This is a genomic window from Streptomyces sp. NPDC101166 (assembly GCF_044768125.1).
Taxonomy (GTDB): Bacteria; Actinomycetota; Actinomycetes; order Streptomycetales; family Streptomycetaceae; genus Streptomyces.
This window is the reverse complement of the sequence record NZ_JBIWPF010000035.1, coordinates 1-43,618: the sequence shown is the minus strand read 5'-3', so window position 1 is coordinate 43,618 and position 43,618 is coordinate 1. Positions and strand designations below refer to the sequence as shown.

Genomic DNA, 43,618 nt, shown 5'->3' with positions numbered 1-43,618 from the left:
GACGGAGGAACTCCCACTCCTCATCGGACAGTTCATGTCGACGTATCACCCAACCATGATCCACCACTCAAGATCAATTGAAGACACGACCTAGGAGCCTGCCGTGGGCCGGCGCGGTGGTGTCCGCCGGCGGCTCAGGCGCGCCGGCCCCCGTCGAGGCGGTCGGCCAGTCCTGCGGCGGCGAAGGCGGCCTCCAGTTCGTTGTGGCCTTCGGTGAAGTGGGCCCAGCTGTCGTGGTGGAGGGGCACCACGCGGCGGGCGCCGAGGAGTTGGGCGGCCCCCACAGGCCCCGTTGCCGTCGAGGACGATCAGCGCGCCGTCGAGGAACACGGGGAAGCGCGGGGCTCCGGCGAAGAGGACGGCGGTGTCGACGGGCGCAAAGCGTCCGGCGATCTCCTTGAACACGTCGAGGGAGGCGTTGTCGCCGCTGACGTCGCTGCCTGCTCCGCCACGGTCGCCGCCACTGGTGCTCCACCCGTTGCGGCGACCGCGCCCACGCCCGCCGCACCAAGCCCGAGACGACATGACAAGTCCGCCCGAGAGCGGGCGGCGCACTCACCGGGTGCTGAGCCAGGCCGGCCGAAAAGGCTCAGTCAACATCTCACGCCGCGTCACTCTTTTGGGTGGCAAAAGGACGCGTGACATAGCTCGCACATAGTCGTATGACATGCTGCGGGTCAATTGATCACGGAAAGACATCCTAGAAAGACGTTTGAATGAGCGTCGGTGGGCGAGAGACCGGAACTGTCTATCGGGTCCTGCTATTTGTGCTGTCGGCGATTTTCGTGAGTTTGTGCACTGTCGTCGGTGGGGCTCTTGCGCCAAGCGTCTGGCCGCCCGAGAGCTGGGTCGCATCGGCTGGTGCAGTGTTCTTGATCGCTCTCGCGTTCGCGGCAGGCGTTGTCATACCCGTGCTTTTCAAGGAGATCCCGCCGTCGATCGAGCGGCGATCCCTGCGGGAACTCGTGAAAAATGCCTGGAAGGAGCAGACGTTCAGTGCGACGACTGTTGCGGTGCTGCTCGCGGTAGTTGCCCTGGTCGTATGGTTCTCCGCTCCCGCGACTGGTCTGAGTCGGCTCGTCAAAGACGATCGCGTGGGGGGAATGGACCTTACCGGGTACTGCCAGTCTTACGGCTTCAAGGACAATACCGAAGAGGCTTGCTATTCACCCATGGTCATGGATGAAGTCTGCAACTGGCGATATGAGGAAACGGGTCTGCATTTCGCCACATCCGGCAACAGGGTCGACGGTAAATGCTTCACTTCCGCCAAATTGCTCAAGGGTGGGATATGGGACATGTCCGACTACTGCTTGAAGCGCTTCGGTCGGAGACTCGGAGTCGACGCGGTGGCCGCAAGGAACAATTGGGAATGTCAGATGAAGATTGACAAGCGCCTTGCGTGTGACTGGTTCTGGGCAAAGCGTGACCTTGAGGCTCGCAAGGACGGTGCCGATTGGGGCTGCTACCAATAGCGGGAGGGCCCCCTCCAAGACGGCCACCCGGCAACTCGGCATCCGCTCGCTGCGAGCGCACCGGTCGGGGTCACGCTCCTGGGAGTGGGCCCGGGCCGTCGCCCTTGAGCCGTTCCAGGTCGGACGGGCGTACCTGGATGACGAGAACGGCGATCACCGCGGCGAGGAGGGTGAAGACGGCCGCCATCACGAAGGCCGCCGAGACTCCGGCGGTGAGGACCTCGTCGGCCCACGGGGGCGGGAGTTCGCCGGTGCGCCGGAAGCGCAGTTGTTCGACCGGGGTGGCCTGGGCGAGGAAGCCGGGGATCTGCCGCTGCGCCTCGTTGCCGCTGGCGGTGCCGAACACCGTGACCAGGATGGACAGTCCGAGTGAACCGCCCACCTGCTGCATGGCGTTGAGCAGCCCGGAGGCCGCGCCGGTCTCCCGCGCGGGCACGTCGGACAGCGCCATCAGGGTCAGTGAGACGAACTCCATGCCCATGCCGAGGCTGAAGACGAGCATCGGGCCGAGGACGCTGCCCGCGTAGGTGGAGTGGACGTCGGTCAGCGTCAGCCAGGCCAGGCCCCCGGCGGCCAGGACGGCGCCCAGCACCATGAAGGGCTTGGGCCCGTACACCGGCAGGAAGCGGGAGGCGAGCCCGGCGCCGACCGCGATCACCGCGCTGACCGGCAGGAAGGCCACGCCCGCCAGCAGCGGGCTGAAGTCCAGCACGTTCTGCACGAACAGGGTGAGGAAGAAGAACATGCCGAAGATCGCGGCGGCGAGGCACAGCATGATCCCGTAGGTGCCGGCGCGGTTGCGGTCGGCGAACATGTGCAGCGGGGTGATCGGCTGCCTGGAGCGCCGCTCGACCAGGACGAACAGGACGAGCAGGACGACCGCGCCGGCGAACGAGGCCAGGGTGAGGGGGTCGCGCCAGCCGTCCTGGGCGGCGCGGATGAAGCCGTACACCAGCAGGACCATGCCCCCGGTGGAGGTCAGCGCGCCGGCGACGTCGAAGTGTCCGGGGTGGCGTTCGGACTCCTTGATCCAGCGGGGCGCGGCCAGCGCGATGAGCAGGCCGATGGGGACGTTGACGAAGAGCACCCAGCGCCAGTTCAGCCATTCGACGAGCATGCCGCCGGCGAGCAGCCCGATCGCTCCGCCGCCCGCCGAGACGGCCGCGAACACCCCGAACGCCCGGTTGCGTTCCGGCCCTTCGGGAAACGTGGTGCTGATCAGCGCGAGCGAGGTCGGCGAGGCGATGGCGCCGCCGACGCCCTGCAGGGCGCGCGCGCCGAGGAGTTGGGCCTCGCTCTGGGCGAACCCGCCGAGCAGGGACGCCAGTACGAAGAGCAGCACGCCGAAGACGAACACCCGCCGTCTGCCGAGGATGTCGCCGGCGCGGCCGCCGAGCAGGAGCAGTCCGCCGAAGGTGAGGGTGTAGGCGTTGACGACCCACGACAGGCTGGTGGTGGAGAAGTCCAGGGACCGCTGGATGTCGGGCAGGGCGATGTTCACGATGGTGATGTCGAGGACCACCATCAGCTGGCACGAGGCGATGACCAGCAGCGCCATCACGCTTGCGCCGCCGCCCTGTTGACGGGCGGCGGTGTCGGTCGCGGAGGCGTGCTGCGGAGCGCTGCTCATGACGTGTCGCCCGCTCGGCGGCGGGCCCCTGGGGAGAATGCGGCGGAGGTTCGTGTCCACCGTCAGGTCCACCGTTCGACCGTACGCCCACGTCCGGGCGGTCACCACTCGATCAGCGGCAGGTTTGTCCGCCGTGTCGATCTACGCGGAGTCATGAACACGACGCTCGCAGCGATATTACTGAACCGTAACCTACCGGCTGGTACCCCCGGTAACCCCGCTGCCGCTACGGTCCTGACAGTTCGTCCAATAGCAGTGAGCCGAATGCCCGGCATTCGGCAACGAACGCGTGCCGGGCGGCCCTTCCCCCACCGGGCCGCCGCCCCACCCGAGCCGCAGAGGAAGGCTCGGCCTCCCTTCTCCCCCTCCGGAGGTCCGCCATGCCCGCTTCCCCCCGCCTGCTGGCGGCGGCCGTCACGGTCGCCGCGTGTCTCGGCGCCACGGCCGTCCCGGCCGCCGCCGCGTCACCGTCCGACGACGCCGTCGTCTCGCGCGGCGTCACCATCCCCGTCTTCTACAACCCGCCCGCCTCGCTGCCCGCCGCCGACGGCGCCCTGGTCCGCAGCGAACGGCTGCCCCTCGCCCTGAGCCTGCCGGGCGTCGACGGCCCGCTGCCCGGCAAGGCGACCCGGCTGATGTACAAGTCCACCGACTCCGGCGGAGCGCCCGTCGCCGTCACCGGCGCCTACATCGAACCGAGCGCGACCTGGAGGGGCGCCGGTCCCCGGCCGCTCGTCGCCGTCGCCCCCGGCACCATGGGCCAGGGCGACCAGTGCTCCGCCTCCCTCGGGCTGCAACACCCGGTGCTCCTCAACGGGCAGACGCTGTCCGTGGGTTACGAGCTCCTCGCGGTCTACCGCCTGCTCGCCCAGGGCGTCGCCGTCGTGGTCACCGACTACGCCGGACTGGGCGCCACGGACCGGCTGCACACCTACGTGAACCGGGTCGACGGGGCGCACGCCGTGCTGGACGCCGTCCGCGCGGCGCGGTCCCTGCCCGGGACGTCGCTCACGGACGCCTCACGGGTGGCGCTGTACGGCTACAGCCAGGGAGGCGGCGCCACCGCGGCCGCCGCCGAACTGCAGCCCTCCTACGCACCCGACGTCCCGCTCGCCGGCACCTACGCCGGCGCTCCGCCCGCGGACCTGGCCGCCGTCACCGACGCCATCGACGGCAGCGGTCTGGCCGGTGCGCTGGGCTGGTCGGTCAACGGGTTCGTGCAGTCGGACCCGGAGCTGAAGCCGATCGCCGACGCGCACCTCAACGCGGCAGGCAAGGCGGCCATGAAGGACCTGTCGACCATGTGCGTGGGCGACGCGCTGTTCTCCTACAACGGGGTGCGCAGCAGTACCTGGACCACGGACGGACAGCCCATCGGCGCCATCATCCGCTCCGAGCCGCTGCTCAAGGCGTTCCTGGCCGACCAGCGCATCGGCGCCCGCCGGCCCACGTCCCCGGTGCGGGTCGCGACCGGCCTCGCCGACGACCTCGTGCCGCACGCCCAGGCACGCCGGCTCGCCGTCGACTGGTGCGCCGAGGGCGTCGACGTCACCTACAAATCCGTCGCCCTGCTGCCGTTGGGCAACAGCCTCCTCAACCACGTCACTCCGCTCCTCGCCGACCAGGGCGAGGCGCTGTCCTGGCTGACCGACCGGCTGGACGGCAAGCCGGCCAGGTCCAACTGCGCCACCCTGCCCTGGCGCCCCTGAACCTGAGCCACCGCATCCTGCCGGCGACGGGCCGCACCACGGTCTCGCCGATGGCAGGGCACCCGGGTGTGCTGAGCAGAACTGCGCAGTGGCCGGGGGCCGCGACTCCGAGCGACGCCCCTCGCCACGGCGGGTGGCACGATCCGCGCTGTCAGCCGTGCCGGACCCACGGGGCCGGCACGGCTGCGTCTCGGGGCAGTCTCGCGACCGACGCATCCCCGTTGCGTCGGACGTCGCATCCGTAGCCGTCCTGGGCGATGAAACCGAAGCCCTTTTCAAAGTTGCACCACTTCATGATCATCCGTCCCCGAGTCGGGTGCGGTCCGGGTGGCGGTGCGGCCCCGCGGAGGACTCCGAACGGGTGTGCGGCCGTTGCGATCGGTCCGGAGAACGAAGCCTGCCTGGCCGACTCATGAGGATCACGGTGACAACATCTCCCGCACAGGAAATACTCATGCGGCCAGAAGCTTACGGGGTGTCACTCGACGCGGGAACAGATGATGACGCGCAGGTCCTACGGGTCGTACAGAAGTGCTCGTTTTCTCAGGAGAGCGGCGGGAGCATTCCTCGGGGTGTTCGCGCTGGTGGCCGGATTGCTGGTGGTCGTTGCTGCGCCCGCGCAGGCGGACCCCCCTTCTCCCGGGTTGCCCGGTGGCAAGAAGAACTGGGTGGTGTCGGTCGGCGGTATCGACACAAAGGCGGGCAACGACTACCACAACTGGGTACGCCTCGGGTACTACGAATTCCACACGGACGGCACGGTCGCCACCCATTACTGGAAGTGGAACCAGCGGGACGAGCCGGTGCGGAAGAACGCCATGACCGCCGACTGCGGCGGGGACGTACCGACGTGCCCGATCCGGACGGTCGCAGGTTACGAGGACGGCTCCGCCGGGCCCCCGGGCGGGTTCCAGGGCCGCTTCCAGGTGGTGGGCAGCGGTCTGACCGTGACGTGGGAGAAGAAGGCCGACGGGACGCCGATGCAGGACCTCGTCGAGCACTGGTCGATCGATACCGGACTGGCGGGCGGCAATGCGGCCCGGATCAAGAGCCCCACCTTCTACGGGGAGTACGTGACCGAGGGAGTCGACGTCCCCACTCCCTCCTCGGCCGTCCCCTTCTCCGACTACGGCGCCACGTTCGGCGTCGGCTACGGCAGCAACGCCGGGCTCGACTCCGGCACCCGCGCATCCATGAGCGACCTGCTCACCGACCCCGGCTACAGTGCCCAGCGTTACCGCGGGGCCTTCGTCGTGGGCAACAAGGGCGTCGTGTCCCGTCAGGGTGCGGGCGGTGACTGGACGTTCGGCGGCGTGGCCGGTGACAACCCGATGGATCCCTGGAAGCGGTGCCGGGGCGCCGCGTGCATCGGCTACCTCCAGCCCGGTGCGAGTGTCTGCCCCAAGAACGGTCCCCCCGACTGGGATCGGGTCAGGTACATCGGTGAGGTCGGCGGAGGCCGCCGCAACATCGAGGAGTACTGGTGCCAGAACCTTGCGCGCAACGGCGACTGCTACGCCTACAACTCTCATCCCCGGCCGATGCTCCAGGTCATCGACGACGCCGGGAGGTTCCAGGGGTGGGTCGGCGTGGAGGCCTTCACGCATGTGCGGACCGCCGGGGTCCAGGATCCTGACGAGTCCTGGGCCGAGGGCTACTGGGGCGTTTTCGACATGGTGTCGATCGACCGGATGCAGCCGGACATCACGCCGTCCGCCGTGAATCCCTTTTCGAAGTTCCGTGTGTCGTACGGAAACAGCTACGCCGAGGGTGCGTTGCGGTGGTACCCCGGGCAGGTCAGCTTCATGGGTGCCAACGTCGTCGAGAGCGGTTGCCGTTATGCGGAAGCGGTGATGTTCATGCCCGACGGGTCGAGGCAGCGGCAGACGTCGAGCCGCTACTGCACCGTCACCGACCCGGACAGCGACAGACGCGTCTTCGACCAGAAAGTCACCTTCCCCGAAGGTTCTCCGCCCGCCCGTGTCCAGATCACCTACTGGCAGGCGGACACCGTGAACGGCCCCTACGCCACGGCGGGCACCGTCGAGTGCACCCGCGTCGGCGGGACCTGCACCGCCACGACGCGTGATCCGGGCCCGGTGAAGACGTTCCGGCTGACCTACGGCAGCAGCGTCGCGACCGGCGCGATCTCCTGGTTCGAGCGGTCCGCGAGCTTCGAGGGCGTCAACCACGTGGTCAGTGGCTGTCGGTTCGTGGAGCTCGTCTCCACCGCGGCGGACAATACGTCGAAGAGGAACACCACGAGCCCGTTCTGCGGGACCGACGCGGACCATCCCTTCGGACCGACCAAGATCGAGTTTCCCGGCGTTCAGGGCGGGATCGTCGAGATCGCCGTGACCTACTGGATCTCGGAGGACGGCGGGGACACCTACGCCACGAAGGGGACGCAGTCGTGCACGCGCAGCGGCTGCGTCAACGACCGGACGGCGCGGGACGCGGTGACCGAGTTCCGCCTGGCGTACGGGCAGAGCGTCGCCACCGGCCGGCTGACGTGGGTCAATCGCTCCGTCGTCTTCGAAGGGAACAACCATGCGGTCAGCGGCTGCCGTTACGTGCGGCTGATCGCCACCGGCGCCGACGGAAGCCGGCAGACGGCTTCGTCCACCGACTTCTGCTCCTTTGGGGACCGCTCCTTCGGCCCGCAGACGATCAGTTTCTCCCAGGTGGACGGAGGCGCGAGCCGGGTGGTCGTCGAATACCACGTGAACGACGGCACGGGCGAGGCCGTCAAGGACACGGTGACCTGCACACGTACCGAAGGCTGCGCGTAACGGTGCGAGAGCTGCCTCGCCGGTTCGCCGAGCCGTGCCTACGCGGCTCGCGGCGCATCCTGCCGGTCGGTTCGTTCGGCCGGTGAGGTCGGTGTGCCGGGTGTCTCCCACACGTCGGGGAGCAGGAGTACGGCGAGATTCGCAGCGCTCACCAATGCCGCCGCCAGGAGCAGTGGAGTTGTGGTCCCGATGGTCGCCGAGACAGGGGCGGCGACGGCGAGGCCGATCGGTCGAGCGGCGAAGGAGATCAAAGCGTCGAACGATCCCACGCGCCCGAGGGTGTCCTGGGGGATGCGACGTTGCATGGTGGTCTCCCACAGCGGGCTGAGGAAACCGACCCCGAACATCCCGCCGAAGTAGGCAGCCGTGACGATCGGGATCGGCAGAAGCAGGGCGAACGCCGTCAGCGGGAGCGCGAAGACAGCGGCTCCCACCGCGACCCCGACCAGCGGGCGGCGGACGGGCAGCCGGGAAGCGGCGTAGAAACCGGCGACCATCCCCACCGCGCCGATTTCTGTGATGACGACCCAGGCAACGTCCCCGCCCAGATGCCGTACGGCGATCACCGGGCCCAGAGTGAGGAGGAAGCCCGCCGTCAGGTGCCACACGCCGTGCCCGAGGACATTGGCCAAGAACCAGGGATGGCGGCGGGTTTCGGCCCACCCCTCGCGCAGTTCTCCCGCGAAGGCGCTGCGCCGGGCCCGCTGGACGGGACGGTCTTGCCGCAGGCCGCCGAGCGTGGTGGCGGAGGCGATGAACAACGCACCGGTGAGGATGGAGGACCACCCGGCCCCCACGAGCAGCAGGCCGCCGACGGTTGCGGGAGCCGCTATCTGAGCGAGCCCCTGTACAGCTCCGAGTTGCGCGTTCACCCGAAGGCGTTCCGGTCCGGCCACCACCGCGGCGACCAGCGTGCGGAGGGCTGGTGTCCCGAAGGCCACGGCCCCGCCCGTGATCGCCGACAGTACGGCCAGATCGAAGATCCGCACGCGGCCGCTGAGCAGTTCCGCGCCGATCGCAAGTTGTGCCGCGGCGCGTACCAGATCCGCGGTGAGCACGACCCGCTGTGGTGGGAAGCGGTCGGCGACCACACCCGCAACGGGCAGCAGGACGAGCATGGGGAGCAGTTCGCAGGACAGCACAAGGCCGAGATCCATGGCCGAGCCGGTGCGGAGGACCGCGAGGGTGAGGGTGGTGGGGATGAGCCCGGTCGCTAAAGCCGCAACGGTGCGCCCTGCCAGCAACCGACGAATCGGAGAGGTCATGGTCCGCACGGTATTTCGCCAGCAAGTATTTCGTCAACGAAATACTTGCTGGCGTAGCATACTGAAGGGATGGAGGACTCCGTCGACCGACACATCGCCCGCTGGCGTCACAAGGCGCCCTTCGACAAGCGAATCGAAGCGATCATCACCAGGATCCAGTTCCTGACCAAGCACGTCAGCCACGCCAAGGACGAAGCCCTCGCCGAAGTCGGCCTCCAGGAGTTCGAGTTCGAGACACTGCACCGCCTCGCCTCACGGGGTGAACCTTGGCGCGCCACCCCGTCACAGCTGGCGACCGAACTGATGCTCTCTCCAGCCGGAATGACGGGCCGTCTCGACAACTTGGAGAAGACGGGCCTCGTCCGCAGGGTCCGCAGCACCGAGGACCGCCGACGTGTCGACGTCGAACTGACCGAACTCGGACACACTCGCTGGTACGCCGCCATGAAGTTGCGCCGGACGGCCGAGAAAGCCATGGTCGAACCGCTCGACCGTGCCGACCAGGACACCCTGATCGCTCTGCTCAAGCGCATGTTGGTGCATGCGGAGTCCGGACGGTCCACGACTCGCGGCTGAACCGTCGGTGGCGAGCCGACGCCGATCACCACGCCCGGGCGTCGCGGCGACGACGTCGGGGACACCGTCCAGTCCCAGCACGGACTTCCCCCTCCCGTGGATCGTCACCGCAGTCCGCCGTAGGCGGCCATGGCAGAACATGCCGTACCAGCGACCTCGGTTGACGCCGGGGCCTCTGCCCGACCGTTCCTGCACGGATCTTGTCGGGCGGGGCGCGAATGAATCGTCTCCCATCCCGCAGACCCGGGATCACTCGTCGAGCATGTGCGCCACGAGTCTTCGAGCTGCGACTTCTCGTCGGCGGAGGCTCACTGCCCGTCGAGCAGGTCCAGGCGTGCCACGATCCGCTTGCCGACCGGTTCCCTTACGACGTGGAAGCGCTGCGACACGGCCATCACGATCTCCAGTCCGTGCTGGCCCACCCGGGTCGGGTCCGCGCCGCGCGGCGCCGGCATCCTGGGGTCGCTGTCCCAGACGGCGATCTCCACCGCCGCGCCGACGACGCGCAGGTGCAGCAGGACCGGGCCGGGCGCGTGCCGCAGCGCGTTGGTCACCAGTTCGCTCACCACCAGCTGTGACAGGTCCATGGTCCGCGCCGACACCGGCACTCCGTGCTCGCGTTGGACGCGCGCGAGGAAATCCCCCGTCAGATGCCGCGCCCCCGCGATGCAGCCGTCCTCGCCGTCCAGCGCCGCCGTCGTCTCCACCGGGCCCTCGTCAGGCCCGAAGAACCCTTCGCCGGGCGGGACAGGTTCCATCCGCACCGCCTTCATCACCCCGTTCATGTCCGCGCGCTTACCCCGGAATCCTGCTCCTACGCCCCAGACGCATCATCGGCGTGCGGGCGGGGCGCATCGCAGGTCAGGGGGCGCCCGGAGCGTCGCCGCGCCAGTCGAATCGGCGACTGTCCGCCGAGCGGCGTGCGTACAGGGCGCGGCCGCCCGGTCCGTACCGGCCTATCTCCGTCGTCAGCGCCACCTCGTGCGGCGCGCCGTCGGCGCGGTCGGTCACGTCCAGCAGCAGCCCGTCGAGCGGGCCGCCGACCAGCTCGGCGTACGCGCGGTCGGGGCGGGGTCCCCAGTCGTCGTGGTCGGCGCCGTAGACCCTGCCCCGCATGAAGTCTGCCTCGTCCATGACCAGCAGCTTGACATCCGCCACTGACAACCGGGGCCGATGTTCGGCCAAGGCCGTGGCGCGAAAGCGGCGGACGCGGGGCCCGTCGTCACTGTGCGGGTAGCACTCCTCGACGGATGGTGCTCGGGATGGGGGGTGCCGGCCCTGGGGGGAGACGAGGCGGAGCGTGCGCCGGCGGGCGAGTCCTCGCGCGCCCGGCGCCGGCGGACCGTGCGCGAGCTGCGTGCGGCGGGCCGTTACGGGCCGCGGCTGCGCGAGGCGCTGCCCGGCCTGTCCGCGCTGGTCGCGCTCGTGTGCGGGGCGGTCGGGGCGCTGGCGCTGGCCGGCCGGGCGGTGGGGGTGTGGGCTCCCGTGCTGGCCGTCGTGGCGCTGGGCGCGACGGCCGGGGTGGCGGGCCGCCGGTCGCGGCGGCCGGCCCGGTGGCGCGGCGGCCGGTACACGGCCGAGGAGCTGGCGGAGCTGGACATGCGGGCGCTGGCGCTCGCGGTGGCGCGGATGCTGCGCCGGGACGGCTGGCGGGTGCTGCCGCCGTCGGCGCACGACGTCCCGCACCTCGCCGCGCGGGACGGCCGGGGGCGGCTGCTCGACGTGGTGTTCCGGCCGGTGGCCGAGCCGCTGCCGGACGAGGAGGAGGCCTGCTCGTGCCGGTCACGGGCGCGGCCCGGGCCCCGGGTGCGGCTGGTCGTGCACCGCGGCACGTTCACGCACCGCGACGAGGTGTGGGCCGCGCGCCAGGGACACACGTATCTGATGGACGGCGCCCGTCTGCGGCTGTGGGCCCGGGGGACGCCGTTGGCGGAGCTGGCGGGGCCGGGCGGCCGCCCGGGTGACGAACCCGGGCGGCCGTGGTCCGGCTGACGTCACGTCAGGGGGTCAGCTGCCAGCGCTGGATGTAGCCGACGTCGATCGACGCGCGGTCCTGGACGCGCAGCTTCCAGGTGCCGTCGACCGGCTGCGCGGAGGCGTCGACGACGAAGGTCTGGTCGACGTTGTCGGCGGAGCCGCCGCTGCGGTTGAGCAGGGGGTAGACGGTGCCGTCGGGGCCGACGAGGTCGACGGTCAGGTCACCGCGGAAGGTGTGGACGATGTCGACGTACACCTCGGTGGCCGACGAGGCGTTGCCCGGACGGCCGTTGATGGTGATCGGGGACTCCACCGCCGCTCCGGCGTCGGGTATGTCGACGCGGGCCGAGGAGGCGTAGACGTAGGCGACGCGCCAGTCGAAGGCGAGGGTGACCGACGCGCCGGTGGCGTCGGTGACGGTCACCGTGACCGCGCCGGCGCCGATGGTGGTCGGCACGCCGGAGATCAGACCCGTCTCACTGATGGAGAGCCCGTCGGGCAGGCCGCTCGCCTCGTAGGTGAGGGCGGCGCCGACGTTGGTGGTGTAGGCGTCCACCTGGAGGGAGACGGCCTGGCCCACGCCGCTGGTCTGGTCGGCGACGGGGGCGACGTTCACACCGAGGGCGATGCGGCTGCCCACGTTCACGGCCGCCCAGGAGTCGGCGACGGCGAGGTAGGTGGGGCTGTAGGCGCCGAACAGGTCGGCGGCGGCCTGGAGGGTGGCGGTGCGGGCGCCGGCGTAGTCGGTGGAGGACGTCATGTAGGTGCTCAGCGCCCGGTACCAGATCGCGGCGGCGTTCTCGACGCCGATGCCGGTGACGGCCTTGCCGTCGTAGGTGGGGCTGTCATAGGCGACGCCGTTGACGGTCTTGGCGCCGCTGCCCTCGGACAGGAGGTAGAAGAAGTGGTTCGCGGGGCCGGAGGAGTAGTGGACGTCGACGCTGCCGAGGGTGGAGCTCCAGTAGTCGCGGGAGGAGCCGTCCTTGGAGGGCTTGTCCATGTACCGCAGGGGGGTGCCGTTGCCGTTGATGTCGATCTTCTCGCCGACGAGGTAGTCGGGTACGTCGGCGGTGAGGCCGGAGTGGAACTCGGCGGCGGCGGCGAAGATGTCGGAGGTGGCCTCGTTGAGGCCGCCGGACTCGCCCGCGTAGGTGAGGTTGGCGGTGGCGCTGGTGACGCCGTGGCTCATCTCGTGGGCGGCCACGTCGAGCGAGGTGAGCGGCTTGACGTTGCCGGCGCCGTCGCCGTAGGTCATGCAGAAGCAGGTGTCCTGCCAGAAGGCGTTGACGTAGTTGTTGCCGTAGTGGGCGCGGCTGTAGGCGGCGACGCCGTCGTTGCGGATGCCGTTGCGGCCGTGTACGTCCTTGAAGTAGTCCCAGGTGGCCGCGGCGCCGAAGGCCACGTCGACGCCCGCCGTCTGACGGTCGGCCGGTGTGCCGTCGCCCCAGACATCGTTGTCGTCCGTGAACAGTGTCCCGGTGCCGGAGGTGCCCCGGTTCAGGTCGTAGGTGCGCTGGCCTGCGCGGCCCGGGTCGACGAGCTGGTACGTCGAACCTGACTGGGTGGTGCCGAGGTCGACGGCGCCGTTGTACTGGCCGGTGCCGGTGCCGGTGTGGACGTGTTCGGCGGCGAGGATCTCCTTGCCGGAGGCGGCGTCGGTGACGACGTGGAGCTCGCTCGGGGTGCCGTCCCGCTGGACGCCCTCGACGACCGTCTCCCAGGCGAGGACCGGTTTGCCCCGGCCCGCCCAGACGACCAGGCGGGGCGCCGCGCCGGCCTCGGCGCGGGCGACGTCGGCCTTCCCGGCACTGGCGAGGGCCTGGCCGGTGGCGGCCGCGGCCGTCTGCTTGGGGGTCAGGGAAGGCAGCGTCAGCGCCGCCTCGCTCGCCTTGTTCACGGTGGTGCGGCCGTCGCGGACGTGGACGACGAGGTCGCCGCCGAGGACGGGCAGTCCGGCGTAGGTGCGTTCGTACCGGGTGTGCGTGGCGCCGTCGGCGTCCTGGATGACGTCCTTGGCGACGAGTTTCTCGCGGTCGCCGAGGCCGAGCCGGTGTGCCGTGGCGCCGGCCGCGGCCTGTGCGCCGCGCACCAGCGCGGACCGGCGGGCGGGGGTGAGGGCGACGGGGGCGGCGCCGTCGCGCGGCACGGCGTCGATCTTGGCCGGACCGGGGTCGGCGGGGGCGGCGGCGGCCGATCCCGCGGGTACGCCGAACGTGAGCAGGGCGCCCACGGTCGTGGCGGCGAGGACTGCGGCGCGTCTGCGCCGGTGGAGGGTGCGGTGTCGCCGGGGCACAGGGATTCTCCTTCTGCGACGGTCGGCCCGGGGGCGGGCCGATACGGGGACGGGCCGGCGGGACGGATCCGGCCCGGACGCGCGGCACGGCAGGGCGGGCGGGGTTGTGGGCGCCCGGAGAAGGGAGACGGCGGGTGAGGTGGGGGGGTGAGTGACAGGTGGGGGGCGGCGTGGACGTGTTCCTCGTGAAGGAACGGTGAACGTCCGGCAGCAGCGTGACACCGGGTGCCTCTTTTTGTCATGAGACTGCCAAAATAACGGCTGGAAATGACCATGCCCCACTGGGAGTTCACTCTGACCGGCACATCTTTTCGGCCGCTGTGCGCCGCCTGTGCCCGTCCGGGCGCGCCCGGACGGCGAGGTGCGGGCGCCGCGTCCTTGGGCCGTTCGAGTGGCCCGCGTGCGCGTGCCGTCGTAGCGTCGGAACGGAACCTCCACGGGACGCGGACGGCCGCCTCCCGGACGGCGTGCGGGAGCGGACATGGGCGGACACAGGACGAGAACTGCGGTGATGCTCGGCGTCGCACTGGGAGTCACCGCGACGCTCGGCACGGCCTCGACCGCGCCGGCCGCCGTCGCGCCGCCCGCCGCGCGACAGACCTCGACGCCCGTCCTGGTCGACTGTCTGTGGGATCCGCAGGTGCGGCCCCATGACTTCATCCTGGCCTGCGGCGACGGCAACAGCCGCCTCCTCTCGCTGAAATGGGACCGCTGGGACGCCGATTCGGCCCGGGCCACGGGCGTCAACGCCGTCAACGACTGCAAGCCGTACTGCGCAGCGGGCACTTTCCGCTCCTACCGTGTGGTCGTCCGGCTGGACCAGCCGAAGCCCTGGGAGAAGCGGGCCGGGGTGGAGCGCTACGGCCGGATCACATTGGAGTACCCCGGGGACCGTCCCGCCCAGTTCGAGCGGGTGGTGACGTATCCGCTCTGGGACTGACGGGCACGTGCGCCGCGGCGGCTTCGCGCGGGGGGCCGCCGCATATCACGTCCGCCGCGGGGCTGACGGTCATCACGTCAGCCCCGCGGCCGTCACCGCGCCCAGTTCCCAGCACGCCTCCAGGTCGGCCTTGCCGGGCTCCCCGGTGACCAGGACGGGTTCGGCCGCGCGACGCCAGCCCAGGCCCGTCGTGATCGCCTCGATGCCGCGCACCGCGCCGGTGACGTCGTTGCCGCCGTGGACGTAGTAGGCGAAGGGGCGGCCCCGGGTGCTGTCGAGGCAGGGGTAGTAGACCTGGTCGAAGAAGTGCTTGAGGGCGCCCGCCATGTAGCCGAGGTTGGCCGGCGCGCCCAGCACACAGCCGTCGGCCTCCAGGACGTCGGAGGCGGTGGCGGCGAGGGCGGCGCGGCGCACCACGCGGACGCCCTCGATCTCCGGAGCCGTCGCGCCCGAGACGACCGCTTCGAACATCGCCTGACAGTTCGGCGACGGTGTGTGATGGACGATCAGCAAGGTGGCCACGGGACGGAACCCTGCCCGCTCCCCTGCCCCGCCGCAAGCAGCGGCACAGGCGGTTCGGTCGCTTTTCGCGTGTTCGCGATCAGAAAGCGACTCACGATCCCGCTGTTCCGAACCTTCTTGCACCAGTCCCGGAGCCCTTCGCCGCCGGGCGCCGCCCGCTTCGTACGTTCGGGGCACGAGCGGGACCGGAGGAGCCCGGTCCCGTGCAACGGGCAGGAGGAGTCGCCTTGGCGAATGTGGAGATCTCCCTGAAGGAGACGATGACCATGATCGAGGGGGCGCTGGGCGCGGCCGTCGTGGACTACACCAGCGGCATGGCGCTGGGCACGCTCGGCGGCGGCAAGGAGCTCGACCTCAACGTGGCGGCGGCGGGCAACACCGACGTGATCCGCGCCAAGGTCCGCACCATGGAGCACCTCGGGGTGACCGGCGACATCGAGGACATCCTGATCACCCTCGGCAGCCAGTACCACCTCATCCGGCTGCTCAAGGGCCGTCAGGGCGCGGGGCTGTTCATCTACCTCGTCCTGGACCGCGAGCGCTCCAACCTGGCCATGGCACGCCACCAGTTGAAGCGGATCGAGACGGAGCTGGAGGTCTAGGCGGCGTACCGCGACGGCTTCGCATGCCCGTGGGTTGAAAATGTCTTCAACTCGGCACATCCACATCAGTGCATCAGCGGGGCGTGCGGAGCCCTCAGTCGCCAGGATCGACACCACGCAGGACCACGAAGCGGCAGGGAGCGTGCGATCACCCATGCAGGTGCCCCTCTATCAGGCCAAGGCCGAGTTCTTCCGCATGCTCGGTCATCCCGTGCGCATCAGGGTCCTCGAACTGCTCCAGGGCGGGCCCGTCGCGGTGCGGGACCTGCTCTCGGAGATCGAGATCGAACCGTCCAGCCTCTCCCAGCAGTTGGCCGTGCTGCGGCGTTCCGGGATCGTCGTGTCCATCCGCGAGGGCTCGACCGTCAGCTACGCCCTCGCCGGCGGCGACGTCGCCGAGCTGCTGCGCGCGGCCCGCCGCATCCTGACCGAACTCCTTGCCGGTCAGAACGAGTTGCTGGCGGAGCTACGTCAGACGGAGACGCCACTGACGGCGTCGAGGGGCGGGTCGGGCAGCGCCTGAGGCTCGGCCGGTCGGCCGGTCGGCCGGTGGGCCGGTGGGCCGGTGGGCCGGTCGGCCGGTCGGCCGGGCCGAACCGGTTTCCGGACGGAATGTGGCCAGGTCAAGTCGTCTGTGCCGCACGGCAATTCAGACAGTCGGCGCAGAACCGAACAAGTACCGGTCACTTTCGGAGCGAAGTCTCATGGGAGCGGGCAAGATCGATCGGTGACGGTGTGTACTGTGCTGCGGGAACCGGTCGTCACCCCGGCCCCTCAGCCCTCGCCCCCCGGTACGCCCGACCCTCCCTGGAACCGAATCGATGATCGAACTACCGGACCTGGTGGCCGGCGGCCTCGCCGTCGGGACACTGTCCGCGCTCGCCCTCGGCGGCGGGCTGCTGCGGTCACGACGGCAACGGGACCGGCAACGGGCCGAGATCGCCGCGTTGCGCACGCAACTCGACGGCACGCACAGGTCGTTCATGGCGGAGATCGAGCATCTCGCGGCGCGGCGCGTGTCCGCCGCGGCCCGCCAGGTGGCCCATCCGCACGTGGACGTGCCCGGGCCTCTCCAGCCGTTGACCGTCGGAACGCCCGTGGGCGTCGCGCTGGAGAACGTGCTGCTGGCGCTCCAGGCGGAGGTCGTGGAACAGCGCACCCGCGTCGACGCGGCGGCGCAGGCCGGGATGCGCGGCGCCACCCGGGAGATCCAGGCCGCCCTGTACCGCCTCCAGGACGCCCTGCGCGGTCTGCAACAGCGCTACGACGATCCGGAGTTGGCCCAGACGCTGTTCCAACTCGACCACGAGAACGAGCAGTCGCTGCGCCGGGCTCAGGTCACCGCGGTGGTGTGCGGGGCCTGGGTCGGACTGGCGCGCGAGGAGTCGCACCTGGTGGACGCGGTCACCGGCGGCCAGGCCCGGCTCGCCGGTTACCACCGGGTGCAGGTCCACAACCATCTCGAGCCGGGAACGGCCCTGGTCTCGCACGCGGTGGAGCCCGTCGCCATCATCGTCGCCGAGCTCCTCGACAACGCCCTGCGCCACTCCGCGCCGGAGACCGACGTCGTGGTCAGTCTCCAGCACGTCCACCACGGGGTGTGCGTCACCGTCGACGACGCGGGCCTCGGCATGACCCGCGACGAACACGAGCGCGCGCAGCGGCTGGTGGCCGGCGACGCCCCCATCCTGCTGACCGACCTGGGCGACCCGCCCCGGATGGGCCTCGCCGCGGTCGGCCGCCTCACCCGGCAGTTCGACCTGAGCGTCGACGTCTCCTCCGCCTCCCCGTACGGCGGGGTGCGCGCGGTGCTGCGCGTCGACAGCCACCTGCTGAGCCGGCTCGACCCGGCCGCCCGACCGCCGGCGGCGAGCACGCCGCGCACCACCCGCACCGCGAGCAGGACGGACGCGGCCCGCGCCACCGCGCCCCCGGCGCCCACCCACTCCTACGGCCCCGAGGCCGACGCCCCCGAGACGCCGCCGGACCACGCCCCGTACGACGCCGACGGGCTGCCACAGCGCCGCCGCCGCAGCCGGGTCGCCGTCCCCGCGGAGCCGGCCGAGCGGACGAGCCGGCCCGAGCCGCAGCGGGCGGCGCGCCGCCCGGAGGACGCCGCGGCCGCGCTGGGCGCACTGCAGTCCGGCACAGCGGCGGCCCGCGCCGAGGCGGACGCGACGTACGGGTCCCGGACCCCGACGGCCCCGGCTTCCGCCGAGTGCGAGCAGCCGGGCGGGACCCAGGCCGGTACGGCTGCCGCCGGCGCCGAGCGCACCGGTCGGGCCCCGATCCCACCGGCCCCTGCCCGCGCCGAGGACACGGGCGAGGCCCCCGACACGCCGGACCCCGCCACCGGGGACGACCCAGCCGTCGGTGGGGCCGGTCGCGCCGGCGTCACCCACGACCACAACACCACCGACGACGAAGGAGGCGCGGCCCGATGACCAGCCGCAACACGGGCGACACCGCATGGGTGCTGGAGCCGATCCTGCAGGTGCCGCACGTCGTCGCCGCCGTCATGCTGACCCGGGACGGGCTCGTGACGGGGTACACCGACGCGCTCTCGCAGCCGTCGGCCGAGCGGGTGGCCGCCATCACCAGCACCGTGCAGGGAGCGTGCCGCACGGCGGCGGCCGCGTTCGCCGACCGGGAGCGCGCCGAGGTGCGCCAGATCGTCATCGAGTCGAACCACGGCTACGTCCTGATCGTGCCGACGGACCACGGCACCTGCGTCGCCGCCTACGGGGACGGCGAGGTGCGGCTGGACCTGCTGGCGCACCGGGTGCACTCCCAGGTGGCGCGGCTCGGCGAGAAGGCCATGACGGCCGCGCCCCGAGGAGCCGACGACACCGCTCCGGCATGACCGGCCGCCCGGCCGGCCGTCCCCTGGTACCCGCGTACCTGTCGACCGGCGGCGTGGCCCGGCCCAGCCGTCCCCAGCTGGAGCGGCTTTCGGTGCTCTCCCGCAGCCCCGGGGCCGCGTCCGGCGGCCGCCGCGCCGGGCCGCCGGACGGGCTGCCCGCCGCCGGGCTCGCCCTGCTGGACGCCCTGGAGGGCGGCTCCCTGACGGTGGTGGAGGCCGCGGCGCTGCTCAGACTGCCGGTGTCCGCGGTGCGCGTTCTGGCGGCTGATCTCGCCGACCGGGACCTCGTCCACGCCCGCGAGCCGATACCGCCCGCCGAACGCTTCGACCCCGACCTGCTGAAGAGAGTGGCCGATGGCCTCCGCGCCCTCAAACACCCCTAGCACCCCGCCCCGGGGCGACGACACGCCAACCGCGGCCACCTCCGTCCACCTCCCCGACACCGCTCACGCCCTGGTGAAGATCCTCGTCGCGGGGCCCTTCGGGGTGGGGAAGACGACATTGATCGACTCGGTGTCGGAGATCCGGCCGCTGCACACTGAGGAGCCGCTCAGTGAGGCGTCCGCCGGGGTGGACGATCTGGCCGGGGTGCGGGACAAGGAGACGACGACGGTCGCCATCGACTTCGGCCGGATCAGCCTGCCCGGCGGGGTGGTGCTGTACCTGTTCGGCACTCCCGGCCAGGAGCGGTTCCGCTCGCTGTGGGACGACATCGCCTACGGGGCGCTCGGCGCGCTCGTCCTGGTCGACAGCCGTCGGCTGGACGCGTCGTTCGACGTGCTGGGGCTGGTGGAGGAGAGCGGGCTGCCGTACGCGGTCGCCTTCAACGCGTTCCCCGACGCGCCCCGCCACCACGGCGAGGAACGGCTGCGGCGGGCCCTGGACCTGGAGGCGGACACGCCGATGGTGACGTGCGACGCGCGGGACGCCAACTCCTCGATCGACGCGCTGCTGGCCCTCGTGGACCACCTGATCGCCCGTGACCCGGCGGAGGCCCGGTGAGCGCCTACCCCGCGGACCGCCACGACTTCTCCCGGGCCGTGCCCGTGCGGCTGTGGGAGGACGGCTTCGCGTCGGACCCGCACCGCTACTACGCGGCGCTGCGCGCCCAGGGCCCCGTCGGCTGGGCGGAACTCGCGCCGGGCGTGCCGGCGTACGTCGTCACCGACCGGCGGGCCGCGCTGGAGGTGCTGCGCGACACGGAGGCGTTCTCGCACGACCCGCGCGCGTGGGAGACCACCGTCCCCGCCGACTCGCCGGTGCTGGGCATGATGCGCTGGCGGCCCAACGCCCTGTTCGCCGACGGCGCCGCCCATCTGCGCTACCGCACCACCCTGATCGATGTGTTCGACCTGGTGGAGCCGCACGACCTGCGGGCGCGGGTGCACCGCGCGGTGCGGCTGCTGGCCGGCCGGATCGGGCCGCGCGGGGAGGCCGATCTGGTCGCGGACTTCTCCCGGCCGCTGATGGCGCTGGTGTTCAACGACCTGTTCGGCCTCCCGGACAGCCAGGGCGACCGGCTCGATCTGGGCCTGGGCAAGATGATGGAGGGCGGCGCCGACGCGGCCGAGGGCGAGGCGGAGTACGCCGGGTACGTGCTGGAGCTGATCGCCGCCAAGGCGGAGCAGCGCGGCGACGACCTGCCGAGCCGGCTCCTCGACCATCCCGCCGGGCTGACGCTCGAGGAGGTCACCTGGCAGGTGTTCCTCACCCTGGGCGCCGGCTACGAGCCGACCGCGAACCTGCTGTCCAACACGCTGTCCCGGATTCTGGGCAACCCCGCCTACTACTCCACCCTCACCAGCGGCGCCCGCCCGGTGACGGACGCGGTGGTGGAGGTGCTGCACCACGAGACGCCGCTCGCCAACTACGGCGTCTACTACGCGCGCCGGCCGCTGTCGTTCCACGGGGTGTGGCTGCGCGACGCGGTGCCGGTGGTGGTGTCGTACGGGGCGCTCGGACACTTCTCCGAACGCCAGGACGCCGGCGGGCGGCGGCCGAACGACGCCTCGCATCTGTCGTGGGGCGCGGGCCCGCACGCCTGCCCGGTCAGGCAGCACGCGCTGCTCCTGGTGACCGAGGCGATCGAACGGCTCACCCAGTGGCTGCCCGACCTCGACCCGGTGCTGCCCCGCGAGCGCCTGAGCTGGCGTCCGGGGCCCTTCCACCGCTCGCTGACCGCACTGCCCGTCCGTTTCAGCCCGCGCTCCCCCGACCAGTCAGGAGTTCCGTCGTGACCGTGACCGACAGCACCGATCCCGCCGCCCGCACCGGGCGTGTGGTCATCGACCCGTTCGGCGCCGACATCCCCGCCGAGAGCGCCCGGCTGCGCGCCCTCGGCGCGGTCGTCCCGGTGGAGCTGCCGGGCGGCATCCCGGCCTGGGCGCCCACCGGGTACGACACGCTCAAGGAGCTCATCCTCGATCCCCGGGTCAGCAAGGATCCGCGCCGGCACTGGCGGCTGTGGCCGGAGATCGGCGAGCACCCGTCCTGGGGGTGGATCCTGGGCTGGGTGGGCGTGGTCAACATGCTCTCCACGTACGGCGCGGATCACGCGCGGCTGCGCAAGCTGGTCGCGCCGAGCTTCACGCACCGTCGCACCGAGGCGCTGCGGGAGCGGGTGGAGGCGATCACGGCGGAGCTGCTGGACGCGCTCGAGGACAGTTCGGCGGGCGGCGCGCCGGTCGATCTGAAGGCCGCGTTCGCTCACCCGCTGCCGATGCGGATCATCTGCGAACTGTTCGGTGTGCCCGAGGAGTCGAGGGAGCCCGTGGCCCGGCTGATCGCGGCCATCATGGACACCTCCGACCCGAGCCCGGAGCACGCAGCCTTCGTGCAGGAGCAGATCGGCACGGTGCTCGGCGGGCTCATCGCGCACAAGGCCGAGCACCCCGGCGACGACATGACGACGGAGCTGATCCGGGTGCGCGACGAGGACGGGGACCGGCTCAGCGACGAGGAGCTGCTGTACACGCTGCTGCTGGTGATCGGGGCCGGGTTCGAGACGACGGTGAACCTGATCGGCAACGCGGTGGTGGCGCTGCTGGAGCGGCCCGGACAGCTGGCGGCGGTGCGGGCCGGGGAGATCGGCTGGGACGCGGTCGTGGAAGAGACGTTGCGGGTGCACCCGTCGATCGCCTCGCTGCCGCTGCGGTTCGCCGTGAGCGACCTGGAGGTGGGCGGGGTGACGATCCCGGCCGGGGACGCCATCATCACGACGTACGCGGCGGCGGGTCTGGACCCGGCTCACTACGGGGCGGACGCGGACGTCTTCGACGCGGCGCGCGGCGCGGACGACCATCTGGCGTTCGGGATCGGCGTGCACCGGTGCATCGGCGCGCCGCTGGCCCGGATGGAGGCGCTGACCGCGCTGCCCGCGCTGTTCGAACGGTTCCCGGAGCTGAGTCTCGCGGCGGGGGCGCAGGGGCTGCGGCAGGTGCCGTCGTTCATCGCGTTCGGCTGGCAGGAGATCCAGGTCCGCACGCGCGCGTGAGCACGCGCGGGGGTCGACCGGTCCCCCGTTCCGGTCGCACCCCCGCGGCTCGTCGAAGTCACGCGCGGGACGCCACGCTTGTGGGCCGTGCCGGTGCCCGCTCGGGCGCCGGGAGGACTCACCGGGCGAACGGGCCGGGCCGGGGCGCCGAGGGCCCGTGGCGTACGATGTGGACGTCCACCGGGAGCGCTACCTCGCAGGTCAGCGGCCCCTTCGCAGTCGACCTGGAGCGCCTGCCGTGGCCAACCTGCGCGCCGCACAGAAGGAGATGACCCGCCGGCTGCTGCTGTCGACGGCGCTGGAGCTGTTCGAGCAGCGGGGTTACGCGGCGACCAAGGTCGACGACATCGCCAAGGCCGCGGGCACCACCCGGGTGACGTTCTACGCGTACTTCCCGTCGCGGGCGGCGCTGATGAGGGCGCTGGTCGACGAGCTCGACGAACTGCTGGGGCGCGGGCCGGGGGCGGCGGGCGGGGAGCTGGCGACGGTGGTCCGCAGGGGCGACCGGGAGGGCATCGAGGACTGGCTGCGCGGGACGGCCCGGCAGTGGCCCCGGATCCGCCCGTACGTCCTCGCCGCGCACGAGGCGGCGGTGGTCGAGCCGGAGCTGCGCCCACTGGTGGACCGGTGGTTCGACGAGGTCGTCGCCGACATCGAGGCGGGGCTGCGGCAGGCCGACCGCTTCGATCCGGGCTCCCGGCGCCTTCGGGGCTTCCTGGCGCTGAGCCAGCTGGACCAGCTGGCCCGGCACTGGATGCGCCACGGCTGGCACACGGACTCCGCGGCGGCGCTCGCGCTGCTGGCGGACAGCTGGACGCATCTGCTGGGCGACGCCGGGGACGCCGGTCCGTGAGAGGGCTGGTCCCGGTAGCGGTGCGCGGGGCCCGCACGGTGTCCTTCAGCCGTCACGGCATAAGCTCGGACAATGGCCAAGTACTACGACGTGCACCCCGACAACCCGCAGCCGCGCACCATCGGTCAGGTCGCGGCCGCCATCCGGGCGGACGCGCTCATCGCGTATCCGACGGACTCCTGCTACGCGCTCGGCTGCCGGATCGGCAGCCGGGACGGGGTCGACCGGATCCGGACCATCCGTGAGCTGGACGACCGGCACCACTTCACCCTCGTGTGTCAGGACTTCGCGCAGCTCGGCCAGTTCGTCCGGGTGGACAAGGACGTGTTCCGCGCGATCAAGGCCTCCACGCCGGGCAGTTACACCTTCATCCTCCCGGCGACGAAGGAGGTGCCGCGCATGCTCCAGCATCCGAAGAAGAAGACGGTGGGCGTGCGCATCCCGGATCACGGGGTCACCCAGGCGCTGCTCGCGGAGCTCGGTGAGCCGCTGCTGTCGAGCACCCTGCTGCTGCCGGGCGAGGAGGAGCCGATGACGCAGGGCTGGGAGATCAAGGACCGGCTCGACCATGTGGTGGACGGGGTGCTGGACTCCGGGGACTGCGGCACCGAGCCGACGACGGTCATCGACTTCTCCGGCGGCGAGGCGGAGATCATCCGGCACGGAGCGGGGGACGCCTCGCGCTTCGAGTGAGTGCCGGGGCGCGCTTCGTATGACCGGGGTAAGAGGTCGGTGTGCGCGGCGGGGCCGCCCTCCGACCAGATGGATGGTGCGTGCAACGATAGGCGCGGCCCACCCCGGGAACCCGTCCGGAGGCGGCCACCGCTCGGCCTGCACCACACAGAGAGGCGCGCCTGCACATGACCTCCGTACTGGGATCCTCCGTGGGCGTCCCGACCGGGGACGGCGTCGCGGACGCCTATCTCGCCCACCCCGCTGACGGGGCGCCCCGCCCCGGCGTGCTGCTCTACCAGGACGCCTTCGGGCTGCGCCCGCACCTGAGGGCGATGGCCGACCGTATCGCCGCGGCCGGTCACACGGTGCTGGTCCCCAACGTGTTCTACCGTCAGGGCCGCGCCCCCGTGGTCGAGTTGCCCGAGTTCATCGACCCGTCCGCGCGTCCGGAGATCTTCGAGCGGCTCGGTCCGGCCATGCGGGCCCTGTCCGACGAACAGGCGATGCGTGACGCCGACGCCTGTCTGGACTGGCTGGCCGAGAGCCGGCTCGTCACGGACGGGCCGGTCGCGTTGACGGGGTACTGCATGGGGGCCCGGCTCGCGCTGCTCACCGCGGGGCACCGCCCCGACCGGGTCGCCGCGGCGGCAGGCTTCCATGGCGGGCGGCTCGCCACCGACCAGGCGGACAGCCCGCATCTGGTGGCCGGCAAGGTCACCGCCGAGCTGTACTTCGGCCACGCCGACGACGACCCCTCGCTGCCGCCGGAGCAGATCGAGCGCCTGGAGAAGGCGCTGACCGAGGCCGGCGTCCGGCATCGCTGCGAGGTGTACGAGGGCGCCCGGCACGGCTTCACCCAGGCCGACACCGCCGCCTACAGCGAGGAGGGCGCGGAACGGCACTGGGCGGCGCTGCTGGATCTGCTCGAGCGCACGTTCTGAGCGCTCCCCGGGCGCTGCCCGGGCTGACGGCGACGTCCCGCACTCGGAGGTGTTTCCGGGTGCGGGACGCCGGCCCGTGGGGGGCGTCGGGTGGGCGAGGCTGCCGTTGGGGAGGATGACAGACTTGTCGAGTCCATGTCACCACGACCTCGCCGCTTCAAGGGATATCCCTCGGTACCGGCCACGCCCGCGATCAGTACGTCTACGCTGTCGCCCATGCCAAGGACCGGCGATCACGTCGTGGTCGACCCCGGCGTGGTGCTGCCCACGCCCGCGAACGATGAGATATGGACCGTCGGCGCGGTGATCCTGGACGAGCGGGGCCGCGCCTTCGCCCAGCGACGCGGCCCCGACCGGGCCCTGTTCCCCGGCGCCTGGGACATCGTCGGCGGCCATGTGGAGCCCGGCGAAACGCTGTTGGAGGCGCTCGCCCGCGAGGTGCGGGAGGAGACCGGGTGGCGGCTGCGCCGGCTGCGGCGCTTCCTCGGCGTCACCACCTGGACCGGCGACGACGGCGGCGGTCTGCGGCATGAGGCGGACTGTCTCGTGGAGGTCGAGGGCGACTTGACCGCGCCGGACCTGGAGTGGGACAAGCACTCCGCCTACGACTGGTTCGGTCCCGCCGATCTGCATCGGCTCAAAGAGCACCTGTCCCCCGGGCAGTTCCTCGTCCACGACCTGATCGCCCGGGTGCTGGACGACGCCGCAGGGCGGTGAGACGGGGCTTTCGAACGGGCCCCGTAGGGGTGGTCGTAGATCGTTGCTACGGTGCACCGGTGGTCAACTCCTCACGTGACACCGCCGAAGGCGCCGGCTGGGGCGGCTCCGAGCGCGGTGCGTACCAGCAACTCATGCCGGGCGAGGTCGAGAAGATCTCGTGGCTGGACCCCAGGATGCTCTGGGCGGCGCGCAACGGCGTGCTCGCGTCCTGGTTCGGCGACCCCACCGGCCGCACCCGCGGGCGGTGGACGGCACAGCGGGCGGCGGCCGGAGCGCCGGCCGACAAGGTGATCCGGCGCTCCGACCCGGACCGCTTCTCCTTCATGGTCATCGGTGACACCGGTGAGGGCGACGACCCCCAGTACGCCGTCGTGCCGGGCTTCCTGAAGGTCGCTCAGGACACCAGCTTCGCGGTGCTGGCCAGTGACGTCATCTACCCCGTCGGCAGCGCGGACGACTACGACGCCAAGTTCTTCCGGCCGTACCGGGACTACCCCGCGCCGATCTACGCGATACCCGGCAACCACGACTGGTACGAGGACCTCGGCGCGTTCATGCGCGTCTTCTGCGGCGACGCCCCGCCCCTGCCCGCCGAGCCGAAACCCCGGCCCCTCACCCGGGCCTGGCTGCGCTCACTGCTGTGGCACCGGCCCCGCCCCGGCGACGGTCAACACCTCACAGAAGCAAGGGCGTTGCGGTCCGCGCCCGGCCAACAGGCCGTACAGCCCGGCCCGTACTGGGCGATCGACGCCGGCCCGGTGCGGATCGTCGGCATCGACACGGGACTGCTGGGCACCGTGGACGCCGAACAGGGCGCGTGGCTGCGGGAGGTGTCGCGCGGGCCCCGTCCGAAGATCCTGATCACCGGCTCCCCGCTCTACGTCGACGGTGAGCACCACCCCTGCCCCGTCGAGGGCGGCGGCACGGTCGACGAGATCGTGCGCGACCCCGCCCACCACTACGTCGCGGCGATCGGCGGCGACATCCACAACTACCAGCGTTATCCGGTGCGTCTGGCGGACGGCCGCACCCTTCAGTACGTCGTCGCGGGCGGCGGCGGCGCGTTCATGCACGCCACCCACACCATCCAGCGCGTCGACGTCGGCGGGGTCACCGAGTCGGACTTCCGCTGCTACCCGCTGCGCGGCGACTCCCTCGCCTTCTACAGCCGTCTGTACGGCCGCAGACTGCGGCTGCGCCGCTTCTTCACGCTCACCGAGGCCGAGGCCACGGCGGTGGTCGCCGAGCGGCTCGGCATCCCGCCCACCCGCGCGCCGGGCGGCCCGGTCCGGCTCACCCGGCGGATCCGGCTGGTGGCGAGCCTGCTGGGCGCGGGGCGCCGCCCCGACCGCGCGGCGCGCTTCCGGCTGCCCGTGCGCAAGATCTACACCTCGCTGTTCTCGCCGAGCTCGGCGACGTACAGCCCGCCGTTCTTCAAGTGCTTCCTGCGTCTGGACGTCACACCCGAGAGCGTCCGGCTGCGCTGCCACGCGGCCACCGGCAACCGCGTGCAGGAGCTGCACCCGCCGGTGGAGGACGAGGTCGTCATCCCGCTGAACTGATCACACTCCCGCCATGCCCCCGGCCGGGCGGCGGCAGTCTCACCAGCGGCCGGGCTCGGTCCCGGTGACCGGTCGCGACGGCTTCCCGTCCACGCCGACGGGCACGTCCCCGGCGAGCATCACCCGGTGCATCGTGCGGGGGAACCCGAGGTGGGCGTTGTCGGAGGGGGCGAGGTGGATGGTGGCGCGGTTGTCCCAGAAGGCGACGCTGCCAGGCTCCCAGCGGAAGCGGACCGTGTACTCGGGCCTGGTCGCCTGTTCGAGGAGCAGTTCCAGGATCGTCGCGCTCTCCGGGCGGGAGAGCCCGGTGATCTGCTCGACGTAGTAGCCGTTGACGAAGAGGACGCGCTCGCCGGTCTCGGGATGGACGCGCACCAGGGGATGGACGGAGGCCACCTGGCGCTCCAGCAGGTGGCGGGCGTAGGCGTCGTCGCCGGGGCGGGGCTGGTAGCCGACGCCGAGTCGGTGCTCGGCGCGCAGGCCGTCGGCGAACTCCCGTAGCGGCGCGGAGAGTCCGGCGTAGGCGGCGGCCAGGTTGGACCAGGTGGTGTCGCCGCCGTACGAGGGCACGGTCTCGGCGCGCAGGATCGTCGCGGCCGGCGGGTCGACGCGGGCGCCGTGGTCGCAGTGCCAGCCGCGCAACAGGCTGTGACGGCGGCGCCGGAGCCACTCCTCGTGGTCCATTCCGAACCTGCCGCCCAGTTCCAGCCGGTCGGCGGTGGTCTCGATCTCGGGCACGCCGGGCGGTGAGGCACTGCCGCGCCTGGGCAGCACCACCGGCTCGCCGAAACGGCGGGCGAAGGCCACGTGCCCGGCGTGGTCGAGGCGCTGCCCGCGGAAGAACACGACCTTCCAGCGCAGCACCGCGGCCCGGATCGCCTTCGTCTGCGCGTCGTCGAGGTCGGCGGCGAGGTCGACGCCCGAGATCTCCGCGCCGATGTGCCCGGCGACCGGGTTCACCTCCACCCCGGCCGCCCGGGCGGCCTCCTCCCACGCCCCGCTCTGCGTCACGGGGGACTTCGTCGTCATAGGTGCTCCATGGTCGTCGTGGGGTGCGGCCGTGCGTGCCGCCCGCCGGCTTCCTGCCCGGCATCGGCGGCCGGTCAACCCCGGCCGGGCGCTCAGAACGGCGGCGGGAGGGTCTGCTCGCACCAGATCGTCTTGCCGCGGGTCGTCTGGCGGCTGCCCCAGCGCTGGGTGAGCTGGGCGACGAGGAGGAGACCGCGGCCCCCTTCGTCGAAGGCGTGGGCGCGGCGCAGGTGCGGGGAGGTGGAACTGCCGTCGGAGACCTCGCAGATGAGGCTGCGGTCGCGGATCAGCCGCAGCTGGATCGGAGGTTCCCCGTAGCGGATGGCGTTGGTGACGAGTTCGCTGACGACGAGTTCGGTGACGAACGCGGTCTCCTCCAGCCCCCACGCGGTGAGCCGTTCCGTCGCGGCCTGCCGGGTGGCGGCCACCTCCGCGGGGTCGGGCGACACGTCCCAGGTGGCGATCTGGTCGGCGCCGAGCGCACGCGTGCGGGCCAGCAGCAGGGCGACGTCGTCGCCGGGTTCCTCGGGGAGGACCGCCTTGAGGACGGTGTCGCACAGGGCGTCGAGGGTGGCGGCGGGCGCGGTGAGCGCGCTGCACAGTTCGGCGGTGGCGCGGTCGACGTCGCGGTCGCGGTCCTCGATCAGGCCGTCGGTGTAGAGGGCGACGACGGAACCCTCGGGGAGTTCCAGTTCGGTCGCCTCGAAGGGCAGGCCGCCCACGCCGAGCGGGGGCCCCGGGGTCATCCCGATGAGGCGGGCCCCGCCGTCGGGCAGGACCACGGCGGGGGCGGGGTGGCCGGCGGAGGCGACGGTGAGACGTCGGGTGACGGGGTCGTAGACGGCGTAGAGGCAGGTCGCGCCGAGTTCGGCCACGTCGTCGTCGCCTTCCTCGTCGTAGGCGGCCAGATGGGTGACGAGGTCGTCCAGATGGGTGAGGAGCTCGTCGGGCGGCAGGTCCACGTCGGCGAGGGTGCGCACGGCGGTGCACAGGCGGCCCATGGTCGCCGTGGACGGGATGCCGTGGCCGACGACGTCGCCGACGACGAGGGCGACGCGGCTGCCGGAGAGGGGGATGACGTCGAACCAGTCGCCGCCGATGCCGGCCGTGGAGCCGCTGGGCAGGTAGCGGTGGGCGACCTCGACGGCGGCCTGGCCGGGCAGGCCCCTGGGCAGCAGGCTGTGCTGGAGGGCGAGCGCGGTGGTGCGTTCGCGGGCGAAGCGGCGCGCGTTGTCGATGCAGACGGCGGCGCGGCTGGCGACCTCCTCGGCGAGCACGACGTCGTCGTCGCCGTAGTCGTCGGGGTGGGCGATGCGGACGGCCACGGCGACGCCGAGCGTGGTGCCGCGGGCCCGCAGCGGCACCGCGAGCACCGAGTGGGCGCCGAGGCGGTGGCGCAGTCCCTGGGGGGCGCGCCTGTTCCGTTCGGCGACGTACCGCATGAACGCGGGCTCGCCGGCCTGGCTGAGGACGGCCCGTCCGAGCCGCAGGGCCTGCGCGGGCGGCGTGGCGGCCGGATAGATGTCCGTCTCGCCCAGGTGCACGGCCGCTTCCGGGGTGCCCTCGGTGACGGAGCCGTGGGCGACGCGGCGCAGGACGATGTCGCCGTCCGGGACGCGGGGCGGCTCGTCGGCGCCGAGGACCCATTCGAGCAGGTCGACGCTGGCGAAGTCGGCGTACCGGGGCACCAGGAGTTCGATCAGCTCCTCGGCGGTGCGGGCCACGTCCAGGGTGGTGCCGATGGCGGCCGCCGCCTGGTTGACCAGGGCGAGGCGCTGCCGGGCCCAGTACTGGTCGCTGCTGTCGAACGCCGCGAGGGCGACGCCCCGCACGTCGCCCTCGACGCCGCGCACCGGCCACATCTCGACGGTCCAGGCGTGCTCCCGGTTGAGGGCGGGGGCGCCGGTGTAGCTCTCGTAGCGGACGGGGTGGCCGGTCTCGGCGACCTGGCGCAGGTGGTAGTTGAAACCGCGGCTGTGCTGGGCGTCCTCGACGGTCTCGGGGAAGTGCCGGCCGAGCAGCACCTCCTCCGGCACGCCCATGACCCGGCAGGCCTCGCCGTTGACGCGCAGGTAGCGCTGGAGGGGGTCGAAGACGGACATGGACATGGAGGCCTGCTCGAAGGCGAGGCCGGCGAGGGTCGGCTCCGTCCGGGGGGCCGGGGCGGCGGTGACGGTGAGGCCGGCGGGCCGGCCGCCGGGGCCGAGGACGGGGCAGGCGGTCACGGTGACGGTGACCGGGTCGCCGTCGCGGTGCCGTACGACGACGGGGCCGGTCCAGGCCCCGTCGGTGCGCGTGGGCAGGGCGTCGGCGAGGAGCTCGGCCGCCGGCCGGCCCACCGCCTCGTCGGCCGGATAGCCGGTGAGCAGCCGGGCGCCCTCGCTCCAGCCCGTCACGACGCCCCGGGCATCGATGACGGCCACGGCGGCGACTTGCTCCATGTCGTCCAGAATGGTCCCTTAGGTCCGCCGCATCAACCGCGCCCCTGCAGGGACCGGGGCCTCAGGTCCGGTGGGCGCGCAGGGCCTCCAGGGCGCGGTCGGCGTGGGTGTTCATGCGCAGTTCGCTGTGGACGGCCTCCAGGACGGTGCGGTCCTGGCCGATGACGAAGGTGGCCCTCTTGGTGGGCGCCAGGGAGAAGCCGCGCTTGACTCCGAACCGGTCGCGCACCGCGCCGTCGGCGTCGGAGAGCAGGGTCATGCCGAGCGTGTGGCGGCCGGCGAACTCCTGCTGGCGGTCGACGGAGTCGCCGCTGATGCCGACCGGCCGGGCCCCCACGGCGGCGAACTCGGCGGCGAGATCGCGGAAGTGGCAGGCTTCGGCGGTGCAGCCGGGGCTGAGGGCGGCGGGGTAGAAGAAGAGGACCACGGGCCCGTCGGCGAGCAGGTCGGTGAGGGTGCGCACCGTCCCCGTCTCGTCCGGGAGGGCGAAGTCCTCGACGCGGTCACCTGTCTGCGGAGCCTTGCTCACGACTGTCCCTTCGTCGTCGACACGGTACGGATCGCGCTGTCGGCCGCGGCGCGCGCGGCGGCCCGGTCCGCCTGGCGGGCGACGTTGCGGGCCCACAGCACGAGGGGCGCCTGGAGGGGCAGCCGGGCGATCGCCGCCGCCTTGACGGGGGTGGGGCGGTGCAGTCGGTCGACGGCCATCTTCACGTTGGCGGGAAACACGCCGACGAAGAACGCAGCCGTGGCGAGCGCTGCCGCCTTGCGGGTCCTCGGCGCCGCGAGGCCGGCCGCCAGCGCCAGCTCGGCGACGCCGCTGCCGTAGGTCCAGGCGCGGGGCGAACCGGGCAGCGCGCGCGGGATCGTCGCGTCGTAGGGGCGCGGCACCGCGAGGTGCGCGATGCCCGCGGTGGCGAGCAGCCCCGCGAGCAGCAGGGGTGAGCGTTCGGACCGGGGCACGGTTCCTCCTCCGACGGCCGGCCCGCGCTCCGGCGGCCGGCGCGCCCTCTGACGGCCTGGCGCGCGATATTACGCGAGAGTAGGGATCGTCCCGGCGGCGGGGCCTCCCCCCACTCGCTCGACGAGCTGGGGGGGGCGGCCAGGGCGTCCTGAAGGATCACGCGGGGCGCGGCGGCCCCCGTTCAGGGGAACCCCGCACGTCGTGGGCGTGCCGGTGCGCGGGCCCGGTGACATCTGAACCCGTGACGCTGCCGTTCATCGCCCCCATGCTCGCCACCCCCGGCGCCCTGCCGCCCGTCGCGCAGGACGCCCGCTGGGCCTACGAGACCAAGCAGGACGGGCAGCGGGCGGTGGTCTACCTCCCCGGGGACGGAAGCGTGGTGCTGCGGGCCCGGTCCGGGGAGGACATCACCGCCGCCTACCCGGAACTGCGCCCGCTGGGCGACGCGCTGGGCCGCACGGCCGCCGTCCTCGACGGGGAGGTGCTGGCGCTCGACGACGAGGGCCGCGCCGACTTCCAGCTGCTGCAGCCCAGGATGGGACTGGTCCAGGCCCCGGCCAGGGCGGCGCGACTGGCGGCGACGGCCCCCGTGCACCTGGTGCTGTTCGACGTGATGCACCTGGCGGGCCGCTCGCTGACCGCCCTGCCCTACACACGGCGGCGGGTCAGGCTGGAACGCCTCGCTCTCCAGGGGCCGTTCTGGTCCACGCCGGGCGCGCTGGTCGGCCACGGCCGCGAGGCGCTGGAGGCGACCCGCGCGCACGGCCTGGAGGGGCTGGTGTGCAAGCGGCTGGACTCGGCGTACGAGCCAGGCGTCCGCTCCCGCGCCTGGATCAAGATCCGCAACATGCGCACCGCCGACGTCCTGGTCGGCGGCTGGCAGCCGGGCAGGGGCCGGCTCACCGGGCTGCCCGGCGCCGTCCTCGTCGGACAGCGGGCGGCCGGGCGGCGACTGCGGTACGTCGGCAGCGTGGGCACCGGCTGGAGCGAGGCCGAACGGACCGAGCTCGCCGCGCTGTTGAGGGCCGCCGCGACCGACGTGTGCCCCTTCGACCCGGCCCCCTCGGCGCCCGGCGCGCACTGGGTGCTGCCCCGCCTGGTGGGTGAGGTCCGCTTCAGCACCCGGACGCGGGCGGGACTGCTGCGCCAGCCGTCCTGGCTGCGGCTGCGGACCGATCTGACGCCCGAGGAGTCGGCGGCCGACCTTCCGGACACACCGGCATGACACGGCATCAGGCGACCGGGTGTCAGCCCTGTCTTCACCACCGATACGCCTCCCCCTCTTGGCGCGGACATGAAAAGCGTGGAAGCTGAACCTCCTTTTGGCCCACAGCCGTTCGGCTGCGCCCGGATCTGGAGGAGGACGCAGTGGCGTCACCCACGTTCAAAGCCCACCGCAGGAGATGGCTCACCGGTCTGACCGGCGCCGCCGCGCTCGTCCTCGCGGTGCCCTCGCTCGCCTGGGCCGCGCCTCCCCGGGCGCTGCCCCGCAACGCCGAGGCGGCGGAGCTGACGTACCAGCCCGCCTTCGACTACGACACGGACGGCTGTTACCCCACTCCCGCGATCGGCCCCGACGGCACGGTCAACGGCGGCCTGAAGCCGAGCGGTTCGCTCAGCGGCGACTGCCGGGACGCCTCGGACCTCGACAACACCAACAGCTACTCGCGCTACAAGTGCGACAACGGCTGGTGCGCGTACATGTACACCCTCTACTTCGAGAAGGACCAGGCCGTCGCGGGCAGCGGCATCGGCGGGCACCGGAACGACTGGGAACACGTCGTGGTGTGGGTGCAGAACGGCCAGGTCCAGTACGTCTCGACCTCCAACCACGGCGGGTTCACCGTGCACCCCGCGTCCTCGGTGCGCTTCGAGGGCACCCACCCGAAGGCCGTCTACCACAAGGACGGCATCAGGACGCACTGCTTCCGGCTCGGCAACTCGAAAGACGAGCCGCCGGAGAACCACAAGGGCGCCTGGCAGTACCCGGCCCTGGTCGGCTGGAACGGCTATCCGGCGGGCGTGCGCGAGAAGTTGACCTCGTACGACTTCGGCAGCGCCACCTTCGGCATCAAGGACGGCAGTTTCGCCTCCAACCTGACGAAGGCGAAGCCGGCCGGGATCACCTTCAACCCCAACGCCTGACCCCCGCCCGGGAGTCGGCGCGGTCCGGGGGCGCGGCCCGTTCGAGGCGCCCCCGGACCGGTGCGGCGCCGGCCCTCCGTCAAGGCGGCGGCCCGCTTCGCCCCGTCCGGCGAACGACGCCCTCCCGGAGGGTCTATGGTGTCCCGCATGTCCGTTCCGGAAGTGATCCGTATCGTCTCGCGCGACTCACCCATGGCCCTGGCCCAGGTGGAGCGGGTCCGCGCCGAGCTGTCCGCCCTGCGGCCCGGTGTGCGCACCGAGGTCGTCCCCGTGAAGACCACCGGCGACAAGTGGATGGGGGACCTGTCGCAGGTCGAGGGCAAGGGCGCGTTCACCAAGGAGGTGGACGCCGCGCTGCTGGCCGGCGAGGCGGATCTCGCGGTGCACTGCGTCAAGGACGTCCCGGCGGACCGACCGCTGCCCGCGGGCACGGTGTTCGCCGCGTTCCTGAAGCGGGACGACATCCGCGACGCCCTCGTCCACCCGGACGGGCTGACGCTGGACGAGCTCCCGCCGGGGACCCGGATCGGCACCTCGTCGGTGCGCCGGATCGCCCAGCTGGCCGCCACCCATCCGCAGCTGCGGTGCGTGCCGTTCCGCGGCAACGCCAACCGGCGGCTGGAGAAGCTGGCGGCGGGCGAGGCCGACGCGCTGCTGCTCGCGGTGTCCGGACTGGAGCGCATCGAGCGGCGGGACGTGATCAGCGAGGTGCTGTCGCCGGAGACGATGATGCCGCCGATCGGCGCGGGCATCCTCGCCCTGCAGTGCCGCCAGGACGACGCCGACCTCATCGACGTCGTCAGCGGGCTCGGCGACCCGGCCACCCACCGGGAGGCCACGGCCGAGCGGATGTTCCTGCATGTGCTCCAGGGCCACTGCAACAGCCCCATCGCCGGGTTCGCGCGGGTGGACCGCAGCGGTGAACTGTCCCTGCGGGCCTGCGTGTTCACCCCGGACGGCAAGATCCGGCTGAACGCCCACGAGTGGGCCGGCCGCCTCGATGCGGCCACGCTCGGCACCTCGGTGGCGGTGGCGCTGCTGCGTCAGGGCGCCCGCGAGATCATCGACGGCATCCCGCACTGACCCCTGGACGGCTCAGGCGGTGCCCTCTTCGGCCTGGTCCCGCAGGAAGTTGCTGACCTGCCGGGCCAGGCTGTCCCGGCCGGCGCCCGCCGTGGCGCCGGCGGCGGCCTCGTGCAGACCGACGCCGCCCACCCACATCCGGCGCCCGGCCCACTCCTCGTCCACCCGCAGCTGGATCTGGACGTCGACCTGGCCGAGCGCGGCCTCCGGTCCGGCGGCGTAGAGCACGGCTGTGGCCCGGCGCAGCGGGTAGACGTCGAAACCCTCGATGAACTGCGAGTTGCGCCAGTCGATGAAGGCGCTCTCGCCGTCGGCGCCGAGCCGCACGTCGATCTGCCCGTCCTCCAGGTGGACGCCGAAGCTGCGTTCCGCGCGGTTCTCCACGGTCACCCGGAGGCGGAAGTACGTCAGCCCCTCCGCCGCGTCGTCACGCCCCCGCGGCGGCTCCGCCCGCTCCAGTCGGTGGACGCGGACCCGCAGACCGGCATGCTCGTCGTACTCCTGCCAGTCCTCGACCACGTTCGGCTCGTACACAGTCCACCTCTCGACTTCTACGGGCTGCTTCCTATCCGTGTGCTCAGCGCACTGTCAAATGCGCGGAATGCGCTGTGGCCAGGCGGTTCACCCCATTTGATCGTCGATCAAGCGCTGCCCAGGCACGATTACCCGACGGGCCGTCGGAGGGAATCACCCGGGCGTGCCGCACATCACGTCGCCGGGCCGGATCAGCGGGCCAGCCGGCCCAGGAGGGCGGAGGCGGCGGCGACGCCGAGCGCGGCGGCGACGACCAGCACCGCGAAGTCGAGCGCGAGATGCGCCGGCGTGCCGAGGAGGAGCCCGCGCAGCGCGTCCACCTCGTAGCTGAGCGGGTTGGCCTTGCTGACGGCCTGCAGCCAGCCCGGCATGATGCCCACCGGGTACAGGGCGTTGGAGCCGAAGAACAGCGGCATGGTGATCGCCTGTCCGATGCCCATCAGCCGGTCCCGGCTCAGGACGATGCCCGCGATGGTCATCGACAGGCAGGAGAAGAAGGCCGAGCCGAGCACGACGATCGCGGCGACGCCGAGCAGCCTCAGCGGGTTCCAGGTCAGGGCGACGCCGAGCACGGCGGCGATGACGACCACGACGACCGCCTGGACCACCGACTTCACCCCGGCCGCGAACGCCTTGCCGGTGATGAGCGCGGTGCGCGGGGTGGGCGTGACGAGGAGCTTGTTCAGGACGCCCGCGTCCCGCTCCCAGATGATCTGGATGCCGTAGAAGATGGCGATGAACATGGCGGACTGGGCGATGATGCCGGGCGCCAGGTAGTCGATGTAGGGGACGCCGCCGGTGGGGATGGCCTTCAGGCGGGTGAAGGTCTGGCCGAAGATCAGCAGCCAGAGGGCCGGCTGGACGGCGCGGGTGTAGAGCTCGGTGCGGTCGTGGCGCAGTTTCTGCAGTTCGACCGCGCACATCGCGGCCACCCGGGCGGGCAGCAGCCGCCAGCCGGCGCGCGGCTCGGGGGGCCGCAGCAGCAGGTCGGCGCCGGGCGCGCGGGCGGTGTCAGCCGACGCGCTGTGCGGTGCGGCGGGTGCTCCGGACATCGCGGAAGCCTCCTGGGTCGTCGTCGAGGCCGCTGCCGGCGACGTCGCGGAAGACGTCCTCCAGGGTGGGCGGCGGGTCCGTGGCCGCCGCGCCCCGGCGTTCGCCGAGCCCGCGGCGCAGCGCGGCGGGGGTGCCGAGGGCGCGGACCCGGCCGCGGTGCATGAGGGCGACCCGGTCGCAGTACCGGTCGGCCTCGTCCATGTAGTGCGTGGTGACCAGGACGGTCATCCCGGTGGCCTCGCGCACGGCGGTGATGTGCTCCCAGACACTCGTGCGGGCTATCGGGTCGAGTCCGATCGTCGGCTCGTCCAGGATCAGCAGGCGCGGTGCGCTGACCAGGGCCTGGGCGAGTTCGAGCCGGCGGATCATGCCGCCGGAGTAGGTCCCGGCGAGCCGGTCGGCGGCGTCCGTGAGATCGACGGCGGCCAGGGCCTGGCTCACCCGTTCGGCGCGTTCGCGGCGGGGGACGTCGAAGACACGGGCGAAGAGGGAGACGTTCTCCCGGCCGGTGAGGTGGGCGTCGGCGGACAGTTGCTGCGGGACGTAACCGAGCAGCCTGCGGACGGCCATGCGCTCGACGGACGCGTCGTGACCGAAGACGCGCACCCGGCCGGGCGGGACGGGCAGCAGGGTGGTGACGCAGCGGATCGCCGTGGTCTTGCCGGCGCCGTTCGGGCCGAGCAGGCCGAAGACCTCGCCCGCCCGGACGGTCAGATCGAGCCCGTCGACGGCCTTGGTGTCCCCGAAGGCGTGGTCGAGCCCGGTGCAGGCGACGGCGGCGGGCGGGGGTTCGGCGGTGGTCGTCATGAGTCCTCGGCCTCCTCGTGCAGCTGGACGGCGAGCGAGCGCAGGGCGGGGAGCGCGGCGCGCAGCGCCTCCCGGTCGGCGGCGTCCAGTCGGGCGACATGGCGGCCGACGAGTTCGGCCCGGCGGCGCTGCCAGTCCCCGAGCCGGGCCTCGGCCGCCCCGGTGAGCAGCAGGCGGGCGGCGCGCCGGTCGGCGGGATCGGTCTCCCTGACCAGGTAGCCCTCCCCGACCAGGCGGTTGACCAGGGTGGACACGGAGTTCCCGGCGAGGTGCAGCTCCCCCGCGGCGTCCGAGACGCCGACGCCGGGGCGGGCGGCGACCAGGCGCAGCAGTTCGACCTCGGCGCCGCGCAGCCGCGGCAAGGTCAGGCCGGCCCGCAGCCGGCGGCGCAGCAGCCGCTGGAGGCCGACGAGCGCGTCGGCGAGCTCTTCCGGGAAGGTCTCGGCATCGGGTTCCTGGCTCACAAGGCCGAGATTACCTCTGTGTCAGAGCCAACGAGATCCAAGCCCACTTCAAGGTCGCGTCAAGGCACACCAAGAATGATCTGGACAAATAGGGCAGAATCGTTTCATAACCCCTGCAGCGGGAATCAGCAGGAAGTGCTTCGGACAGGAGGCACGTCCGTGGGATCCCGCCGTGCGGGCCGCCGCGGGTGCTCTCCGCTCGGTTCGCGCGCTCCCCACGGTGTCCGTCCATCCCCCGGCACCCCCTGAGGGAGGCACGCGCGATGCGTACCACCGTCAGAACCAGGCAGCACCCCCACGACGACGCCCCCGACACCACCGAGTCCTTCGCCCGTCTGGCCGGACTGCCCGACGGGCCCGAACGCCAGGCGCTGCGCGACGAGCTGGTGCGGCTCTGGCTCCCCATGGCCGAGCGGATCGCCGTCCGCTTCCGCGGCCGCGGCGAAGCGCTGGAGGACCTCTACCAGGTGGCTGCCCTCGGGCTGGTCAAGGCCGTCGACCACTACGACCCCGACCGCGGCCGCGCCTTCGAGGCGTACGCGGTGCCGACGATCACGGGCGAGATCAAGCGTCACTTCCGCGACCACATGTGGACGCTGCACGTGCCGCGCCGGGTCCAGGACCTGCGCAACCGGGTGCGGCACGCCGTCAAGGACCTGTCGCAGACGACCCCCGGACGGCCGCCGACGGTCCCCGAGATCGCCGAGTACGCGCAGCTCACCGAGGACGAGGTGCGCACCGGCATGGAGGCGCTGGAGTGCTTCTCCGCGCTGTCCCTGGAGGCGGAGATGCCCGGCACCGACGGGTACGCCCTGGAGGACGCCCTCGGCGACCCCGACCCCGGCTTCGACACGGTCGTCGACCGGGTGGCCGTGGCCCCCAGTCTGCGGGCGCTGCCCGAGCGCGAGCGGACCATCCTGTACCTGCGGTTCTTCGGCGGCATGACTCAGAGCAGCATCGCCGAGGAGCTGGGCATCTCACAGATGCACGTCTCCCGGCTGCTGAGCGGCTGCTTCGCACGGCTGCGCGAGGAGGTCGTCGCCGACGCGCGGTGAGCGGCCCGCGCGGAGGCCTTCCCGGACGCCCGTCCCCGACGCGGGGGCGGGCGTCGCCGTCACCTAGTCGGGTCAGTTTCACCGGCGGGTCCTCGCGGTACTCGTGGCACCCTCCCCTTGCCGCCGGGCCGCTCGGCGGGCGCCTTGCACGGGTCCGGCCTGACACTGGGAGGAGGGCCGGCCGCAGCCGACAGATCAGGAACGCGAGTGCCATGAACGATCACCCGACATCTGCCCCCGGTGCGACGGAGGTCGTCTCCACGCACTCCGTGTTCGGCGCGCCCTGCTGGGTGAGCCTGACCAGCCGAGACCTGGCGGCCACCCAGGACTTCTACGGCGCCGTCCTCGGCTGGCAGTGGCGCCGCGGCTCTCTGGGCGAGCACTTCCGCACGGCGCTGGTCGACGGGGTTCCGGTCGCCGGCGTCGCCGCCGTCGCCTCGATGTGGCAGATGGCGGTGGCCTGGACGCCGTACTTCGCCGTGCCCAGCGCGGACGTGGCGGCGGCTCGGGCACGGGAGCGCGGCGGAACGGCGGCCGTGGGGCCGATCTCGCTGCCCCCGGGGCGGGCGGCGCTGCTGGCCGACCGGGAGGGCGCGACTTTCGGCGTCTGGGAGGGGGCCCTGATGGGCAACTGGGAGGCCTGGCGGCAGGCGTCCCCGGCCTTCATCCGGCTGCACACCCGGGACGCCTTCGACTCCGCGATGTTCTACGGCGAGATCCTCGACTGGGCGACGGACCGGCCCGGCTGTTGCGAGGTGCACTACGAGGGCGGCGAGGTGGTGCTGCGCAGCCGGGGCGACATCGTGGCCCGTATCGAGTCCGGCGCGCTGGAGGCGGCCCCCGATCCGACGATCCGCCCGCACTGGCAGGTCCACTTCGCCGTCGCGGACGTCTCGGCGTGCGCCCGCACGGCGGAGAAGCACGGCGGCAGCGTCCTGTCGGAGACCGACGACGAGGCGGTCCTGCGGGACCCGGACGGCGCCCAGTTCACGGTCACCTCCCACCGCGGGGGGGGGGGCGCCCCCCCCCCCCCCGCCCGGGGGGGGGGGGGGGGCGGCGGCCCCCCCCGCGGCCCGGTCACCCCGCGCGGCGGGGCGGCCGGGTCAGCACCAGCAGGCTGCGGGACTCCACCGTCACCTCGGCGCCTGCCTTGTACTCCTTCTCGTCCGGGCCGCCGGACGGGGCCACGGTGTCGACGCACACCGTCCAGCGCTCCGCGTACTCGGCGCCCGGCAGGTGGAAGACGACGGGCTCCCAGTAGCTGTTGAGCAGGAGCAGGAAGGAGTCGTCGACGACGGGCCGGCCCCGCGCGTCGGGTTCGGCGATGGCGTCGCCGTTGAGGAAGACGCCGACGCAGTGGGCGTCGGGCCGCCGCCAGTTGTCGTCGGTCATCTCGCGGGCGTCCGGCAGCAGCCACACCAGGTCGGGCAGCGGCTGTCCGGCGTGGGTGACGGTCTCGCCGCGGAAGAAGCGGCGCCGGCGCAGCACCGGGTGGGCGGCGCGCAGGGCGACGAGGTGCCGGGTGAAGTCGGCCAGGTCGCGCTGCTGCGCCGTCAGCCGCCAGTCGATCCAGGAGACCTCGTTGTCCTGGCAGTAGGCGTTGTTGTTGCCGCCCTGGGTGCGGCCGAGCTCGTCGCCGTGGCACAGCATGGGGATGCCCTGCGACAGCAGCAGCGTGGCGATGAGGTTGCGCTGCTGGCGGGCGCGCAGTTCCAGCACGCCGGGGTCGTCGGTGTCGCCCTCGGCCCCGCAGTTCCAGGACCGGTTGACGCTCTCCCCGTCCCGGCCGTCCTCGCCGTTGGCCTCGTTGTGCTTGTCGTTGTACGAGACGAGGTCGCGCAGGGTGAAACCGTCGTGCGCGGTGACGAAGTTGACGCTGGCGCGCGGCCGGCGCCTGCTGTGCGCGTACAGGTCGGAGGAGCCGGCGAGGCGGGAGGCGAACTCGCCCAGGGAGCCGGGCTCGGCCCGCCAGAAGTCGCGCACCGCGTCGCGGTAGCGGCCGTTCCACTCCGACCACAGGGGCGGGAAGTTGCCCACCTGGTAGCCGCCCTCGCCGACGTCCCACGGCTCGGCGATCAGCTTGACGCGGCTGATCACCGGGTCCTGCTGGATGAGGTCGAAGAACGCCGACAGCCGTGACACCTCGTGGAACTGCCGGGCCAGGGTGGCCGCGAGGTCGAAGCGGAAGCCGTCGACGTGCATCTCGGTCACCCAGTACCGCAGCGAGTCCATGATCAGCTGGAGGACGTAGGGGTGCCGCATCAGCAGGCTGTTGCCGGTGCCGGTGGTGTCGTAGTAGTGCGCGAAGTCGCCGTCCACCAGGCGGTAGTAGGAGGCGTTGTCGATACCGCGGAAGGAGAGCGTGGGGCCCTTCTCGTTGCCCTCGGCGGTGTGGTTGTAGACCACGTCGAGGATCACTTCGAGGCCGGCCGCGTGCAGCGCCTTGATCATCGCCTTGAACTCGGCGACCTGCCCGCCCCGGGTGCCATGGGCGGCGTAGGCGTTGTGCGGGGCGAAGAAGCCGATGGTGTTGTAGCCCCAGTAGTTGGACAGGCCCCGGTCCGTGAGGACGCCGTCCTGCACGTACTGGTGGACCGGCATCAGCTCGACCGCGCTCACGCCGAGCGAGGTGAGGTGCCCGGTCACCGCCGGGTGCGCGAGACCCGCGTAGGTTCCGCGCAGTTCGGGCGGGACGTCGGGGTGCGTGCGGGTCAGTCCGCGCACATGGGCCTCGTAGATCACCGTGTCGGCGTAGGGGCGGCGGAGCGGCCGGTCGTCGCCCCAGTCGAAGGCGGGGTCGGTGACCACACCGAGCAGGGTGTGCCCGGCGCTGTCCTGGGGGTCGGGCCGGTCGCCGGCGCGCTCGAAGAGCGAGGCGTGGTTGTCGATCTGGCCGTCCACGGCGCGCGCGTAGGGGTCGAGGAGCAGCTTGGCCGGGTTGCAGCGGTGTCCGGCGGCCGGGGCCCACGGCCCGTGCACGCGGTAGCCGTAGCGCTGCCCGGGGCGCACCCCGGGCAGGTAGGCGTGCCACACGAAGCCGTCGACCTCGCTCAGCGGCACGGTGCGGGCGCCACCCTCGTCGTCGACGAGGACGAGGTCGACGCGGTGCGCGACCTCGCTGAACAGGGCGAAGTTGACGCCCTCCCCGTCGAAGTGCGCGCCCAACGGGTAGGGGTGCCCGCTCCAGACGGGCACCCCTGCGCTCCGGTTCGTCCGTGAGGTCACCGGGAGACCTCCACGACGTCGGCCGTTCCGTCGGCGGGGGCGGCCAGGGACGTCACCGGCAGCAGACGGGGCACCTTGAGCATCTCGCGCAGCCTCGGGACGGGCCGGGTCGGCACCAGCGGGACGCGTTCCCCGGCGCGGGCGCGCTGGGAGAACCAGATGACCGTGCTGCCGGCGGCGGTGGCGCAGCAGCCCCAGCCGTCGCTGGTGGCGGCGATGTGCTCCAGGCAGGCGCGCAGGTCCTGGTCCGGGCGCAGATCGCGGTCGTCGCCGCCGACGGCGGTGATCAGATGCTGGCGGTTCCACCACATCTCGATGGAGGTGCGCTTGTCCGTGGCGTGCTCGTCGATCGCGTTCAGCAGCATCTCCGTTCCGCGGCAGACGGGCTCGACGAGGCTCTCCAGATCCCAGTGCCGGAGGTGGGCGGCCAGGATGCGCCTGACCTGTCCGACCCGCTCCGGACTCACGTCCACGTCGAGGTGGTAGTAGCAGGGCACTGCGGTCTTCATCGTCGTTGGCTCCTCACCGGCGAGGCTCCCGCTCCGCCCGGCGCACGGCCGGACCCCGAACACGAAGGGTGAGCGTCGATCGCTCCTGAGTCACAACCACAGTGGGGCCGCTACGCCATTCGTGCAACACGAGCACACCACGACCAAGATCCAACAGGACGTTGGGTGGCGAGCCGTGCACCATAAGTGAAGGCCTCGGGAGGTTTGACGGTTCCGCACCTCTGCTCGGGGGTCCTTGCCGCTCGTGAGGCAGGGCCCCCAAGGGGTCCTTGCACTATGAGCCTCCGATCAGGGCGCGTGGTGCAGGGACCTCTGAAGGCCGACCCCGCTCGTCGCGGGGCGACGTACCTCTCGCACTCCCGGAAGGTGACCTGCGCCATGCTGCTACCAGCCAGGACCGAAGTGGCCAGATGTCTGCGCGGTTACCGCGCCTGGGAGCGGGCCATGCTCGCGAGCCCCGGGGACCTCGCGGTGCGCTCCTCGTTCGAGGACTGCGGATACACCCTGTGCGTGCTGATGGGCAAGCGTTGCGCGCGGGAGGCCGCGGACGCCGCCGAGCAGTACCTGCGGGGGGTCGTGGAGACCCGTGTGCGGCGTGGCGCGTCCCGCCGGACGAGCGGTGTCACCCGCCTCGCGGCGACCCGGCCGGTACCGCGCCTGGCCGCCGAGCGTTAGCAGTCAGCGCCCGCGCGTCGGCGGGCGCTGAACGACGGGCGACGGACGCCGTGTTCGGTCGCCTTTCCCAGTTGCGGAGGTGCAGCGTGAGGTCCACCAGAGCGATCGGCCGTATCCCGGTGCGGGACGTCCATCCGCGCGTGGATTGCGGCAGCAGGCCGGCCAAGTCCGTGTGCGGGGAGACGTTCCCGATCACCGCGACGGTCTTTCGCGAGGGCCACGACGCCATCGGCGCGAACGTGGTCCTCAAGGGGCCTGACGGCAGCCGCGGACCGTGGACCCCGATGCGCGAACTCGCCGAGGGCACGGACCGCTGGGGCGCCGACGTGACGCTGGACGAGGCGGGCCGCTGGACGTACACGGTGGAGGCGTGGAGCGACCCGGTCGCCACCTGGCGGCGCCAGGCCGAGATCAAGATCCCGGCCGGGATCGACACGGGTCTGGTCCTGGAGGAGGGCGGCCACCTGCACGAGCGGGCCGCGGGCCGGGTGCCGCGCGGGCCGGCGCGAGGGGTCGTGCGGGAGGCCGCGCGGACGCTGCTCGACGACTCGCTGCCGGTCGCCGAGCGTTACGCGGCGGCGCTCGCGCCCGCGGTGCGGGAGGCCCTCGACCGCCACCCGTTGCGCGAGTTCGTCACCGCCGGCCCCACGATGCCGCTGCTGGTGGAGCGTGAGCGGGCGTTGTACGGGTCGTGGTACGAGTTCTTCCCGCGGTCGGAGGGGACGGCCGAGCGGCCGCACGGGACG

Annotated in this window: 41 protein-coding genes and 3 pseudogenes; 27 read left to right on the top strand and 17 right to left on the bottom strand. The window is 72.3% G+C overall.

The annotated features are described in order from the left end of the window. Nucleotides 1-134: 134 nt before the first annotated feature. Nucleotides 135-432: pseudogene (locus tag ACIRS4_RS35005) on the bottom strand (MBL fold metallo-hydrolase); the annotation flags it as partial. A gap of 2 nt (nucleotides 433-434) precedes the next feature. Here ACIRS4_RS35005 and ACIRS4_RS35000 point away from each other — a divergent pair. Together ACIRS4_RS35000 and ACIRS4_RS34995 are read left to right on the top strand one after the other, a co-directional pair. Then, nucleotides 435-527: pseudogene (locus ACIRS4_RS35000) on the top strand (CGNR zinc finger domain-containing protein); the annotation flags it as partial. Nucleotides 528-716: 189 nt separating this feature from the next. Beyond that, nucleotides 717-1,475, top strand: coding sequence for a hypothetical protein (locus ACIRS4_RS34995; protein WP_404203762.1), 759 nt, complete (start codon nucleotides 717-719; stop codon nucleotides 1,473-1,475). Nucleotides 1,476-1,545: 70 nt separating this feature from the next. Here the strand turns inward: ACIRS4_RS34995 and ACIRS4_RS34990 are convergent, their stop codons facing one another. Next, complete coding sequence (locus tag ACIRS4_RS34990) at nucleotides 1,546-3,033, bottom strand: MFS transporter (RefSeq protein WP_404203766.1); 1,488 nt, start codon at nucleotides 3,031-3,033, stop codon at nucleotides 1,546-1,548. A 452-nt stretch (nucleotides 3,034-3,485) separates the two neighbouring features. On the opposite strand from ACIRS4_RS34990, the gene ACIRS4_RS34985 reads away from it, so the two are divergent. Both ACIRS4_RS34985 and ACIRS4_RS34980 read left to right on the top strand, forming a co-directional pair. Continuing rightward, a complete protein-coding gene (locus tag ACIRS4_RS34985; RefSeq protein WP_404203760.1) occupies nucleotides 3,486-4,814 on the top strand; it encodes an alpha/beta fold hydrolase in 1,329 nt (442 codons plus the stop codon). A gap of 572 nt (nucleotides 4,815-5,386) precedes the next feature. Next, a complete protein-coding gene (locus tag ACIRS4_RS34980) occupies nucleotides 5,387-7,606 on the top strand; it encodes a hypothetical protein (protein WP_404203758.1) in 2,220 nt (739 codons plus the stop codon). Nucleotides 7,607-7,644: 38 nt separating this feature from the next. On the opposite strand, the gene ACIRS4_RS34975 is transcribed toward ACIRS4_RS34980, so the two are convergent. Then, on the bottom strand, nucleotides 7,645-8,871 hold the full coding sequence (locus ACIRS4_RS34975) for an MFS transporter (protein WP_404203756.1): 1,227 nt from the start codon (nucleotides 8,869-8,871) through the stop codon (nucleotides 7,645-7,647). Between the two features lie 69 nt (nucleotides 8,872-8,940). Here ACIRS4_RS34975 and ACIRS4_RS34970 point away from each other — a divergent pair, with 69 nt between their 5' ends. Then, the gene (locus ACIRS4_RS34970; protein ID WP_404203754.1) at nucleotides 8,941-9,447 is read left to right on the top strand and encodes a MarR family winged helix-turn-helix transcriptional regulator; all 507 of its coding nucleotides are present in this window, start codon (nucleotides 8,941-8,943) and stop codon (nucleotides 9,445-9,447) included. A gap of 308 nt (nucleotides 9,448-9,755) precedes the next feature. Here the strand turns inward: ACIRS4_RS34970 and ACIRS4_RS34965 are convergent, their stop codons facing one another. Then, nucleotides 9,756-10,232, bottom strand: coding sequence for an ATP-binding protein (locus ACIRS4_RS34965; protein ID WP_404203752.1), 477 nt, complete (start codon nucleotides 10,230-10,232; stop codon nucleotides 9,756-9,758). A gap of 76 nt (nucleotides 10,233-10,308) precedes the next feature. Beyond that, a complete protein-coding gene (locus ACIRS4_RS34960; protein ID WP_404203750.1) occupies nucleotides 10,309-10,581 on the bottom strand; it encodes a hypothetical protein in 273 nt (90 codons plus the stop codon). 135 nt (nucleotides 10,582-10,716) lie between these two features. Between ACIRS4_RS34960 and ACIRS4_RS34955 the strand changes: the two genes are divergently transcribed. Then, nucleotides 10,717-11,439 (top strand): hypothetical protein, encoded by a 723-nt coding sequence (locus ACIRS4_RS34955; protein ID WP_404203748.1) that lies wholly within the window; start codon nucleotides 10,717-10,719, stop codon nucleotides 11,437-11,439. Nucleotides 11,440-11,446: 7 nt separating this feature from the next. Here the strand turns inward: ACIRS4_RS34955 and ACIRS4_RS34950 are convergent, their stop codons facing one another. Further along, nucleotides 11,447-13,717, bottom strand: coding sequence for a M4 family metallopeptidase (locus tag ACIRS4_RS34950; RefSeq protein ID WP_404203746.1), 2,271 nt, complete (start codon nucleotides 13,715-13,717; stop codon nucleotides 11,447-11,449). 481 nt (nucleotides 13,718-14,198) lie between these two features. Between ACIRS4_RS34950 and ACIRS4_RS34945 the strand changes: the two genes are divergently transcribed. After that, complete coding sequence (locus ACIRS4_RS34945) at nucleotides 14,199-14,657, top strand: hypothetical protein (protein WP_404203744.1); 459 nt, start codon at nucleotides 14,199-14,201, stop codon at nucleotides 14,655-14,657. A 72-nt stretch (nucleotides 14,658-14,729) separates the two neighbouring features. Here ACIRS4_RS34945 and ACIRS4_RS34940 read toward each other — a convergent pair whose 3' ends face one another. Further along, nucleotides 14,730-15,179, bottom strand: coding sequence for a flavodoxin family protein (locus ACIRS4_RS34940; RefSeq protein WP_404203742.1), 450 nt, complete (start codon nucleotides 15,177-15,179; stop codon nucleotides 14,730-14,732). A gap of 227 nt (nucleotides 15,180-15,406) precedes the next feature. Here ACIRS4_RS34940 and ACIRS4_RS34935 point away from each other — a divergent pair, with 227 nt between their 5' ends. The 13 genes from ACIRS4_RS34935 (at nucleotide 15,407) to ACIRS4_RS34875 (ending at nucleotide 26,888) form a co-directional block, all read left to right on the top strand. After that, nucleotides 15,407-15,781 (top strand): hypothetical protein, encoded by a 375-nt coding sequence (locus ACIRS4_RS34935; RefSeq protein ID WP_351099432.1) that lies wholly within the window; start codon nucleotides 15,407-15,409, stop codon nucleotides 15,779-15,781. Between the two features lie 154 nt (nucleotides 15,782-15,935). Continuing rightward, on the top strand, nucleotides 15,936-16,304 hold the full coding sequence (locus ACIRS4_RS34930) for an ArsR/SmtB family transcription factor (protein ID WP_404203740.1): 369 nt from the start codon (nucleotides 15,936-15,938) through the stop codon (nucleotides 16,302-16,304). A gap of 298 nt (nucleotides 16,305-16,602) precedes the next feature. After that, the gene (locus ACIRS4_RS34925; RefSeq protein WP_404203738.1) at nucleotides 16,603-18,225 is read left to right on the top strand and encodes a sensor histidine kinase; all 1,623 of its coding nucleotides are present in this window, start codon (nucleotides 16,603-16,605) and stop codon (nucleotides 18,223-18,225) included. Continuing rightward, a complete protein-coding gene (locus ACIRS4_RS34920) occupies nucleotides 18,222-18,644 on the top strand; it encodes a roadblock/LC7 domain-containing protein (protein ID WP_351099423.1) in 423 nt (140 codons plus the stop codon). Before ACIRS4_RS34925 ends, ACIRS4_RS34920 begins: the two co-directional genes overlap by 4 nt. After that, nucleotides 18,641-19,027 carry a DUF742 domain-containing protein gene (locus tag ACIRS4_RS34915; protein WP_404203735.1) on the top strand — a complete coding sequence of 129 codons (387 nt, stop codon included), beginning with the start codon at nucleotides 18,641-18,643 and terminating at the stop codon, nucleotides 19,025-19,027. The genes ACIRS4_RS34920 and ACIRS4_RS34915 overlap by 4 nt, the downstream gene beginning before the upstream one ends. Beyond that, nucleotides 18,999-19,646, top strand: coding sequence for a GTP-binding protein (locus ACIRS4_RS34910; protein WP_404203733.1), 648 nt, complete (start codon nucleotides 18,999-19,001; stop codon nucleotides 19,644-19,646). Before ACIRS4_RS34915 ends, ACIRS4_RS34910 begins: the two co-directional genes overlap by 29 nt. Further along, a complete protein-coding gene (locus tag ACIRS4_RS34905; RefSeq protein ID WP_404203731.1) occupies nucleotides 19,643-20,881 on the top strand; it encodes a cytochrome P450 in 1,239 nt (412 codons plus the stop codon). The genes ACIRS4_RS34910 and ACIRS4_RS34905 overlap by 4 nt, the downstream gene beginning before the upstream one ends. Further along, the gene (locus ACIRS4_RS34900; protein ID WP_404203729.1) at nucleotides 20,878-22,137 is read left to right on the top strand and encodes a cytochrome P450; all 1,260 of its coding nucleotides are present in this window, start codon (nucleotides 20,878-20,880) and stop codon (nucleotides 22,135-22,137) included. Before ACIRS4_RS34905 ends, ACIRS4_RS34900 begins: the two co-directional genes overlap by 4 nt. Before the next feature lie 238 nt (nucleotides 22,138-22,375). Continuing rightward, nucleotides 22,376-22,990 (top strand): TetR/AcrR family transcriptional regulator, encoded by a 615-nt coding sequence (locus ACIRS4_RS34895; protein WP_404203727.1) that lies wholly within the window; start codon nucleotides 22,376-22,378, stop codon nucleotides 22,988-22,990. A 72-nt stretch (nucleotides 22,991-23,062) separates the two neighbouring features. After that, on the top strand, nucleotides 23,063-23,683 hold the full coding sequence (locus ACIRS4_RS34890; protein ID WP_404203725.1) for an L-threonylcarbamoyladenylate synthase: 621 nt from the start codon (nucleotides 23,063-23,065) through the stop codon (nucleotides 23,681-23,683). 167 nt (nucleotides 23,684-23,850) lie between these two features. Continuing rightward, a complete protein-coding gene (locus ACIRS4_RS34885; protein ID WP_404203722.1) occupies nucleotides 23,851-24,606 on the top strand; it encodes a dienelactone hydrolase family protein in 756 nt (251 codons plus the stop codon). 216 nt (nucleotides 24,607-24,822) lie between these two features. Further along, entirely contained in the window at nucleotides 24,823-25,323 is a 501-nt protein-coding gene (locus tag ACIRS4_RS34880) for an NUDIX hydrolase (protein WP_404203720.1), read from the top strand. Between the two features lie 59 nt (nucleotides 25,324-25,382). Continuing rightward, nucleotides 25,383-26,888 (top strand): metallophosphoesterase family protein, encoded by a 1,506-nt coding sequence (locus ACIRS4_RS34875; protein ID WP_404203718.1) that lies wholly within the window; start codon nucleotides 25,383-25,385, stop codon nucleotides 26,886-26,888. Between the two features lie 39 nt (nucleotides 26,889-26,927). Here ACIRS4_RS34875 and ACIRS4_RS34870 read toward each other — a convergent pair whose 3' ends face one another. The 4 genes from ACIRS4_RS34870 to ACIRS4_RS34855 all read right to left on the bottom strand — a co-directional run bounded on the left by ACIRS4_RS34870 (nucleotide 26,928) and on the right by ACIRS4_RS34855 (nucleotide 31,321). After that, complete coding sequence (locus ACIRS4_RS34870) at nucleotides 26,928-27,917, bottom strand: TauD/TfdA dioxygenase family protein (RefSeq protein ID WP_404203716.1); 990 nt, start codon at nucleotides 27,915-27,917, stop codon at nucleotides 26,928-26,930. Between the two features lie 92 nt (nucleotides 27,918-28,009). Then, entirely contained in the window at nucleotides 28,010-30,358 is a 2,349-nt protein-coding gene (locus ACIRS4_RS34865; protein WP_404203714.1) for a SpoIIE family protein phosphatase, read from the bottom strand. Between the two features lie 61 nt (nucleotides 30,359-30,419). Continuing rightward, nucleotides 30,420-30,887, bottom strand: a complete 468-nt coding sequence (locus ACIRS4_RS34860) for a peroxiredoxin (protein ID WP_404203712.1) — start codon at nucleotides 30,885-30,887, stop codon at nucleotides 30,420-30,422. Beyond that, nucleotides 30,884-31,321, bottom strand: coding sequence for a hypothetical protein (locus ACIRS4_RS34855; RefSeq protein ID WP_404203709.1), 438 nt, complete (start codon nucleotides 31,319-31,321; stop codon nucleotides 30,884-30,886). Before ACIRS4_RS34855 ends, ACIRS4_RS34860 begins: the two co-directional genes overlap by 4 nt. Before the next feature lie 266 nt (nucleotides 31,322-31,587). On the opposite strand from ACIRS4_RS34855, the gene ACIRS4_RS34850 reads away from it, so the two are divergent. The 3 genes from ACIRS4_RS34850 to hemC all read left to right on the top strand — a co-directional run bounded on the left by ACIRS4_RS34850 (nucleotide 31,588) and on the right by hemC (nucleotide 34,550). Next, complete coding sequence (locus ACIRS4_RS34850; RefSeq protein ID WP_404203764.1) at nucleotides 31,588-32,547, top strand: ATP-dependent DNA ligase; 960 nt, start codon at nucleotides 31,588-31,590, stop codon at nucleotides 32,545-32,547. A 143-nt stretch (nucleotides 32,548-32,690) separates the two neighbouring features. Next, nucleotides 32,691-33,467, top strand: coding sequence for an NPP1 family protein (locus ACIRS4_RS34845; RefSeq protein ID WP_404203707.1), 777 nt, complete (start codon nucleotides 32,691-32,693; stop codon nucleotides 33,465-33,467). 147 nt (nucleotides 33,468-33,614) lie between these two features. Beyond that, on the top strand, nucleotides 33,615-34,550 hold the full coding sequence (gene hemC, locus ACIRS4_RS34840) for a hydroxymethylbilane synthase (protein ID WP_404203705.1): 936 nt from the start codon (nucleotides 33,615-33,617) through the stop codon (nucleotides 34,548-34,550). Between the two features lie 12 nt (nucleotides 34,551-34,562). Here hemC and ACIRS4_RS34835 read toward each other — a convergent pair whose 3' ends face one another. The 4 genes from ACIRS4_RS34835 to ACIRS4_RS34820 all read right to left on the bottom strand — a co-directional run bounded on the left by ACIRS4_RS34835 (nucleotide 34,563) and on the right by ACIRS4_RS34820 (nucleotide 37,408). Continuing rightward, nucleotides 34,563-35,084, bottom strand: coding sequence for a hypothetical protein (locus ACIRS4_RS34835; RefSeq protein ID WP_404203703.1), 522 nt, complete (start codon nucleotides 35,082-35,084; stop codon nucleotides 34,563-34,565). 191 nt (nucleotides 35,085-35,275) lie between these two features. Then, nucleotides 35,276-36,136, bottom strand: a complete 861-nt coding sequence (locus tag ACIRS4_RS34830; RefSeq protein ID WP_404203701.1) for an ABC transporter permease — start codon at nucleotides 36,134-36,136, stop codon at nucleotides 35,276-35,278. Next, on the bottom strand, nucleotides 36,096-36,944 hold the full coding sequence (locus ACIRS4_RS34825; RefSeq protein WP_404203699.1) for an ABC transporter ATP-binding protein: 849 nt from the start codon (nucleotides 36,942-36,944) through the stop codon (nucleotides 36,096-36,098). The genes ACIRS4_RS34830 and ACIRS4_RS34825 overlap by 41 nt, the downstream gene beginning before the upstream one ends. Then, complete coding sequence (locus tag ACIRS4_RS34820) at nucleotides 36,941-37,408, bottom strand: MarR family winged helix-turn-helix transcriptional regulator (RefSeq protein ID WP_404203697.1); 468 nt, start codon at nucleotides 37,406-37,408, stop codon at nucleotides 36,941-36,943. Before ACIRS4_RS34820 ends, ACIRS4_RS34825 begins: the two co-directional genes overlap by 4 nt. A 263-nt stretch (nucleotides 37,409-37,671) precedes the next feature. On the opposite strand from ACIRS4_RS34820, the gene ACIRS4_RS34815 reads away from it, so the two are divergent. Next, nucleotides 37,672-38,463, top strand: coding sequence for a SigB/SigF/SigG family RNA polymerase sigma factor (locus ACIRS4_RS34815; RefSeq protein WP_404203695.1), 792 nt, complete (start codon nucleotides 37,672-37,674; stop codon nucleotides 38,461-38,463). A gap of 212 nt (nucleotides 38,464-38,675) precedes the next feature. Beyond that, nucleotides 38,676-39,470 (top strand): annotated as a pseudogene (locus ACIRS4_RS34810) (VOC family protein); the annotation flags it as partial. A gap of 70 nt (nucleotides 39,471-39,540) precedes the next feature. Here the strand turns inward: ACIRS4_RS34810 and glgX are convergent. After that, nucleotides 39,541-41,658, bottom strand: a complete 2,118-nt coding sequence (gene glgX, locus ACIRS4_RS34805) for a glycogen debranching protein GlgX (protein ID WP_404203693.1) — start codon at nucleotides 41,656-41,658, stop codon at nucleotides 39,541-39,543. 26 nt (nucleotides 41,659-41,684) lie between these two features. Further along, nucleotides 41,685-42,197 (bottom strand): pep a2, encoded by a 513-nt coding sequence (locus ACIRS4_RS34800; RefSeq protein ID WP_404203691.1) that lies wholly within the window; start codon nucleotides 42,195-42,197, stop codon nucleotides 41,685-41,687. A gap of 378 nt (nucleotides 42,198-42,575) precedes the next feature. Here ACIRS4_RS34800 and ACIRS4_RS34795 point away from each other — a divergent pair, with 378 nt between their 5' ends. Both ACIRS4_RS34795 and ACIRS4_RS34790 read left to right on the top strand, forming a co-directional pair. Next, complete coding sequence (locus ACIRS4_RS34795) at nucleotides 42,576-42,872, top strand: DUF5133 domain-containing protein (RefSeq protein WP_404203689.1); 297 nt, start codon at nucleotides 42,576-42,578, stop codon at nucleotides 42,870-42,872. Nucleotides 42,873-42,958: 86 nt separating this feature from the next. Then, a partial coding sequence (locus tag ACIRS4_RS34790; RefSeq protein WP_404203687.1) for a maltotransferase domain-containing protein occupies nucleotides 42,959-43,618 on the top strand: 660 nt, incomplete at its 3' end.

Coding starts and splice junctions, on each gene's coding strand:
- ACIRS4_RS34800 (WP_404203691.1), bottom strand. CDS start 42,197: ATGAAGACCGCAGTGCCCTGCTACTACCACCTCGACGTGGACGTGAGT.
- ACIRS4_RS34970 (WP_404203754.1), top strand. CDS start 8,941: ATGGAGGACTCCGTCGACCGACACATCGCCCGCTGGCGTCACAAGGCG.
- ACIRS4_RS34870 (WP_404203716.1), bottom strand. CDS start 27,917: ATGACGACGAAGTCCCCCGTGACGCAGAGCGGGGCGTGGGAGGAGGCC.
- ACIRS4_RS34960 (WP_404203750.1), bottom strand. CDS start 10,581: ATGGACGAGGCAGACTTCATGCGGGGCAGGGTCTACGGCGCCGACCAC.
- ACIRS4_RS34815 (WP_404203695.1), top strand. CDS start 37,672: ATGCGTACCACCGTCAGAACCAGGCAGCACCCCCACGACGACGCCCCC.
- ACIRS4_RS34920 (WP_351099423.1), top strand. CDS start 18,222: ATGACCAGCCGCAACACGGGCGACACCGCATGGGTGCTGGAGCCGATC.
- ACIRS4_RS34995 (WP_404203762.1), top strand. CDS start 717: ATGAGCGTCGGTGGGCGAGAGACCGGAACTGTCTATCGGGTCCTGCTA.
- hemC (WP_404203705.1), top strand. CDS start 33,615: ATGTCCGTTCCGGAAGTGATCCGTATCGTCTCGCGCGACTCACCCATG.
- ACIRS4_RS34890 (WP_404203725.1), top strand. CDS start 23,063: ATGGCCAAGTACTACGACGTGCACCCCGACAACCCGCAGCCGCGCACC.
- ACIRS4_RS34830 (WP_404203701.1), bottom strand. CDS start 36,136: ATGTCCGGAGCACCCGCCGCACCGCACAGCGCGTCGGCTGACACCGCC.
- ACIRS4_RS34975 (WP_404203756.1), bottom strand. CDS start 8,871: ATGACCTCTCCGATTCGTCGGTTGCTGGCAGGGCGCACCGTTGCGGCT.
- ACIRS4_RS34865 (WP_404203714.1), bottom strand. CDS start 30,358: ATGGAGCAAGTCGCCGCCGTGGCCGTCATCGATGCCCGGGGCGTCGTG.
- ACIRS4_RS34885 (WP_404203722.1), top strand. CDS start 23,851: ATGACCTCCGTACTGGGATCCTCCGTGGGCGTCCCGACCGGGGACGGC.
- ACIRS4_RS34990 (WP_404203766.1), bottom strand. CDS start 3,033: ATGGCGCTGCTGGTCATCGCCTCGTGCCAGCTGATGGTGGTCCTCGAC.
- ACIRS4_RS34965 (WP_404203752.1), bottom strand. CDS start 10,232: ATGAACGGGGTGATGAAGGCGGTGCGGATGGAACCTGTCCCGCCCGGC.
- ACIRS4_RS34795 (WP_404203689.1), top strand. CDS start 42,576: ATGCTGCTACCAGCCAGGACCGAAGTGGCCAGATGTCTGCGCGGTTAC.
- ACIRS4_RS34945 (WP_404203744.1), top strand. CDS start 14,199: ATGGGCGGACACAGGACGAGAACTGCGGTGATGCTCGGCGTCGCACTG.
- ACIRS4_RS34825 (WP_404203699.1), bottom strand. CDS start 36,944: ATGACGACCACCGCCGAACCCCCGCCCGCCGCCGTCGCCTGCACCGGG.
- ACIRS4_RS34880 (WP_404203720.1), top strand. CDS start 24,823: ATGCCAAGGACCGGCGATCACGTCGTGGTCGACCCCGGCGTGGTGCTG.
- ACIRS4_RS34850 (WP_404203764.1), top strand. CDS start 31,588: ATGCTCGCCACCCCCGGCGCCCTGCCGCCCGTCGCGCAGGACGCCCGC.
- ACIRS4_RS34930 (WP_404203740.1), top strand. CDS start 15,936: ATGCAGGTGCCCCTCTATCAGGCCAAGGCCGAGTTCTTCCGCATGCTC.
- ACIRS4_RS34925 (WP_404203738.1), top strand. CDS start 16,603: ATGATCGAACTACCGGACCTGGTGGCCGGCGGCCTCGCCGTCGGGACA.
- ACIRS4_RS34985 (WP_404203760.1), top strand. CDS start 3,486: ATGCCCGCTTCCCCCCGCCTGCTGGCGGCGGCCGTCACGGTCGCCGCG.
- ACIRS4_RS34910 (WP_404203733.1), top strand. CDS start 18,999: ATGGCCTCCGCGCCCTCAAACACCCCTAGCACCCCGCCCCGGGGCGAC.
- ACIRS4_RS34915 (WP_404203735.1), top strand. CDS start 18,641: ATGACCGGCCGCCCGGCCGGCCGTCCCCTGGTACCCGCGTACCTGTCG.